The organism is Mycobacterium sp. D16Q13, from assembly GCF_002013375.1.
In the GTDB taxonomy this organism is placed as follows: domain Bacteria; phylum Actinomycetota; class Actinomycetes; order Mycobacteriales; family Mycobacteriaceae; genus Mycobacterium.
In genome coordinates this window covers 1-57671 of record NZ_MAEW01000007.1, presented here as the reverse complement: position 1 = coordinate 57671, position 57671 = coordinate 1, and the positions used below count along the sequence as shown (strand labels likewise).

Annotated in this window: 52 protein-coding genes and 2 tRNA genes (1 of these 54 running past the window's edge); 40 read left to right on the top strand and 14 right to left on the bottom strand. The window is 65.1% G+C overall.

Going from position 1 to position 57671, the window contains the following annotated elements; translation table 11 throughout:
* Positions 1-329, top strand: partial view of a hypothetical protein gene (locus B4400_RS07250; protein WP_078309099.1) — the 3' portion only. Its footprint begins 79 nt before the window's first position; only the last 329 of its 408 coding nucleotides appear in the window; its start codon lies beyond the left edge, outside the window; the stop codon is at positions 327-329.
* Here the strand turns inward: B4400_RS07250 and B4400_RS07245 are convergent.
* Complete coding sequence (locus tag B4400_RS07245; RefSeq protein ID WP_286141887.1) at positions 326-718, bottom strand: Fur family transcriptional regulator; 393 nt, start codon at positions 716-718, stop codon at positions 326-328. The two genes, B4400_RS07250 and B4400_RS07245, sit on opposite strands and share 4 nt — an antisense overlap.
* A 35-nt stretch (positions 719-753) precedes the next feature.
* Complete coding sequence (locus tag B4400_RS07240) at positions 754-1113, bottom strand: ArsR/SmtB family transcription factor (RefSeq protein WP_005060366.1); 360 nt, start codon at positions 1111-1113, stop codon at positions 754-756.
* 489 nt (positions 1114-1602) lie between these two features.
* Between B4400_RS07240 and B4400_RS07235 the strand changes: the two genes are divergently transcribed.
* The 24 genes from B4400_RS07235 (at position 1603) to B4400_RS07120 (ending at position 26941) form a co-directional block, all read left to right on the top strand.
* Entirely contained in the window at positions 1603-2685 is a 1083-nt protein-coding gene (locus tag B4400_RS07235; RefSeq protein ID WP_078309395.1) for a hypothetical protein, read from the top strand.
* On the top strand, positions 2675-3841 hold the full coding sequence (locus tag B4400_RS07230; RefSeq protein WP_353615240.1) for an N-acetyltransferase: 1167 nt from the start codon (positions 2675-2677) through the stop codon (positions 3839-3841). The genes B4400_RS07235 and B4400_RS07230 overlap by 11 nt, the downstream gene beginning before the upstream one ends.
* Positions 3841-4821: an SDR family NAD(P)-dependent oxidoreductase gene (locus B4400_RS07225; RefSeq protein ID WP_078309097.1), complete on the top strand. Its 981-nt coding sequence runs from the start codon at positions 3841-3843 to the stop codon at positions 4819-4821. Before B4400_RS07230 ends, B4400_RS07225 begins: the two co-directional genes overlap by 1 nt.
* Complete coding sequence (locus B4400_RS07220) at positions 4818-5876, top strand: fatty acid desaturase family protein (RefSeq protein ID WP_078309096.1); 1059 nt, start codon at positions 4818-4820, stop codon at positions 5874-5876. Before B4400_RS07225 ends, B4400_RS07220 begins: the two co-directional genes overlap by 4 nt.
* Positions 5873-7228, top strand: coding sequence for an aminotransferase class III-fold pyridoxal phosphate-dependent enzyme (locus tag B4400_RS07215; protein ID WP_078309095.1), 1356 nt, complete (start codon positions 5873-5875; stop codon positions 7226-7228). Before B4400_RS07220 ends, B4400_RS07215 begins: the two co-directional genes overlap by 4 nt.
* On the top strand, positions 7210-8733 hold the full coding sequence (locus tag B4400_RS07210; RefSeq protein ID WP_078309094.1) for a pyridoxal phosphate-dependent decarboxylase family protein: 1524 nt from the start codon (positions 7210-7212) through the stop codon (positions 8731-8733). Before B4400_RS07215 ends, B4400_RS07210 begins: the two co-directional genes overlap by 19 nt.
* Positions 8730-9440, top strand: coding sequence for a hypothetical protein (locus B4400_RS07205; protein WP_078309093.1), 711 nt, complete (start codon positions 8730-8732; stop codon positions 9438-9440). Before B4400_RS07210 ends, B4400_RS07205 begins: the two co-directional genes overlap by 4 nt.
* A complete protein-coding gene (locus B4400_RS07200; protein WP_078309092.1) occupies positions 9437-9955 on the top strand; it encodes an Rv1443c family protein in 519 nt (172 codons plus the stop codon). Before B4400_RS07205 ends, B4400_RS07200 begins: the two co-directional genes overlap by 4 nt.
* On the top strand, positions 9952-10704 hold the full coding sequence (locus B4400_RS07195; protein WP_078309091.1) for a hypothetical protein: 753 nt from the start codon (positions 9952-9954) through the stop codon (positions 10702-10704). The genes B4400_RS07200 and B4400_RS07195 overlap by 4 nt, the downstream gene beginning before the upstream one ends.
* Before the next feature lie 2 nt (positions 10705-10706).
* Complete coding sequence (locus B4400_RS07190; protein WP_078309090.1) at positions 10707-11645, top strand: ABC transporter ATP-binding protein; 939 nt, start codon at positions 10707-10709, stop codon at positions 11643-11645.
* Positions 11642-12412 carry an ABC transporter permease gene (locus tag B4400_RS07185; protein WP_078309089.1) on the top strand — a complete coding sequence of 257 codons (771 nt, stop codon included), beginning with the start codon at positions 11642-11644 and terminating at the stop codon, positions 12410-12412. Before B4400_RS07190 ends, B4400_RS07185 begins: the two co-directional genes overlap by 4 nt.
* 15 nt (positions 12413-12427) lie before the next feature.
* Positions 12428-12670: an acyl carrier protein gene (locus B4400_RS07180; protein WP_030095215.1), complete on the top strand. Its 243-nt coding sequence runs from the start codon at positions 12428-12430 to the stop codon at positions 12668-12670.
* Positions 12667-14349, top strand: coding sequence for a fatty acyl-AMP ligase (locus B4400_RS07175; protein WP_170914940.1), 1683 nt, complete (start codon positions 12667-12669; stop codon positions 14347-14349). The genes B4400_RS07180 and B4400_RS07175 overlap by 4 nt, the downstream gene beginning before the upstream one ends.
* A 35-nt stretch (positions 14350-14384) precedes the next feature.
* Positions 14385-15215, top strand: coding sequence for an ABC transporter permease (locus tag B4400_RS07170; RefSeq protein WP_078309393.1), 831 nt, complete (start codon positions 14385-14387; stop codon positions 15213-15215).
* Entirely contained in the window at positions 15212-16072 is an 861-nt protein-coding gene (locus B4400_RS07165; RefSeq protein WP_078309087.1) for an MlaE family ABC transporter permease, read from the top strand. The genes B4400_RS07170 and B4400_RS07165 overlap by 4 nt, the downstream gene beginning before the upstream one ends.
* 4 nt (positions 16073-16076) lie before the next feature.
* Positions 16077-17582: an MlaD family protein gene (locus B4400_RS07160; protein WP_078309086.1), complete on the top strand. Its 1506-nt coding sequence runs from the start codon at positions 16077-16079 to the stop codon at positions 17580-17582.
* Positions 17579-18655 (top strand): MCE family protein, encoded by a 1077-nt coding sequence (locus B4400_RS07155; protein WP_078309085.1) that lies wholly within the window; start codon positions 17579-17581, stop codon positions 18653-18655. The genes B4400_RS07160 and B4400_RS07155 overlap by 4 nt, the downstream gene beginning before the upstream one ends.
* Entirely contained in the window at positions 18645-19700 is a 1056-nt protein-coding gene (locus tag B4400_RS07150; RefSeq protein WP_078309390.1) for an MCE family protein, read from the top strand. The genes B4400_RS07155 and B4400_RS07150 overlap by 11 nt, the downstream gene beginning before the upstream one ends.
* Entirely contained in the window at positions 19697-20809 is a 1113-nt protein-coding gene (locus B4400_RS07145) for an MCE family protein (protein ID WP_078309084.1), read from the top strand. The genes B4400_RS07150 and B4400_RS07145 overlap by 4 nt, the downstream gene beginning before the upstream one ends.
* Positions 20809-21924: an MCE family protein gene (locus tag B4400_RS07140; protein ID WP_078309083.1), complete on the top strand. Its 1116-nt coding sequence runs from the start codon at positions 20809-20811 to the stop codon at positions 21922-21924. The genes B4400_RS07145 and B4400_RS07140 overlap by 1 nt, the downstream gene beginning before the upstream one ends.
* A complete protein-coding gene (locus B4400_RS07135; protein ID WP_078309082.1) occupies positions 21921-23120 on the top strand; it encodes an MlaD family protein in 1200 nt (399 codons plus the stop codon). Before B4400_RS07140 ends, B4400_RS07135 begins: the two co-directional genes overlap by 4 nt.
* A gap of 3 nt (positions 23121-23123) precedes the next feature.
* On the top strand, positions 23124-24020 hold the full coding sequence (locus tag B4400_RS07130; protein WP_078309081.1) for a metal-dependent hydrolase: 897 nt from the start codon (positions 23124-23126) through the stop codon (positions 24018-24020).
* A gap of 94 nt (positions 24021-24114) precedes the next feature.
* Positions 24115-25533, top strand: coding sequence for a glycine--tRNA ligase (locus B4400_RS07125; RefSeq protein ID WP_078309388.1), 1419 nt, complete (start codon positions 24115-24117; stop codon positions 25531-25533).
* A 13-nt stretch (positions 25534-25546) separates the two neighbouring features.
* Positions 25547-26941 carry an aspartate aminotransferase family protein gene (locus B4400_RS07120; protein ID WP_078309080.1) on the top strand — a complete coding sequence of 465 codons (1395 nt, stop codon included), beginning with the start codon at positions 25547-25549 and terminating at the stop codon, positions 26939-26941.
* Here B4400_RS07120 and B4400_RS07115 read toward each other — a convergent pair.
* The 3 genes from B4400_RS07115 to B4400_RS07105 form a co-directional block, all read right to left on the bottom strand.
* A complete protein-coding gene (locus B4400_RS07115; RefSeq protein WP_078309079.1) occupies positions 26938-27960 on the bottom strand; it encodes a 1-aminocyclopropane-1-carboxylate deaminase in 1023 nt (340 codons plus the stop codon). The genes B4400_RS07120 and B4400_RS07115 overlap by 4 nt on opposite strands.
* Positions 27961-28008: 48 nt before the next feature.
* Complete coding sequence (locus tag B4400_RS07110) at positions 28009-28689, bottom strand: GntR family transcriptional regulator (RefSeq protein WP_078309078.1); 681 nt, start codon at positions 28687-28689, stop codon at positions 28009-28011.
* 70 nt (positions 28690-28759) lie between these two features.
* Positions 28760-30802 (bottom strand): TPM domain-containing protein, encoded by a 2043-nt coding sequence (locus B4400_RS07105; protein WP_078309077.1) that lies wholly within the window; start codon positions 30800-30802, stop codon positions 28760-28762.
* A gap of 60 nt (positions 30803-30862) precedes the next feature.
* Between B4400_RS07105 and B4400_RS07100 the strand changes: the two genes are divergently transcribed.
* Together B4400_RS07100 and dnaG are read left to right on the top strand one after the other, a co-directional pair.
* Positions 30863-32152 carry a deoxyguanosinetriphosphate triphosphohydrolase gene (locus B4400_RS07100; protein WP_078309076.1) on the top strand — a complete coding sequence of 430 codons (1290 nt, stop codon included), beginning with the start codon at positions 30863-30865 and terminating at the stop codon, positions 32150-32152.
* Positions 32153-32177: 25 nt separating this feature from the next.
* On the top strand, positions 32178-34082 hold the full coding sequence (gene dnaG, locus B4400_RS07095; RefSeq protein ID WP_078309075.1) for a DNA primase: 1905 nt from the start codon (positions 32178-32180) through the stop codon (positions 34080-34082).
* Positions 34083-34089: 7 nt separating this feature from the next.
* Here dnaG and B4400_RS07090 read toward each other — a convergent pair whose 3' ends face one another.
* Positions 34090-34338, bottom strand: coding sequence for a hypothetical protein (locus B4400_RS07090; protein WP_030095233.1), 249 nt, complete (start codon positions 34336-34338; stop codon positions 34090-34092).
* A gap of 228 nt (positions 34339-34566) precedes the next feature.
* Between B4400_RS07090 and B4400_RS07085 the strand changes: the two genes are divergently transcribed.
* Positions 34567-34639, top strand: a tRNA-Asn gene (locus B4400_RS07085).
* A 1046-nt stretch (positions 34640-35685) separates the two neighbouring features.
* On the opposite strand, the gene B4400_RS07080 is transcribed toward B4400_RS07085, so the two are convergent.
* The 4 genes from B4400_RS07080 to B4400_RS07065 form a co-directional block, all read right to left on the bottom strand.
* Complete coding sequence (locus B4400_RS07080; protein WP_286151539.1) at positions 35686-36186, bottom strand: LppU/SCO3897 family protein; 501 nt, start codon at positions 36184-36186, stop codon at positions 35686-35688.
* Positions 36187-36224: 38 nt separating this feature from the next.
* Positions 36225-36737, bottom strand: coding sequence for a nuclear transport factor 2 family protein (locus tag B4400_RS07075; RefSeq protein ID WP_286151541.1), 513 nt, complete (start codon positions 36735-36737; stop codon positions 36225-36227).
* A gap of 2 nt (positions 36738-36739) precedes the next feature.
* The gene (locus B4400_RS07070; protein ID WP_078309073.1) at positions 36740-38152 is read right to left on the bottom strand and encodes a hypothetical protein; all 1413 of its coding nucleotides are present in this window, start codon (positions 38150-38152) and stop codon (positions 36740-36742) included.
* Positions 38153-38547: 395 nt separating this feature from the next.
* Positions 38548-38826, bottom strand: coding sequence for a hypothetical protein (locus B4400_RS07065; RefSeq protein WP_286151116.1), 279 nt, complete (start codon positions 38824-38826; stop codon positions 38548-38550).
* A 324-nt stretch (positions 38827-39150) separates the two neighbouring features.
* Between B4400_RS07065 and B4400_RS07060 the strand changes: the two genes are divergently transcribed.
* Positions 39151-39606, top strand: coding sequence for an SRPBCC domain-containing protein (locus B4400_RS07060; protein ID WP_078309072.1), 456 nt, complete (start codon positions 39151-39153; stop codon positions 39604-39606).
* A gap of 60 nt (positions 39607-39666) precedes the next feature.
* Positions 39667-39936: a hypothetical protein gene (locus tag B4400_RS24310; RefSeq protein ID WP_139361297.1), complete on the top strand. Its 270-nt coding sequence runs from the start codon at positions 39667-39669 to the stop codon at positions 39934-39936.
* Here the strand turns inward: B4400_RS24310 and B4400_RS07055 are convergent.
* Positions 39926-40642 carry a DUF5642 family protein gene (locus tag B4400_RS07055; RefSeq protein WP_078309071.1) on the bottom strand — a complete coding sequence of 239 codons (717 nt, stop codon included), beginning with the start codon at positions 40640-40642 and terminating at the stop codon, positions 39926-39928. The genes B4400_RS24310 and B4400_RS07055 overlap by 11 nt on opposite strands.
* A gap of 59 nt (positions 40643-40701) precedes the next feature.
* On the opposite strand from B4400_RS07055, the gene B4400_RS07050 reads away from it, so the two are divergent.
* The 3 genes from B4400_RS07050 (at position 40702) to B4400_RS07040 (ending at position 44321) form a co-directional block, all read left to right on the top strand.
* The gene (locus tag B4400_RS07050) at positions 40702-41433 is read left to right on the top strand and encodes a VIT1/CCC1 transporter family protein (RefSeq protein WP_078309070.1); all 732 of its coding nucleotides are present in this window, start codon (positions 40702-40704) and stop codon (positions 41431-41433) included.
* Positions 41434-41517: 84 nt separating this feature from the next.
* On the top strand, positions 41518-43518 hold the full coding sequence (locus tag B4400_RS07045) for an ABC transporter ATP-binding protein (protein WP_078309382.1): 2001 nt from the start codon (positions 41518-41520) through the stop codon (positions 43516-43518).
* Entirely contained in the window at positions 43515-44321 is an 807-nt protein-coding gene (locus B4400_RS07040; protein ID WP_078309069.1) for a CbiQ family ECF transporter T component, read from the top strand. Before B4400_RS07045 ends, B4400_RS07040 begins: the two co-directional genes overlap by 4 nt.
* A gap of 2 nt (positions 44322-44323) precedes the next feature.
* Here B4400_RS07040 and B4400_RS07035 read toward each other — a convergent pair whose 3' ends face one another.
* The 3 genes from B4400_RS07035 to B4400_RS07025 are packed head-to-tail and all read right to left on the bottom strand — an operon-like array spanning position 44324 to position 47254.
* Positions 44324-45586, bottom strand: coding sequence for an extracellular solute-binding protein (locus B4400_RS07035; RefSeq protein ID WP_078309068.1), 1263 nt, complete (start codon positions 45584-45586; stop codon positions 44324-44326).
* Positions 45586-46401 (bottom strand): carbohydrate ABC transporter permease, encoded by an 816-nt coding sequence (locus tag B4400_RS07030; RefSeq protein ID WP_078309067.1) that lies wholly within the window; start codon positions 46399-46401, stop codon positions 45586-45588. The genes B4400_RS07035 and B4400_RS07030 overlap by 1 nt, the downstream gene beginning before the upstream one ends.
* Positions 46388-47254, bottom strand: coding sequence for a carbohydrate ABC transporter permease (locus tag B4400_RS07025; RefSeq protein WP_078309066.1), 867 nt, complete (start codon positions 47252-47254; stop codon positions 46388-46390). Before B4400_RS07025 ends, B4400_RS07030 begins: the two co-directional genes overlap by 14 nt.
* 41 nt (positions 47255-47295) lie before the next feature.
* Between B4400_RS07025 and B4400_RS07020 the strand changes: the two genes are divergently transcribed.
* The 7 genes from B4400_RS07020 to B4400_RS06990 all read left to right on the top strand — a co-directional run bounded on the left by B4400_RS07020 (position 47296) and on the right by B4400_RS06990 (position 57625).
* On the top strand, positions 47296-48810 hold the full coding sequence (locus B4400_RS07020) for a TldD/PmbA family protein (RefSeq protein ID WP_078309065.1): 1515 nt from the start codon (positions 47296-47298) through the stop codon (positions 48808-48810).
* Positions 48807-50183 carry a metallopeptidase TldD-related protein gene (locus B4400_RS07015; protein ID WP_078309064.1) on the top strand — a complete coding sequence of 459 codons (1377 nt, stop codon included), beginning with the start codon at positions 48807-48809 and terminating at the stop codon, positions 50181-50183. Before B4400_RS07020 ends, B4400_RS07015 begins: the two co-directional genes overlap by 4 nt.
* 96 nt (positions 50184-50279) lie before the next feature.
* Complete coding sequence (locus B4400_RS07010; RefSeq protein ID WP_078309063.1) at positions 50280-50942, top strand: response regulator transcription factor; 663 nt, start codon at positions 50280-50282, stop codon at positions 50940-50942.
* A complete protein-coding gene (locus B4400_RS07005; RefSeq protein WP_078309062.1) occupies positions 50939-51955 on the top strand; it encodes a HAMP domain-containing sensor histidine kinase in 1017 nt (338 codons plus the stop codon). The genes B4400_RS07010 and B4400_RS07005 overlap by 4 nt, the downstream gene beginning before the upstream one ends.
* Positions 51952-53502, top strand: coding sequence for a DUF4153 domain-containing protein (locus B4400_RS07000; protein WP_078309061.1), 1551 nt, complete (start codon positions 51952-51954; stop codon positions 53500-53502). Before B4400_RS07005 ends, B4400_RS07000 begins: the two co-directional genes overlap by 4 nt.
* 50 nt (positions 53503-53552) lie before the next feature.
* A tRNA-Ile gene (locus tag B4400_RS06995) sits at positions 53553-53626 on the top strand.
* A 486-nt stretch (positions 53627-54112) separates the two neighbouring features.
* Positions 54113-57625: an anti-phage protein Upx-like protein gene (locus B4400_RS06990; protein WP_502688386.1), complete on the top strand. Its 3513-nt coding sequence runs from the start codon at positions 54113-54115 to the stop codon at positions 57623-57625.
* Positions 57626-57671 lie beyond the last annotated feature (46 nt).

Sequence of the window (57671 nt, the reverse complement as noted above, 5' to 3'; positions counted from 1 at the left end):
GGGAAGCCGACGGTGCGCTGACCGCCGATTACGAGGGCACGCTCTCCTCGATCCGCGCAGTCACCATCGCGCCGGGCCTGGATGTGGTGTCGCTGTCGCAGGTGCTGGCCTGGGACGTGGCCGTCAATGCGAAATCGCGGCACCTGGTCGACGGGCTCGCGCAGAAGTCCCTGTTTGGGAACATTCTGTTGATCACCAAGGGGCGCAAGGCAGATGTGTTGTTGCGCTACAACTTTCCCGCCACCGAAATCACGGATGAGGCATTGGTGACACTGCTACTGATGGTGTTTTCGACGGGCGCTGACGCGAGAAAGGCGTTGGGCAACTAGGGGACCGGGTTGGCGGCGCTGCAGCGACTGCACAGACCGAAGACTTCCACCGTGTGGTGGACTTCGGTGAAGCCATGCTCCACGGCGATGTCGGCGGCCCACGCCTCGACCGCGCCTGCCTGTACCTCGACCGCGAAACCGCAACTCTGGCAGACCAAGTGGTGGTGGTGGCCGTCCGAACAGCGCCGGTACACGGACTCGCCCGTGTCGTTGCGCAGCACATCGACCTCGCCCGAGGTCGACATCGACTGCAGGGTCCGATAAACGGTGGTCAGGCCGATGCCTTCCCCGGTGCGCTTGAGTTCGTCATGCAGTTCTTGTGCGGACCTGAATTCGTCGGTCCGTTTCAGCAGGGCGGTAATGGCCGCGCGCTGGCGGGTGGAACGCACGGTTCCCGGCAAGACCGGCCGCTCCTCGCGGACGCTCATCGCTGTTCCTCGGTGTGCGCGACGGCGTCGACGACGATATGAGAGAGGTGATCGTCGACGAGGCGGTACATCACCTCGCGCCCCTGGCGCTCTCCGGAGACCACGCCGGCGGCCTTGAGTACCCGTAGGTGCTGGCTGATGAGCGGCTGGGCGACACCGACCGCGTCGACCAACTCGTGGACGCAGCGTTGCGATTCGCGCAGCTGTAGCACGATGGCGATGCGCACCGGAGCGGCAAGTGCACGGAGCAGCTCACCGGACTGTTCGAGGATCTCGCGCGGGGGCAGCGGGCCGGGCGGCGTGAGTGGAGCATGCGGTGGTTCGTCATGTGCGGAACTAAGCACGGTGTTCACCACGGCGCTTCACCTCAACCTGAATCACGCCCCGGCCTGTCCGGAGACCCAACATACGGTCCGGCGGCAAACCGGGCCCATCTCTTGAGGGTAGTGGCCGATTGCCGATCTGGTTATCAGGGTGTGGTCGTGGCGGCTGGGGACCAGTGGGGACTCGGGTCACGGCAGGACGCCACCCCTGACTCTCTGAAAGTTTGCTGTAATGCCTGGATTCGCCGGCGTCGTGGGTGGCGAGTGGAGCGGAAGGGCCTGTAAGCCCGGTCACGCTCGGCGACTTGACCATGGCGGCCTGGTGTTCACTCCAGGTCGGCGTGATCGGGTTTCTGATCTGTCGCATCGTAATTTATGCACCTTAACCGGCCAATTGTGGGTGAGCAGCGTCACAGCCTGCTCACAGGTCTCGGCGTTGACACGTGGCCGCTACGTCTCTACGTTATGAAAACGATAATCATTATCAATTAATGTTGTGACGTCTACCTGAGGATGATCGCCATGGCCACCTTTGCTACCGGCACCGACGAGCTGAAGAACACCGACGGTGTGAACCGGCCGGGGTGGTTTGTCAGCAGACGCGTCGACATCCTCTTCGTCTTCGGTTTGGGCGCGTTGTTGTCAGCAGTGCTCTTCGCGGCCGACGGGCACAAGGGGGTATTCCTCGTCGGTGCGGTGGCCTTCTCCCTGCTTTCCGACCTCCCGCATGTGCTGACCACGACGGCGCGTGTGTGGATGGATCCACGCGAGCGGTCCCGGTTCTGGGCGCACTATGTGATCAGCTTCGTCGTGGTCGCCGCGATCGTCGGCACGTTGTGGTTCGGCGGCTGGATGGTGCCGCTGCTGGCCGTCTGGGCCTATTGGCAGGTGTTCCACGTTCTCAAACAGCACTTTGGCATCATCAACATCTACGCCGCGAAGAATGGCTACAAGGGCCCGCGCAACCGGATCAAGTACGCGCTGTACGCCGTCTGCCTGGCTCCGGTGCTGTACCGGGCGAGCCAGGGCCTGAACTTTTCCGAGTACGTCGTCTTCGGTCACCGACTGCCCTTCTCGAACCTGAGCGTGCCGGTGCCGCCCATTCCCGGATTCTTGGTTATCGCTGGATTCGTCTGCGCCGCAGTCATGTTGGGTATCGCCGTCTGGGAGCAGGTGCAGCTGAAGCGGGCCGGACAGCGCGCACTGCCGGCCATGTCGGTGGCAACCTTCGTCATCGCGGCGCTGTCCTACAACCTGTCCTATCTGCTGGTCTCGGACCTTTTCGCGCTCATCCTGATCGCGACGACAACGCATAGTCTGCAGTACCACCTGATCAACTGGACGCGGAACAACACCCGCTTCGCGCGCACCGAGGATCCGGGCGAGAAGAAGCTGCTGCTGGCACGGCTCTCGACGCGTAAGGCGCTGCCGCTGTACGTCGCCTTCTTCGGGGGGCTGGGCATCCTCGCGGGGCAGCTCGACACGGTCATCTTCGCGGTCCCGCTGACCTTCGTACTGCACCACTTCTACATGGACGGCGCGCTGTGGAAGAGCAAGGGCAATCCCGAGCTGGCCTACGACCTGGGAATCGTCCGTGCTGGATAGTGGACTGATCGAGCAGCGACAGGCTCGCCTGCCGGTGTCGGTGCGGCGCGTCGCATCGCACCGCGAGGCCAAGCAATTCGTCGCGATGCCCTGGCGCATCTATGGTGACGACCCCAACTGGCGCCCGACGCTGCGCCGCGTCATGCACGCGAAGATGAACTCCAAGCACAACCCGCTGCACCGCGAGGTGCAGATCGAGAACTTCGTCGCCTACCGCGGCGACAGCCCCGTGGGCCGCATCTCGGCCAGCATCGACTCGGCGTACGTGCAGCGCTACGGCGAGTGCGCATTCTTCGGATTCTTCGAGAGCGAGGATGACGACGCGGTGGCGGGCGCCCTGCTCGGGGCGGCCGAGCAATGGGCCGTGCGCCGGGGCATCACCAAGATGGTCGGCCCGTTCAGCTATACCTCGCGCGAGGAAGTCGGCCTCCTGGTCGCCGGGTACGACAGGCCGCCGGCGGTCATGCAGCCCTACAACCCCCGGTACTACCCGGCGCTGGTAGAGGCGGCCGGATATCGCAAGAAGTTCGATACCGCTTCCTTCCGCTGGCATGTCGACGGCAGCAGGGAGGTCCAGCAGCGCCTGCTCAAGCGGGCCGACGCGGTCATGCGCGACCAAGGGGTGACGGTGCGCTCGGTGCGGATGCGCGACTACGGCGACGAGCTGGAGATGTTGCGCGGTCTCTACAACGACTCCTTTGCCCACCACCCCGAGAATGTCCCGCTCAGTCGTGAGGTGTTCTCGGGGATGGCTGCGGAGATGCGGCCCCTGATCGACCCGAACATCGTGCGCATAGTCGAATCCGCTGGCAACCCAGTGGGATTCCTGTTGATGCTCCCCGACGTCCACGAGGTCGTCGGACGCTCGGGCCGGCTCACGCCGGCGCTGCTGGCACGGCTCGCGGCCCGGCGCGACGGGCGCATCCGCAGAATCGACACCGCCGTCGTGGTGCTCATCGGCGCGGTGCAGACCCAGTTCGGTGCAGGGATCGGAAGGATCCTAGCGGGGGAGATCGTCCGGACGATCACCGGCAGCGGCTACTCCTCGGTTGCCACCACCTGGGTGCATGAGGACAACGTGTGGTCGAATTCGCTTACCTCCCAAATGAAGACGGACCCGGAGAAAATCCATCGGGTCTACCAGAAGGCGCTGTGATGGGCAGCCGGATACTGGTCACCGGGGCCACCGGGTACCTGGGTTCTACCCTCGTCGCGTCTTTGGTGCAGGCGGGCGAACGGGTCACCGTCCTGACGAACCCGCAGGACTCCGCCGTACTCGGCAGCGAACTGCGTGCGCACGTCGACACGGTCTGCGCCGACATCACCGATGCGCAGAGCATCGATGACGCGATGCGCGGTGTGTCCCACGTGTATCACCTCGCCGGTATCGCGTCACCGAATGCCCGGCTGGGACACAAGATTTGGCAGACCAATGTCCTCGGCACCTACCAGGTGGCGGGCGCCGCGCTGAAGCATGATGTCCAGCGCGTGGTGCATGTGTCGTCTACCGCTGCCGTCGGTTACCCGCCCAATGGTGTGGTAGCGGATGAAGACTTTGATCTGCGGGATTCGGTGCTGGACAACGTGTATTCGGCGTCCAAACGTGCGGGTGAGCGGCTGGTGCTGGACTTCGCCGAGCGCGGTCTGGACGTTGTCGTCGTGAACCCCGCCGCCGTGTTCGCGCCGGGCGCGGGGCCCGCCCGGTCCTGGCAGGGGCTGTTGGTCGCCGCCCGCAAGGGCCTGCTGCGCATGGTGCCGCCCGGCGGCACGGCGGTGTGCTCGGCACGGGATTTCGTCGTGGGCACCACCGCGGCAATGGCCAAGGGGGACAAGGGTCGCCGGTACATCCTGAGCACCGTGAACCTGTCGTACCGGCAGATCGGGGAGCTGCTTGTGGCCGCGGTGGGGCGCGATCACCCGGTGCGGTCCGCGCCTATGGGGCTGTTCCGCGCGGTGGGCAAGGGCAACAGGCTGGTGCGTGATGTCTCCATGCGCTTCGACCCCGACGATGCGCTGATTCCCGAGAACGTGGAACTGATGGCCCGTGAGGTGTATTACGCGCCCGATAGGGCAGTGCGAGAGCTGGGAATTCCTCAGGTGTCTACCCACGAATTGATAGCGGAGTTTGTGCGATGACGGTCGAAGCGCGGCAGACGCAGGGTGGCTCCAAGGAAGCGCTCGGCATATCGATGGCCGATGCGCGGGCACTGGTGGCAGACCTGACCGCACGCCGTCAATGGATCTACTGGCTGGACCTGGCTGCCTGCGTAGCGATCGGTTACACGGCATTCCTGTTGTGTCCGGCCGATGATCTGCTGTCGGTGCCCGCGGCGGCGTGCATGGTGGTGGCGGCCTTCGCGTTCTATCGTGCCGTGTTGTTCGTCCACGAGCTCGTGCACGCCGAGCGCGACCTGCGCTGGTTCTCGATGGTGTGGCACGCGATATGCGGAATCCCGCTACTGACACCGAAGTTCACTTTCGAGTTCCATCATGAGCACCACGCGTCGCGCACCTATGGCACCGCAGAGGACGGGGAGTACGTGGCCTACAGCAGCGAACCGCGCTGGCGCGTCATCCTCTTGCCGTTCACGGCGCTGGGCGGGCCATTGGCATTTGTCTTCCGGTTCCTGGTGCTGGCCCCGTTGAGCTGGCTGATTCCCGCGATCAGGCCCGTCGTGCTCACCCGGGCATCATCGCTCATGATCGACGCCGATTTTGAGCGGCCGTTGCCGCCGGAAGGAACGCCCCGCTCCTGGCTGGTGCAGGAAATCGCTTGTTTCGCCTACACATTGGCCTTGCTGGTATTGCTGCTCCTGGGCGCCTACTCGCCGTACCGGCTGCTGGAGGCGCATCTGGTGGTCGCCATGGCGTTGTTCGTGAACTGGCTGCGGGTGCTCGCGGCGCACCGGTACGAGGGCACGACCGAGCGGATGACCTTTCCTGAACAGGTTCTCGATTCCATCGACCACCCCTCGGTTCCCGTGCTGGGTTCACTGTGGGCGCCGGTGGGGTTGCGCTTCCATGCGGTGCACCACTTCTTCCCCCAGTTGCCCTACCACCAGTTAGGTGAGGCGCGCCGTCGGCTCATGGCGGCGATCCCGTCGGATGCCGGGTACTGGTGCACCGAAGACCGTTCACTCGCCTCATCGCTGCGGCGTCTACTCGCTCACCCGCGTAAGGACACGGTATGAACACCACCCAATTGACGTCCATGGCAAGAGAATCCGGAGCCGCCACCTACTCACGCCGCCTGCCGATACGGCCGGTGGAGGCGCGGGGTGCCCGGGTGCGCGCCGATGACGGCCGCTGGTACGTCGACTGCCTGGCCGCTGCCGGGGCCATGTCATTGGGCTGGAATCACCCCGTCGTCAGTGAGGCCGTCATGAAGACGGTTTCCTCCGGAGAGCCATTGCTGTCACTGGACTTCCACACGCCGTCCCGGGACCGATTCGTCGAGGAGCTGCTCGCCATCCTGCCGGTGCGGCTTGCCGCCGAGGCCAGCATTCACTTGTGCTCACCGAGTGGGGCGAGCGCGGTCGAGGCGGCGCTCATGCTCGCCGAGGTGGCCACCGGCGGGCGCGAACACGTGGGCGTGCAAGGCGGGTTCCACGGCTGCACGCGGGCCGCACGCGCGGCGAGCTCCGGAGGGGGCTTGCGCCAGCAGCCGGTGGTGCTGTCGCCGCACGCGAGCTTCCTGCCCTACCCGCAGGAGTACCGCAGCCCGTTTGGGGTGGGCGGGGAAGAGGGTATCGACCTGGCGATCGCAGCGGCCGAAGGGCTTGCGCGTCCGCACAGCGGCGTGACGGCGCCGGCGTCGCTGATCGCCGAGTTTGTGCTGGGTGAGGGTGGGGTGATTCCCGCTCCGCCCCGCTGGGGGCAGGCATTGCGCCGGACCGCGTCGACGCTTGGGATACCGCTGATCGCCGATGAGGTGCAGGCCGGTATGTACCGCACGGGTCCGGCATGGGCGTTTCAGCACTGCGGCATCGAACCCGACATGGTGGTGATCTCCAAGGGGCTCGGCTCCGGTATCCCCATCGCTGTCCTGGTGGTGCGTAAGGAATTCGACGTGTGGGAGCCCGGTGCGTTCACCGGGACCTTCCGCGGGAACGCGATGGCCTTTGCCGCCGCCAGCGCCGTGATGCGCTTCGCGCGCGAGAACGGCCTGCGTGGGCAGGTTGTCGCCCACGGCAAGGTCTTCCTGGATGGCTTGAATGCCATCGCATCCCGCTCGAACCTGGTCGGTGATGTGCGCGGAGTGGGGCTGATGCTGGGCGTGGAGATCGTGGACCCCGATCTGCCGTGGCCGCACGACGCCGGAGCGCCGGCGCCGGAGCTGGCCGCCGACATTCAGCGTGCGTGCCTGCACTACGGCCTGATTGTGGAGACCGGGGGCCAGTACGGCAACGTGGTGCGATTCTTGCCACCGTTGACCATTGAGGAACCCGATATCGCCGCGGCGCTCAACGCATTCGAATCGGCCCTGGAGGCGGTGGAGCGCACGCGGTCCACCAGCGAGCGCGTATGGGCAGAATCCTGGTGACGCCCAATCCGAGTCCCTTCGTGAGTGACTTCCTCACGGGGCAAAGCAAAACCGCGTATCGCGAAGCCATCGCGCTGGCGGCGGACCGAGCGAGCGCTGCGCTGGGTGGAGCCACCAGGCCGGGCCTGGTGGACGGCTACGCGGCGCTGAAAAGTGATGCCGGCCGCCTCGATCTCGACGATCCCGAGGGCGTTGGACTGAGCCGGGCACTGGACGAAGCGGCCGGGCTGCTCGCGGAGAAATCGGTGGTGGTGACCCACCCGGCATATCTGGCACATCTGCACTGCCCGCCGGCGCTGCCGTCGCTGGCTGCCGAGGTACTGATCAGTGCGTTCAATCAGTCGATGGACTCCTTCGATCAGGCGCCGGCCGCCACCGCGATCGAGCAGCAGGTTGTCGAATATCTCTGCGCCAGAATGGGGTACGCACCCGGCTCGGATGGGACCTTCACCAGTGGGGGCACCCAGTCGAACCTGCAGGCGCTGTTGCTCGCGCGGGACCTGTTCGCCCACAACACCTACGGCTGGGATATCGCGGCACGGGGTTTGCCGCCGCAGGCCAGTTCGTGGCGTGTGTTGTGCACCCGGCAGACGCATTTCTCGGTGCGGCAGGCACTCCGGCTACTCGGGCTGGGGACCGACGCCGTCATCGAGGCGCCCACCGACGAGGCCGGGCGCCTGCGGGTCGAGGAACTTGCGGGAATCCTGGACGGGGCAGACCGTGCCGAGACGCCCGTGTTCGCGCTCGTGCTTACCGCGGGCACCACAGATTTCGGGGCGATCGACCCGCTGGAAGCGCCCATCGCCCTGGCCCGGGCGCGGGGGATCTGGAGTCACGTGGATGCCTGCGCGGGTGGATGCCTGATCTTCAGCGAACAGCACCGGAACCTGCTGCGCGGTATCGAGCTGGCGGACTCGGTTGCACTCGACTTCCACAAGCTGCTGTTCCAGGCGATCAGTTGTAGCGCCCTGTTGGTCCGCAGCCGTGCGAGCTTCGATGTGCTTGCCGCGCATGCCGATTACCTCAACCCGGAGAGTGACGCCGAGCACGATGTGCTCAATCTGGTGGGCAAATCGCTACAGACCACCCGCCGTTTCGACGCGCTCAAGGTACTGGTCACGCTCAGGGCGATGGGCCGGCGTCACGTCGCGGCGATGATCGATGCCACCTGCGCCGCGGCGCACTCCGCGGGTTACGCGGCGGCCGAACACCCGGACCTGGAACTGGCGGCACCGGTGTGCACCAACACCGTGGTGTTGCGCTGGCGGCGGCCTGGCCTGGCGGTCGAGGCGTGCGATGGGATCAACGACACGGTTCGCGCCGAGCTGGCGCACCTCGGCAGGGCGATTGTGGGCCGGTCCAGTGCGGCGGGAGGACAGGCGATCAAGCTCACCTTCGTCAACCCCTTGGTCACGGCTTCGATGGCAGCCGCGATGGTCTCCGAGATAGCCGCCCACGGCAACCGGATCTGGTGTGCCCGTATCCCGGAGGGCAGCGCCGTATGAGCAATCCCGTGGTACGCGTCGAACGCGTGCCGGCCTCCGATGCGCGGTTTGCCTGGGCGAAGAATGTCGAGTTCTCGATTTTCGGCCTGGAGAACGATTTCGCCGACGATGTCGATATCGCGGCGGGGGAGATGGTGCACTACCGCCCCTGGGAACGGTCGTCGGAGATCTACGTCGGGTTTACCGAAGAGTCGCGTGAGCACCCCGTGGGCGTATTGCGTTCTCTGCGTCACGATCCCGAGCTTGGATTCGACAGTTTCAGCACCTTGCGCGACGCCCGGAGCTTCCGGGGCGACGGTGGACTGGCGCGCAATTATCTCTATCCGCGGTGGGATTCGTTCTTCGGCGAGGTGGCGCCGGAGCGCATCGCGGAGCTGGCCACCCAGGGGGTGCGCAAGAGGTACCGGCGCGCGGGAATGATCGAGCAGATCTGGCAGGCATTCTTCGGCAGTCTGGCCGCCGACGGCGTCCAGTTTGTGACGGTGGCGCTGGTGGTGCCGCTGTTCGACTGGTACCACCACCTGCTGCCACAGCGGCTGCATCAGATCGGCGACATCCTGCCCAACTACATCGGTGCGGACAGCGTGCCGGCCGTCCTCGACATCAGCGGCTCCTTTGTCCCCGACGCCGCCGACGCCGTTCGTGACGGCTCGCTGCTGACCGCCGCCACCGCACTTCCGTCCCCCGATAAGGAAAGAACCAGATGAGATCGATTCACACCGAAGAGCATGTTTTCCGCAAAGTCAGCGAGATCGACTGTCCCGTAGACAAAGTGTGGGAGCGGGTCACCTCGCAAGAGGGCATCAACGATGAGATGGGCCCTTACATGAAGATGACCATGCCCAAGCAGTTCCGGGGCAGGTCCATCGCAGATGTCACTCCGGGCACCCGGATTGGCAAGAGCTTCCTGCTGTTGTTCGGCGTCCTGCCGTTCGGGTTCGACGACATCACCGTGGCGCGACTCGAGCCCGGCCGGATGTTCCGTGAGGAGTCGCTCATGACCGGTATGCGGGTGTGGGTTCACCACCGCACCCTGGAGCCGGTGGCGTCCGAGACGGGCGAAAAGACCAGGGTGACTGACGAGATCACGTTGGCCCCGCAGGCGCCGCTGGGACTCATTCCCGGGTGGGGCAGGCTGATGAGCAAGATTCTGGCGGCCTTCTTCGCGCATCGGCACCGGCGGCTGAGCCGGACCCTGTCTGCCACCGGAGCCGTGCGATGAGACGCCTCGGGGCGGCAGCGACCGCGGTGCTCTCGGTCGCGGTGGCCGCCGCCTGCTCGCCCGTGAACGAGGAGGCGGGAAAGCCCGTCGGACATGCCTTCGCACTCTTGAAGTATTCGGCAGCACCAGGGGAACCGGCCTCCGAGCCGCAGGGAAAATCGCCCTTCGGTGACTATGCCCAGGAGGTCTCCGGCTCGGTGACGTATCTCGGGGAGACCACCGCCCTACCCGGTGCCGGTGTCATGACCGTCGGCCCGGGTCCCCGGCGCGGCGAACTGAAGATCGAGCAGTACTACCAGGGGGACCGATTCCCGTACGAGACCGGGATTGTCTCCGGCGGTGAGGGCAAGCCCAGCACCCTGGATGCCATCACCATCGTCAACCCGCTGGATTCGCGGGTGACGCTGCAATGCACCATCGACGGCGGAATCTCCCTGGCGGACATCGACAGTGAGCGTGAACTCAACGGCACCTGCGGCGGCGGAGCCAAGGCACACGGTCACATCAGGCCCGAGGGCAGTCGCAAGGCGAGCTGGCGCGACAAACCCGTCGAGCTGGTGCGCACCGTCATGGATCTCACCGTCACCGGTGCCAGCAGTGGCCAGATCCACCAGACCAACGAGGTTCCCAGGGACAGCACGGTCGCCAGCTTTCCCTTGTTCACATCGATCGACGTGAACATGACGGCACAGGGCATCAGCCTCGCCGAGAAGCTGGAACGCCACGTCCTGCCGAAAGTGAAGGGCTGAGCATGACCACAGAGGAGAAGACCCCGGCATTGCGCGCGGCTGATCTGGTCAAGGCCTACCCCGGTGCGGAGAATCGCGCCGTCGACGGGCTGAATCTGACTATCCCGCAAGGCATCGTCTATTGCCTGCTCGGCAGGAACGGTGCGGGCAAGACCACCACCATCCGCATGGCGACGACGCTGCTGGCCCCCACCAGCGGGGAGCTTGAGGTGCTCGGAATTCCCGTCGACAAGACCAAGGAATTGCGTCCCCTGATCGGCGTGGCCCTGCAAGAGGTGGCGCTGGATCTGTGGATGTCGCCGGTGGAACAAATCCGGATGAGCCTGGCCATCGCAGGCTGGCCCAAGGGTCAGCGGAAGGCGCGCGAGGAGGAGCTCGTCGAGCAGTTCGGCCTGGGCAGTTACCTGAACCGGAAGGTGGGCGCGCTGTCGGGCGGCATGCGCCGCCGTGTCGATGTCGCGTTGGCGGTCGCCCACAACCCACAGATGTTGTTCCTCGACGAGCCGTCCAGTGGGCTGGATATCGAAGGCAAACAGGAGGTGTGGAATGCGATTCGGCTGCTGCGTGCCGAAGGGCGCACCGTCGTGCTGACAACGCACGATATGGACGAGGCGGTGTCGCTCGCCGACGAGGTCGGCATCGTCAAGAGCGGTCAACTTGTCGCGTCGGGCTCCACTCAGGAGTTCACTCGCAGCCACGGTTACGCGGTCGACATCTCGGCCGACGGCGGCGTATCGGAAGACACGGCCAAGGAGTTGGTGGCCGCGGGCTACGCCGTGCAACGCACGGAGACCGGGACTTTGTCGGGGACTCTGGATTCCGCGTCGGCATCGGATCTGGCGACGCTGAGCGCGGAACTGGGCCGGGTCGGGTTGGGCGCGGCCAGTATCGAAGTGCGATCCACCTCGTTGCGCGACGCATTCCTGGAGGTAACCCAGTGACCGCCTTGTCCAATACCGCACGGCTATTCCGTCGCTACGTTGTCGTGGGCCTGCGCCAGCCGGTCTTCGGATTCATCTTCCCGATCGTCTTCCCGGTCGTTCTCGTGATTTTTGTGCGGTCGATGTTCCAGCGCGTCGCGGACCTGCCCGGATTCCCGCTCTCCTCCTACACCGCGTACATCGCGCCCGGGCTCATCATGCTCATTCCGATGCTCGGTGCGGGGTACGGGGCCGGGACGCTCATCGACGAGATCAGATCGGGGTTCACCGACCGGCTGCGGCTGTATGGCGTCTCTACCGGGCAGATCATGGCGGCCAAGATCGGTTTCGAGATGTTCCGCATCCTGCCGGCCGCGGTCATCGTCATCGGACTGCTGGCCTTTCTCGACGCACCACTGCGGGCGGGGCTGTTGACCGGGGTGTTCCTTGTGCTGGTGATGTTCCTGTGGTCGGCGGCCTACAGCTCGCTGTTCTACCTCGTGGCGCTGCGCACCCTCAATCCGCAAGCGCCCGTGGCGATGTTGCCGCTGGCATTGCCGGTGCTGTTCGTCAGCCAGGCGCTCATGCCCTCGGTGTTCCTGTCCGACTGGCTCAGGATCAGCATCAACGCAAACCCCTTCTCGCACATTGTGTCCGCCGCCTCCACGATCATGTACGGCGAATTCGACGTGATGCTCGTCGTCAAGGGTGCGCTGGTGGCCATTGGCATGTTCGCGCTGTTGCACATACCCATCCATCTGGTGATCCGCCGAAAAATAGGCAAGTAGAGGGCTGCAAAGAACATGGAAACTACGTCCGAAGTCCGCGAGTTCCTCATCGAGTTCATCGCCGAGGAACTCGAGATGCCCACCGGAGATGTCAACGACTTCTCGGAACTGGTGGGCGATCTCGGGTTCGATTCACTGTCGTTCGCGGTCGGGGTATCGGAAATCAAGGGCCGCTTCGGTATTCAGCTGACCAAGGATGATGTCTTCGAGTGCAAGACGCTCGGGGCGTTGATCGAACTGGTCGAGAGCCGTTTGTGATGAGCCGCTTGCGCGAAGAACGTCCGTTGATGAATCCGGTGCTCGACAGACTGCGCACCAGCGCCATCACCGAACGCGGCCTCACCTCGGCACCACTCGGAGCCGACGGCACATCACGGTTGGCTGAGCTGCGCACCACGGCCTGGGCCGATGTGCACCAGCAGGGGCTGCGTATCGCGGGCGCCCTGCACGCGGCGGGCGTGCGCCCCGGTGACGCCGTCACCGTATTGGCCGGTAGCCCCGGTGAAATCGCACCATTGGTACAAGGCATCTGGATGTCGGGTGCCTCCGTGACCATGCTGCACCAGCCCACGCACCGATCCGATATGCAGGTGTGGATCGACGACACCCGCAAGGCAATGGCCGCGGTGGGCTCCTCGACCGTGGTGGTGGGGGACCCGTTCCTCGCGGCCGCCGGGCAGTTCGCGTCGGTCGGTGCTCGCGCCCTGCAGCTTCCGGGCCTGTTGTCCGGCGGGCCGGGGGAGATCGTCGATACCGACCCAGACGCTATCGCCTTCCTGCAGTTGACCTCCGGGTCCACCGGCACGCCGAAGGCGGTCAGCATCACCTATCGCAATATCGAGGCCAATCTACGGGCGATGGTCAGCGCATCGGGCGCCGATCCTGAGTCCGATGTGGTGGTGAGCTGGCTGCCGCTGTTCCACGACATGGGCATGATGGGCTACCTGATCGTCCCGATGTGCCGGGGGATGAACACCGTCAGTGTGACCCCCATGGATTTCCTCGGTGATCCGCTGCTGTGGGCGGAGCTGATCAGCAGGTACCGCGGCAGCATGACGGCCGGCCCCAATTTCGCGTACTCACTGCTGGCCCGCAGGCTGCGCAAGGCACCCGACGGCGCCTACGACCTATCCTCGTTGCGGTTCGCACTCAGCGGCGCCGAGGCCATCGATGTCGCGACCCTGGAACGATTCGTCACTGAGGGTGCGCGTTTCGGTATGCGTGCGGATGCCATCGTTCCCGCGTATGGCATGGCGGAGGCCACCCTGGCGGTCTCGTTTGTGCGGCGTGGCGAGGGCTACCGGGTGTGCCCGCCGCATCCCGATCTCCTCGCCGCCCAGGGTGACGAGGCCAGCGCCCGTGTGGCACTGGGTCTTCCCCTGCCCGGCTGTGAGGTGCGGGTGGTGTCCGACGACCGCTCGGTGCTGCCCGTGGAGACGATCGGTGAGCTCGAGATCCGTGGGGAGAACGTCACCGCCGGGTACCGCACCGCGGCGGGGTTCGAGCCGATGCTCGACGCGCAGGGCTGGCTGTCCACCGGCGACATCGGGTACCTCACCGAGGATGGGCAACCGGTGATCTGCGGCCGCAAGAAGGACATCCTGATCATCTCCGGTCGTAACGTGCACCCCGAGGACATCGAGCGGTCGGTCGCGGGGGTGCCGGGAGTGAAGTCGGGCGGTATCGCCGCGGTACGTCTGTCCACCGCCGCGGCGGGCGAGGGGTTCGCGATGGTGGCCGAATCGGCGCTGCACGCCGACAGTGCCGAGAGCGCACGCATCCGTGCCGAGGTGGCTGACCGTGTCTACCGCAGCCTGGGGGTGAGTCCGCGCGATGTCCACGTGGTCCCGGCCGGGTGGATCCCCAAGACGTCCTCGGGAAAGCTGCGCCGGAGAGCGACCAGTGACCGGCTGAAGAGGTGTGAACCGACCCGATGACGACACGGGAACAACTTCTCCGTGTCCGCACCTGGATGCCCGAAGGGCTTCGCACGCTTGGTGATCGCGGTGCGCGCTATCTGCGGCACCATCCGATCGCCGCGCTCACCACCGTCGGCGAACAGTTCGTTCTCGGTGCGCACACGCTGCGGTACTTCGCGACCGACCTGGTGACGGGCCGGTTCCAGTGGGCGGAGTTCGTGCGGCAGGCGGCGTTCATGGCGGGCACCGCCGTGATGCCGACGGTGCTGGTGGCACTGCCCATCGGGGTGACGCTTTCCATCCAATTCGCGCTGCTGTCAGGTCAGGTCGGCGCTACCTCGCTAGCCGGCGCGGCCAGCGGGCTGGCCGTGGTGCGGCAGGCCGCCTCGTTGGTGGCTGCCATATTGCTGGCCTCGGCGGTGGGCTCGGCGATGACCGCCGACCTCGGCTGCCGGACCATGCGGGAGGAGACCGCGGCCATGGAGGTCATGGGGGTGTCGGTGGTGCGGCGGCTGGTGGTGCCGCGCTTCGCGGCGGCGATCGTCGTCGGTATCGCCCTGACCGGTGTGGTCTGCTTTGTCGGGTTCCTGGCGAGTTATCTGTTCAACGTATATGTACAGGGCGGTGCCCCAGGAAGTTTCGTCGCCACCTTCGCCTCGTTTGCGACCACGGGAGACCTGCTGCTGGCGTTGGTGAAGGCCGCGGTGTACGGCGCCATTGTGGCGGTGATCGCCTGCCAGAAGGGGCTGGCGGCGCACGGTGGACCGACCGGGGTGGCCAATTCGGTCAACGCGGCCGTCGTGGAGTCCGTCCTGCTGCTGATGGTCGTCAACGTCGTGGTCAGCCAGGTCTACACCATGTTGTTCCCGCGGGGGGTGCTATGACCGCCACGCTGCCGACTCCTCGGGTGATGCTGCGGCCCATGGTGTTCCGTGCCGACACCGCGATGAGGCCACTGGCGCGGTTCGGTCATATGATCACCTTCTTCCTGCACGCCTTCCTGGCGATCCCGATCGTCCTGCGCCGGTACCGGCGTGAATTCCTGCGCCTGCTTTCCGATATCACCTGGGGCAACGGGTCGATCGTTGTCGGCGGGGGCACCGCCGGTGTGGTGCTGGTGCTCGGTGTCACCACCGGAGCCCTGGTGGCGATCGAGGGCTACAACTTCCTGGAACTGATGGGCCTGGGCCCGGCCACGGGGGTCATCTCCTCATTGGTGACCACCCGCGAGCTCGCGCCGATCATGGCCGCGCTGGCCTTCGCCGTGCAGGCGGGATGCCGCTTCACCACCCAGCTTGGGTCGATGCGCATCTCCGAAGAGGTGGACGCGATGGATTCCCTTGCTATCCGGCCGATTCCCTATCTCGTGACGACGCGCCTGATGGCGTCCGTGGTCGCCATCATCCCGCTGTACGTGGCATGTCTGACGATCAGCTACTTGTCCTGCCAGGTCATGGTCGGCATCGTCAGCGGCGGCTCGCTGGGCCCGTACCTGCACTACTTCACGCTGCTGTCCAGCGGCACGGACATGGCCTACTCGGTCCTCAAGGCCATCGTCTTCGTCTGGATAGCCTCGGCCGTGCAGTGCTATTACGGGTTCTGCGCGGACGGCGGACCGGAGGGTGTCGGTATTGCGGCGGGGCACGCGATGCGTGCCAGCATCACCGCGGTGATCGTGGTCAACATGCTGCTCACCATGGCGCTGTGGAGTATCGACTCGGGCGCCAGGTTCGGGGGATGATCTGATGAATCAGCTTGGCACTCATTACGACCTGGACGGGGTTGTGTTCTCGCGACGCCAGCTGCTGGTGCGCGGGGGCGCCGCGCTGGCCGCCGTCGCGGTCATCACGTCCGCTCTGCTGATCAAGTCGGCGGGGGTGCTGGACCGGTACGTGAACGTGGTCGCCGAGCTCCACAACGTCGGTGACGGACTGCCGCCGCGCTCGGATGTGAAATATCGCGGCGTACTCGTCGGTGCCGTGGACAGCGTCATCCCGGGTGCCGGTGTGCAACTCAACCGGGTGCATCTGCGGCTTAAACCCCTGTACGCCAACTCGATTCCCGCGACCGTCACCGCCCGGGTGGTGCCCAGCAATGTCTTCGCGGTCTCGGCCCTGCAACTCGTCGACCACGGCTCCGGTGCACCCGTGCGCGACGGCGGGCGTATCGCCGAGGACACCCGGCTGCCGACCGTGCTGTTTCAGACCACGGTGAACAAGCTGCGCCAGATCCTCTCCGCGACGGGCCGCGGCCGCGAGGACAACACCGTCGGGATCCTGGCGGCCGTTGGTGCGGCCACCGATCACCGCCGTGCCGAACTGCTGACAGGTGCGGCGCAACTCGACCGCATCCTGGACCAGCTCAATGCCATCGTGGCGACGGACCAGGGGCCGTCCACGGTGTCGGCGCTGGTGGATGCGGCGCGTGGGCTCTCGCAGACCGCACCGGACTTGGTGGATGCCCTGCACCAAGCCGTGGGGCCCATGCGCACCCTCGCCGAGAAGCGGGATCAGTTGCGCACGTTCATCGGGGCCGGGGTGCACACCACCGGGACCACCGTGGAGTCGCTGCGCAACCACACCGATCAGCTCATCCAGATCACCACTGACCTGACGCCGGTGCTGGGCGTGCTGGCCAATAACGCCCAGCACTTCGTGCCAATCACCCGGCGCATCACCACGTTCTCGGACACCTTCTTCCAGGAGGTGTGGGACCCGGAGCTGGCCACCCCACGCGGGCGGGTCAATCTGTCGTTCACCCCGTCGTACACCTACACCCGCGCCGACTGCCCGCGCTATGGAGAACTCAAGGCGCCCAGCTGTTTTACCGCTCCGCAGATCGCGGTACGGCCCGACCTTCCCGAGGTCCTGCTGCCGCAGAATTACCACCCTCCGGCCACCCTGGCTCCGCCGCGCGGCACCGTGGTGGGTCCCCATGGCAATCTCGTCGCCGTCGGGCCGCCGCTGGTCAACCCCAACCCGGACCTGCGTGATCCCAATCCGCCGGTGCCGTCGTGGCTCAGTCCGGCTCCACCGGTACCCGGAAGCGCGGTCCCGGGCGAAACCGCTGTCGCCCCGGCGTCATTCGGGGGAAATGTGGGACCTGTCGGCAGTGCCCAGGAACGGAGCCAGTTGGGCCGAATGCTCGGCGAGCCCGCGACGGCGGCGGATCAGCTGATGCTCGGGCCCATCGCCCGCGGCACCGCCGTGACCCGAAACCAGGACGCAGACAACAAGGAAGGCACACGATGAGGCGCTCAGCGGCGGGGAGCGTGCGTGGGCCCGTGATTGGCCTCGTCATCTTCCTGGTGATCGCCACGGTGCTGACATGGCTGGTCTATGTCACATTGCGGCGCGACGTCAAGGGCACGACGGTCACCTACGGCGCAATGTTCACCGATGTCTTCGGGCTGCGCGAGGGTGACGACGTGCGGATCGCGGGGGTTCGTGTGGGCAGGGTGCAGGGCATTGAGCTCAACGGGACCCTCGCGAAGGTGCGCTTCGCGGTCCAGGACGGCCAGCGGCTCCCCGACAGCACTACCGCGGCGGTGACCTATCAGAACATCGTCGGCCAGCGCTATCTCGCACTGGCGCAGGGACACTCGGGGCACGGCGGCCTGCTGGCCCCGGGCGGGGTCATTCCCGTCGAGCGCACCGAGCCCTCCTTCGACATCGGCGTTCTGCTCAATGGGTATGAGCCCCTTTTCGCGGTGCTGGACCCCGCGCAGGTGAACAACCTCACCCAGGCCGTCATCGGCTCCCTGCAAGGGGACACCGCCGCGTTCGCGACGCTCGTGGATCAGACATCGACATTGACCAAGACATTCACGGGGCGCGACGACGCCCTGGATCACGTGATCGGCAGCCTGGACCGGGTGGTGGGCAGTCTGGCGGCGCAGAACCGGGACTTCGAGGAGGCGATCGCCGCGACCCGAGCGGTGGTCGGCCAGTTCGACGGCCGCAGACCCGAGCTGGTGTCTTCTGTGGGCAAGATGACCACGGTGGTCAGGAACCTGTCGCGGATTGCTCACGATGTGAACCCGCCGTTGCACGAATTGCTCACGCGCGAGCCCGGTTACACCCGGCACATGCTCGACATCGAGCCGCAGATCGCGTACACGGGACTGAACACACCACTGTTCCTCAAGGGCCTGGCGCGCATGTTTGGGGAGGGCTCCTACATGAACGCCTATGCCTGCGACGTGAACGCGTACGGATTCTTCCCCGGCCTCAACGATGTCGTCCCGATCATCGTCAACGCGGCCACTCCGGGCGGCAAGGCCAAGCACACCGCGCGATGCAGGAATGCCGGCGATGGCGGCTGACGTGATGCGGCCGCACGGGCTTTCCGCTCTTCGTAGGCCGCTGGACTCCTACAACAAGACCTGGCTCGGCGTTGTCGCCGTGGCGGTTATCGCGGTGCTCATCGGCGCACTGCTCGTGGTGAAGGAGCTGGGGATCGGATACCGGCAGTTCACCGCCGAATTCCTGCAGGCCGCCGCGTTGCGGCCGGGAAACATCGTCACCATCGCGGGAGTGCAGGTCGGGTCGGTGACCGGTGTCCGGCTGGCCGGTGACCGCGTCGAGGCCACCTTCCGGGTCCGTGACCACATCCCCGTGGGCGGTGAGACGCGAGCGGCGATCAAGATCACCACGCTGTTCGGTTCCCGGTATCTCGACCTGCGTCCCGCGGGCACCGGCACACCAGCGGGGCGGCTGATCAGCCTGCAGTACACCGAGGTTCCCTATGACCTGCAGGCAGCACTGGCCGATTCCACCCGCACCTTCGAACAGGTGGATGCCGACAGCATCGCCTCCTCGTTGAACGTCCTGGGCTCCCAGCTCGGCGGCCTGCCCAACGTGGTGCCACAGGCCATGGAGAACGTGCGGGCGCTGTCTTCGGTCATCGCGCAGCGGCGCGATCAGCTCGGCACGCTGCTGGCCAGTACCGAGCAGGTCACCGGCATGCTGCGCCGCCAGCAGTCCGATATCGGCACGTTCATCCGTCAGGGGCAGGAGCTCGTGGGGGAGTTCGTGGCGCGCTCGGCCGCCTTCCACGCGATGATGCGCTCACTGCAGAGCATCGTGGACTCCCTGCGCAGCATCGTGGTCGATGACCACCGGGTACTCGACGGTGTCATTCACACCATGGAGGAGCTCAGCGGCAAGCTCGCCGAGCAGGATGCCTTGCTGCGCAACCTGCTCCAAATCGCGCCCGTGACCGTCCGGGAGATCGCCAACGCCACCGGATTTGGCAATGCGGTCGAGGGCAACCCGCCCGGGGGCGCCCTCATTGACTCGTGGATGTGCGCGATCAGCGGGCGCGCCAAGCAATTCGGGATGATCGAGTATTTGAAGGACTGCCAGTGACCAAGATTCGCCAACTGCTCCTGGTCGGGTTGGGGCTGCTCGTCGTCGCCGCGACGACGGTGGGCGCGGCCTGGTCCGTCACGGGCGGCGGCAGGACCATCACCGTGACGGCTCAATTCGATAGTGCCGCAGGTCTTTATCCCGGAAATGTGGTCGCCGTGCTCGGTATGCCGGTGGGGCAGGTCGCTAAGATCACCGCGAGAGGCGGATACGCCGAGGTGGAGTTCACCGTCGACAGGCAGGTCAAAATCCCTGCCGATGTCCAGGCCGTCACCCTCTCGACCTCGATTCTGACCGACCGCCAGATCGAGCTGTCGCCGCCGTATCGCGGCGGGCCGGTGCTGCGTGACAATGACACCATCGGCCTGAATCGGACCACGACGCCCGTCGAATTCGACCGGGTGCTCGGCATGCTCGACAAGCTTTCCGGCTCCCTACATGGCGATGGCACCGGCGGCGGTCCCATCGCCGCGGTGCTCAATGCCGGTGACGGTGTCGCGTCCGGCAACGGCGATCGCATCAAGACGGCATTGGACGAGCTGTCCCGGGCATTGCGTCTCGGTGCCGATGGTGGGGCGCGTACCCGTGAACAGATGACCGCCATCGTCAAGAATGTCAGTGGCCTGCTGGACGCGGCGGCCCGCAACGATACGAGTCTGCGGCAGTTCGGTTCCACGGTGCGTCAGCTCAGCGACATCCTGGCCCGCGAGAGCTTCGGTTCGGGGAGCACCGGCCGGCAGTTCAATGAGGTGATCGAGCAGACCGGCAACATCCTGCAGTCCAACCGGGATGCCATTAGCCGTGGTATCGCCAACGGCAACAAGAGCATCCAGACGGTGTACGACCGCCAGCGCGAGCTCGCCGAGTTCTTCGACGTGCTGCCACTGATGGCCGACAACTTGTACAACGCCATCGACCAGCGCAACGGTGCGATCCGTGCACACTTCCTGGCCGACCGCATGGTCTTCGACGGGCAGATGGCCAAGGAAATGTGCAATCTGCTGGGTCTGCGCCAGCTTGGCTGCAGCACAGGGACATTGCAGGACTACGGTCCCGATTTCGGATTGACCTACATGCTCGACGGTCTCGCGGCGATGGGGCAGAGGTGATGAGGCGCAGGCTATCGGCGCTCACGGCGGTGGCGTTTCTGTGCGCGGGGTGTTCCACCAGCGGCCTGGCCGACCTGCCACTGCCTGCGCCCGGATTGGGCGCCGGGGGATACCGGCTGACCGCGGTCTTCGCGAATGCACTGAATCTCCCCGAGCGTGCCAAGGTGAAACTCGCCGGCGCCGATATCGGCGAGGTGGAATCCATGGCGGCACGTGATTTCAGCGCGGTGACCACCCTGCGCATCCGGCACGACGTCACGCTTCCGATCGGCAGCACAGCGCAATTACGCACTGCCACACCACTTGGCGATGTGTTCGTGGCCATCGCGCCACCGGAACAATCCGCCGGCGGCATGCTTGCGGACGGCGACACCATCCCGATCGACCGGACCGGGGCGGCCGCGACCGTGGAGTCGGTGCTCAGTTCGGCGGCGATTCTGGTGAACGGTGGCGCGGTGCATAACCTCACCAACGTCGTCAACGGCACCGGCAGGGCTGCCGGGCCGGACGGGCAGGCCTTCGGGCGCATGATCGGGAAGTCGAATGAGCTGCTGGGCAAGCTCAATGCGCGCTCGGGACAGCTGGATGCCGCGATGACGGAGACGGCGCAGCTGGCCGAGGCGCTCGACGGCAAGAGCGACACACTCGCCGAGGTGCTGCACGCGGCCGCACCGGCCACCGCGACCCTGCGGGACAATGCCGATCAGATCTCGAATCTGGTACTGCTGCTGGGCGATACCGCCAGCGAGCTGAGCAAGTTTCCGTCCGTCGCGGGTACCGATGCCAGCGGGCGCAGCGTTGTCGCCGATGCTAATGCCATCTCGCGATCCTGGAATGACGTGGTGCTGGACCCCGAGACCAGCCTGCTCGCGCTGAACCGGCTATACGCGCCGTTCATCAAAATCACTGCGGGCTCAGCCATATCCGGCAGCGCCGGTATCGACCGCCTGGTGCTGGGTGCTATCCCGGACGCCGGATTCGGGGGGGACCAGGGTTTTCACGGACCTAAGCGGTACGACTGGGCCAAGCTCGTGGGGACCTTCAAGTACACGCTGTGGCGGCTGCAGGAACGTGTGGTGGGTCAGGGACCCGCTGCGCAGGAGGCCCCCCGATGAGCCGCGCCTGGGTCAGCGGCCTGTCGCTGGTGCTCATGTTGACGGTCTCGGTGACCTATCTGCTTGTCGGGGTGCTGCACGTGCGGCCGCTGGCGTCGAGCTATCCGGTGACCATCCAACTCGCCGAATCCGGTGGGCTGCTGCCCAACCAGGACGTGACGCTGCATGGCGTGCGCATCGGCTCGGTCGATTCACTGAGCTTCACCGGCCAGGGTGTGAACGCGACGGTCAGTGTGGACGGTGGTGTCCGCGTTCCCGCCTCCAGCACGGTGCGGGTCTCCGGGCTGTCTCCGGCCGGTGAGCAGTACCTGGACTTCTCGTCGGGATCGGACGCGGGCCCGTTTCTGTCGGCGGGGGCCGTGATCACCCGGGACCGCACCGCCATCCCGGTCACCCCGGCGCAGCTGCTGGTCCATGCCGACGGTGTTCTCGCCCAAGTGGATCCGGCCAAGATCGAGCGCATCAAAAACGAACTGAGCCTGAGCGCGGAGGGGCCAGGCAAGCTCACGTCGATAGTCGACGGCGGGGTGTTCCTGCTCGCGACCCTCGATTCGGTACTGCCCGAGACGGTTCGCGCAATCCGGGACAGCAGGACGGTGCTGTCGGCGGCCGTGGATGTCAATGGCGGCATCGCGGCCACCGCACGAAACCTGCGTGGCACGCTCGCGGGCATCAACAGGATGGACGGCGGCTACCGGAAACTCATCGACCAAGCCCCTCGGGTGCTGGGGGCCACCGACAATCTGTTCACCGATAACTCCGACACCATGGTGCAGCTGCTGGCCAACCTGTCCACCAACGCCCGGCTGTCGTATGTGCGGGTGCCGGCGCTCAACGCCCTGTTTCCCGACTATCGGGGTTCGGCACTGGAGGCGTTCATCAGCACCATGCACGAGCACGGACTGTGGGTGACCGCCGACCTGTACCCGCGTTATGCCTGCGACTACGGCACCCCGCGGCGCCCACCGTCTTCCGCCGATTACCCGGAGCCGTTCCTGCACACCTATTGCCACGACGACGATCCGGCCGTCCTGGTGCGCGGCGCCAGGAACGCCCCGCGCCCGGCGGGGGATGACACGGCCGGGCCGCCGCCCGGTGCGGACCTAGGCGCCACCTCCGACCCGACACCGACGGGCCGGTACACCATCCCGACGCCCTACGGCGGTCCCGCGCTGCCCATCGAGCCACCGAGGTAAACCATGCCGGCCAACAGTGCGCACGACCGTCCACAGTCCGCTGCCACGCGGGCGGTGAACACCCGCCGGATCGCGTTCACCTTTAACGGGGCCTCACCCGCGCGGCGGCATTTCGTCGCGGGCGATATCGCGATGAGCCATCTAGTCGCCCTGTTGTCCGGCTTCTTTCCCTCGGGTGAGGAGTTCTTCATCCAGTCGGTGCGGCGCTATGACAGCCAGATCGTCGATCCGGTGCTCAGGAAGCAGGTGGCCGGATTCATCGGGCAGGAGATGACCCACGGTATCCAGCACCGGGAGCTCAATACGCAGCTGGTTGACCGCGGCTACTGGGCCACCGGGCTCATGGATCGGGTGGGCACGCGGCTGGTTAAGCGGATGAAGCAGAACAGAGACCGGCTGCCGGATAGGGTGGCTCGGTCGGCGCTCGCGGTGACGGCCGCGGTGGAACATCTCACGGCGATCCTCGGGGAGCAGGTGCTCAGCGTTCCGTGGATACAGCAGCAGCTGACCGATCCCGAGGTGCGGGCGATGCTCAACTGGCATGCCATCGAGGAGATGGAGCACAAGTCCGTCGCCTTCGATGTGTACCGCCACGTTGGGGGCACCGAGCGGATGCGGATCGGGGCGATGGCCGTCACGCTTGCTCTTTTCCTGAGCCGGACGCTGATCCTGCTGGCCTCGATACTCACCGATCCGTGGGCGTGGCGCCATCCCGCGGCGACCCTGCGCAGCATCATCACGCTGCCGCGCACGCCACTGTTCGCCGGACTCGGGGCCAAGATCCGGTGTTATCTGCGCTCGGGTTTCCATCCCGACGACATCGACCACGGGCCCCTGCTGGAGAAGTGGCGCGACGAGTACTTCGGTCCCGAGGGCATCCTGCTGGACCATCTGAAGTAGCTGCTAGAAGCCACCGAGGTAAACGGTGCTTTGCGCGGCCCTTAGGCTGTTCAGGTCAATTACTGCAGTCTTGCAAGAGGAGCCTGAGCAGATCGTGGCCGCCAAGCCGAACGCCGCCGGTAAGAAGATCGAGGCCGTCGTCAACCTCGCCAAGCGCCGGGGACTGGTGTACCCGTGCGGCGAGATCTACGGCGGTACCAAGTCGGCATGGGATTACGGCCCGCTCGGCGTGGAGCTCAAGGAGAACATCAAGAAGCAGTGGTGGCGCTCCATCGTCACCAGTCGCGACGACGTCGTGGGCCTGGACTCCTCGGTGATCCTGCCTCGCCAGGTCTGGGTTGCCTCCGGTCACGTCGAGGTCTTCAACGACCCGCTGGTCGAGTGCCTGAACTGTCATAAGCGCCACCGTCAGGACCACCTGCAAGAGGCGTACCTGGAAAAGAAGGGTGCGAAAGAAGGCCTCACGGACCCCGAGTCGGTTGCGATGACCGAGATCGTGTGCCCCGACTGCGGCAACAAGGGTCAGTGGACCGAGCCGCGCGACTTCAACATGATGCTCAAGACCTACCTGGGTCCCATCGAGACCGAAGAGGGTCTGCACTACCTGCGTCCCGAGACGGCGCAGGGCATCTTCGTCAACTTCAAGAACGTCCTCACCACCTCGCGCCAGAAGCCCCCGTTCGGCATCGGCCAGATCGGCAAGAGCTTCCGCAACGAGATCACCCCCGGCAACTTCATCTTCCGCACCCGCGAGTTCGAGCAGATGGAGATGGAGTTCTTCGTCGAGCCGTCGACGGCGCCGGAGTGGCACAAGTACTGGATCGACACCCGCCTGCAGTGGTACATCGATCTGGGTATCGACCCGGAGAACCTGCGGCTCTATGACCACCCCAAGGAAAAGCTGTCGCACTACTCCGACGGCACCGTCGACATCGAGTACAAGTTCGGTTTCAGCGGCAACCCGTGGGGCGAGCTGGAGGGTGTCGCCAACCGCACCGACTTCGACTTGTCCACGCACGCCAAGCATTCCGGTGAAGACCTGTCGTACTACGACCAGGCCGAAGACCGGCGCTACACGCCGTACGTGATCGAGCCCGCGGCCGGTCTCACCCGCTCGTTCATGGCCTTCCTCGTCGATGCCTACCAGGAGGACGAGGCCCCCAACGCCAAGGGCGGTGTGGACACCCGCACCGTGCTGCGTCTGGATCCGCGTCTGGCCCCGGTCAAGGTCGCGGTGTTGCCGCTGTCGCGCAACGCCGACCTGAGCCCGCGCGCCAAGGAGCTGGCCGCCGAACTGCGCCAGAGCTGGAATGTCGACTTCGATGACGCCGGTGCCATCGGTCGCAGGTATCGTCGACAGGACGAGATCGGCACCCCGTTCTGCGTCACAGTCGATTTCGACTCGCTCGAAGACGACTCCGTCACCGTTCGCGACCGCGACGAGATGACCCAGCAGCGTATTCCGATCGGCGGCGTGGCCGATCATCTCGCCAAATCTCTCAAGGGCTGCTAGCCGAGGAGCAGAAATGACTGACGTCCAGAATCACATCGGAATCGATCCCGCCAGCGCGCCCGTCGAGGCACCGGCGGCCGAGGCGCAGGTCCGCGCCGATGACCGTGGGCATGTGTTCCACTCATGGTCCGCCCAGGCGGCCATCGACCCGCTGCCGGTCGCTGGCGGTTCGGGTGCGACTTTCTGGGATTACACCGGCAAGGAGTACCTGGACTTCGCCTCGCAGCTGGTGAACCTCAATCTGGGACATCAGCATCCACGTTTGGTCGAAGCCATTCAGCGTCAGGCCGGCCGGCTGTCCACCATCGCGCCCGCCTTCGCCAACGATGTGCGCGGTGAGCTTGCCCGGCTGGTCGCCGAGCGTGCACCGGGAACCCTCAACAAGGTGTTCTTCACCAATGGCGGCACCGAGGCCGTGGAGCACGCCGTTCGCATGGCGCGCCACCACACCGGTCGCCGCAAGGTGCTTGCCGCATACCGCAGTTACCACGGTGGCACCACCACCTCGATGTCACTGACGGGTGAGCCGCGCCGCTGGGCCAATGACCCGGGTGACAACTCGGTGGTGCGCTTCTTCGGCCCGTACGCCTACCGCTCGGTCTTCCACGCCACCTCGCCCGAGGAAGAAACCCAAAGGGCGCTGGAGCATCTGGAGCAGGTCATCAACCTGGAGGGTCCGCCCACCATCGCCGCGATCATCCTGGAATCGGTGGTCGGCACCAACGGTGTGCTGGTTCCGCCGCCGGGCTACCTGGCCGGGGTGCGCGAGATCTGCGACCGGTATGGCCTGGTGTTCATCGCCGATGAGGTGATGGTCGGCTTCGGGCGGTTCGGGGAATGGTTCGCCATCAACGCCTTTGACGTCACGCCGGACCTCATCACCTTCGCCAAGGGCATCAACTCCGGTTACGTGCCGCTGGGCGGTGTGGTGATCTCCGATGCCATCGCCACCAGCTTCGATCATCGTCCATACCCGGGCGGGCTGACGTACTCCGGTCACCCGCTGGCCTGTGCGGTCGGCGTCGAGACCATCAAGGTGTTCGAGGACGAGAAGATCCTGGAGCGCGTGCGCGACCTCGGCGAGCGCGTGGTGCGTCCGGAGCTTGAGCGCTGGGTCCAGACTCACCCGAGCGTCGGCGAGATCCGTGGCCGTGGCCTGTTCTGGGCCGTGGAACTGGTGCGCGACAAGCAGACTCGTGAGCCGCTGGTGCCGTTCAATGCCAGTGGTGAGGCGGCAGCGCCGATGAACGCGTTCGCGGCGGCGTGCAAGAAGGATGGCCTGTGGCCGTTCACGCACTTCAACCGCACGCATGTGGCGCCTCCGCTGATCATCAGCGAAGAGGATCTGCGCCGCGGGCTGTCGATCATCGACGAGGCACTGAACGTCGCCGACGGGTATGCCAACTAGCCGGTGAAGACGCCGCTGTAGGCGTTCAAGGCCGGTTGCCCGCCCAGGTGGGCGTACAGGACGGTGGAGCCCGGCTCGATGGTCCCGTCGGTGACCAGGTCGATCAGGCCTGCCATCGATTTGCCCTCGTACACCGGGTCGGTGATCATCGCCTCCAGGCGCCCGCATAGCTCTATCGCCTCGATGGTGGAAGCGACAGGCACGCCGTACTTTTCGCCTGCCCACCCCTCGAGCACGGTGATCTCCTCGGTGCTCAGGTCGCGTTCGAGGCCGATCAGGCCCGCGGTGTGCCGGGCGATGCGGGTGACTTGGTCGACGGTCTTGGGCAGCGTGGCCGACGCGTCGATACCGAGTACCCGCCGGGGAGGGCCGCCGGCATCGGCGAGTGCGGCGAATCCCGCGATCATGCCCGCATGCGTTGACCCGGTCACGGTGCACACGACGATGGTGTCGAAGAACACGCCCAGCTGTTGTTCCTGTGCGGCCACCTCGTAGGCCCAGTTGGCGAAACCCAGGCCGCCGTACTTGTGTTCGGATGCTCCTGCCGGGATGGGATAGGGCTTGCCGCCGCCCTTTTCGACCGCGGTCAGGGCGTCCTCCCAGGACCCGCGGATACCGATATCGAATCCCGCTGGGTCCAGCTGAGTCTGGGCTCCCATGATGCGCGAGAGCAGGATGTTGCCTGCCTTGTCGTTGACCGGATCGTCCCAGTCCACCCAGCGCTCCTGCACCAGGTGACACCGCAGCCCGAGCACCGCCGCCACGGCGGCCACCTGCCGGGTGTGATTGGACTGGTAGCCGCCGATGGATACCAGGGTGTCAGCGCCGCTGGCCAAAATGTCCGGAACGATGTATTCGAGCTTGCGTGTCTTGTTGCCGCCGAAGGCAAGTCCGGAATTGCAGTCCTCGCGTTTGGCCCAGATCTGGGCGCCGCCGAGGTGTCGGCTCAGGCGTTCCAGCGGGTGGACGGGGCTGGGCCCAAAGGTCAGCGGGTAGCGGGGGAAATCGTGAATCGACAAGGCACTCTCCTGGCGGTGTTCGGGAATCGCGTTGTGGGGGAGCGGCGTTCAGCCAGCACCGCGTTCTTCGTGCTCAGCGCCTTCCGGTGCGGCGATGAGGGTGTGCCAATTGGCCCGCGCGGCGTGACCCGCACCCTCGCCGTCACCGGCCTCGCACTGGGCGATGATCTGCTCGTGCAGGGCCACGGAGTGGCGCCCGTCGCGGCTGGCGAACCGGATGCGCTCGAGGCGGCGCAGCACGGGGGTGACCTGCTCGAGCACCGCCGCGATGTACGGGTTGGCGCTGGCTTCGACGGCGATGGCGTGGAACTCGTCATCCGCGGCCAGCGCGGCATCGGGATCGTGCGCGTCCAGCGCGGCGGCGAAACGCGCGTTGGCGTGCCGCATCGCGGCGAGGTCACCGGCGGAGATGTTGGTGATCGCCTCCCGCACGGCGAGCTCATGCATCGCCGCGGCGACGGACTGAGCCGCGCGTGCCTCCCGAACGTCGACGGGGCTGACGATGGTGTGCCGGCCCGGTTGGGTCTGCACCAGACCGGCCTGCTCCAAACGGGCGAGGGCCTCGCGGATCGGGGTTCGGCTCACACCGAGCCAGCGACTCAGCTCGTCGTCCCGTAGCCGCTCGCCGGGGGCGAGGGTGCCGTCCACGATGGCCTTACGCAGGGCTTTGTAGGCATCGTCGCGGAGCAGCGACCGTGCGACGACACCCTCGGAGGGCGGTACTGGCATGCAATATATTGCACATTGACAAGGGTTGGCCGTCAAGTGCTGAGGGAAATTTTCGGGAAGAGGTGGCCTGCTAGAAGCGGCCGCCGCCGCCCCGGAAGCTCGAGCCCGAGGACCGGGATGACCCGCCGTAGGACGACGACCCGGAGCCGGACCAGGAGCTGTGGTGGCTTGATCCGCCGCTGAGCATGCCGCGCAGGATGCCGCCGATGACGGCACCCGCGACGTTGCCGGCCACATCACCCGCGACGGAGTATCCGGCGGAACCGCCGTAGTTGCCGTACCCGTTGCTGTAGTAGGACTGGGCCGCGCGCACTTCTTGGATCGCGCCGCCCTCGGCCCGTGTCGCCAGTTCGGCTGCCCGGTTGGCCCACAGAATGGCGTTCGAGGGATCCGACTGGCGGGCGGACTCGGCCGTGGCGATGCTGCGCTCGGCCTCCGCGAGGTATCCCCGTGCGGCGGCACCGACGGCTCCGCGGTGCAGTCCGATGTACTGGCCCACCGCATTCACCTTCTGGCGGGCGGTGCCGATCGCTTGATCGAGTGCACGGGCGCGGCGTTCGGCGGCGTCCTTCTCCTCCCGCACGGCGGCCAGGAGCTTGTCGAGCTCGGCATCGGCGGTGGCGAGGTGTGTGAAGGCGGTCAGCGGATCGGTGGACCCGACGCGCTCGGCGTCGGCCACGGCGGCGACGGCGGTGTTGTGGGCCTTCGTCAGCTCGTCGGCGCGCGGCACCGAACCCTGCCGCTGGAGTTCTTCGGCCTGGGCGATACCCGACTTGGTGTCCGCGATCGCCGCGGGCAGCGCGTCCGTGGCGCGCCGGATGTTGTTGGCGGCGTTGTCCACCGCGTCCAACAGGGCGGCGGCCTGGGTCAGTGCTGATTCGGCGCCGCGCACGGCGTCGACGAGATTCATCTGCTGGCCCTCCAGGGGGCGGGCGGCCAGTTCCCGGCCGTGGGTAATCCGGGAGTCGGCGAACGTGATGCGTTCGGTGGCTTCGGTGATGTTGTCGGCAATGGAGGCCAGCGCCGCGGCATCGAACTGGGTGCGCAGTTGTTCGAGGACACGCTGCGACTCGGGCACCCGGGCGGTCGTGGCGACCACCTGCTGGGTCAAGGTGTCTAACTTCGTGGGGGCGTTGATCACCAGGTTGCGTAACGCGTCAAAGGCATTGGACTGATCGTCGAGGGTGCGGTCGGCGCGTGCGGCCGCGGTGATGACATCGATCAGCAGGCGGCGCTGCTCCGTGGGTGTCTCGGGGACCGCGTCATCGAGCTGCTTGCGCACGGAGAATGCCTGAGCCAGGGCCTTTTTCGCGGAGTCGACGGCCTGCTGGAAGGGTGCGGTCTGGTCCGTGCCGAACTCCTCGACGGCCAGCGTCAGCTCGGCCTCGCTGGTACGGACGGCGTTGTCGACGTTCACCACAATCGATTTCGACAAGCCATCGAGCGCGTCGACCGATTGTGCGGCGAGAGCCTCGGCGTTGGTCGGATCGATCCCCTTGGCGGCCTCGATCTCCGCGCGGCGCCGGGATCGACTGCGGAACCAGGAGTACAGCATGAAGGCGCCGACCACGACGGCGCCGAAGGCCAGCGCGGCCAGGATGGGCTTCCACGGAATGGAGGATGACGATGCGGCGGCCGACTCCAGGCCGTTGGCGGTGTTGATGGCGGCGCCATCCCAGTCCGATGCGCGCAGCGCGGGTTCGATCGTGTTGGTGCGCAGGTCCTCGATCTCGGAGTCGCTGACGTTCTTGATCTCCGACGCGACGAGGAACGCGTAGCTGCGCTCTTGGGTTGCCACGGCCAGCAGGGCGTCGCGATCTCCCAATCCGCTTGTCTTGAGGGTCTTGTTCGCCCACGTCACCGGATCGGTGCCGTCGAAGTCCTTGACGTAGACCACCCAGAGCCGCACATGCTGCTTGTCGTAAAGCTGATCGATGGCGGCGCGCACCTTCGTGGGGTTCTTGAGCGCCCCGGCCCGATCGGTGACATAGCCGGGTATCCGGAAGGGCGGGTCGGCGCTCGCCACTGGTGCCGATAGCAGGGTCGGGGCAAACACCGTGAGCACCGCGAGCATGACTCCCAGCAGGCCCCCGAGGGCACGCAGCAGACGCATGGTCGCCAATCTAATGCCTCGCGAGGCGCCTGGACCCGTCCTGGCAGACTGGTGCCCACGATGCGTACTACGGATGCATACAAGGACGCCTACACCGATTCCGACCGTGAACGCGTCGTCACCGAGACACCGAAGACGGCGGCGATCGTCGAGATTCCATCGTCGGAGCACCGGACCGACTTCGCGCGTGACCGGGCGCGGGTTCTGCACAGCGCTGCGTTCCGGCGTCTGGCCGACAAGACACAGGTTGTGGGCCCGCGCGAGGGTGATACGCCGCGCACGCGGCTCACGCACTCGGTGGAGGTGGCGCAGATCGGCCGCGGTATCGCCACCGGGTTGGGTGCCGACCCGGACCTGGTGGACCTGGCCGGGCTGGCGCATGACATCGGCCATCCGCCGTACGGGCACAACGGTGAACGCGCGCTCGACGAGGTGGCGGTCGACTGCGGCGGGTTCGAAGGCAACGCCCAGAATCTGCGCATCCTTACCCTGCTGGAACCCAAAGTGGTTGATGCCGAGGGCAACAGCGCCGGGCTGAACCTGACGCGGGCGGCCTTGGATGCGGCGACGAAGTACCCATGGCTACGCCCGCCGGGCGGCGGAAAGTTCGGCGCCTACGTCGAGGACGCGAAGGCCCTGGACTGGGTGCGGGCGGGGGCGCCGCCGCGGCGGCGCTGCCTGGAAGCGCAGATCATGGACTGGTCCGATGACGTCGCCTATTCGGTGCATGACGTGGAGGACGGTGTGATCTCGGGGCGCATCGACCTGCGGGTGCTGGCCTCGCCGGGGGAGGCGCAGGTGCTCGCGGAGCTGGGGGTGAAGTCCTTCGGCGGGCTGGAGCAGGGCGCGCTGGAGGAGGCTGCCGCGCGCCTGGCCACGCTGCCGGTGGTCGCGGCCATCGGCCCGTATGACGGCACCTTGAGTGCGTCGGCGGACCTCAAACGGCTGACCAGCGAATTGGTGGGCCGGTTCGCCTCGGCCGCGATCGGCGCCACCCGTGAGGTGGCCGGGGATGGGGCACTGGTCCGATTCGAGGCCGAACTGACCGTGCCCGAGGTGGTGGCCGCCGAGGTGGCGGTGCTGAAAATGCTTGCGCTGCAATTCATCATGTCCGATCCGCGGCATATCGCGGGACAGGCCCGTCAGCGTGAACGGATCCACCGGGTGGCGCAGTGGCTGGCGGCGGGGGCTCCCGCGACGCTGGATCCGGTGTTTGTGCCCGCGTTCGAGGCCGCCGCGGACGACGCGGCGCGCACCCGGGTGGTGGTGGATCAGATCGCCTCGTACACCGAAAGCCGGCTCGAGCGGGTGGACCGCGATAGCCAGGGTGTGCAAGCCAGCTGGGCCTGACGGCGCGGTTGGCTAAGCTGACTCAGTGGCCGGCCGGATTCCTGATCGCGATGTCGCGGCGATCCGTGAGCGCACCCGGATCGAGGACATCGTCGGCGACTATGTTCAGCTCAAGCGCGCGGGTGCCGACTCGCTCAAGGGGCTGTGCCCCTTCCACGACGAGAAGTCGCCGTCCTTTCATGTGCGGCCCAATCATGGCCAGTTCCACTGCTTTGGCTGCGGTGAGGGCGGCGACGCCTACACCTTCATCCAGAAGATCGAGCACATCACGTTTGTGGAGGCCGTCGAGCGGCTGGCCGACCGCATCAACTACACCATCAACTACGAGGGTGGCGGCACGGCCGCGCAACGTGACCGCGGCACCCGGGCGCGTCTCGTCGCCGCCAACGCGGCCGCGCAGGAGTTCTACGCCTCCGCGTTGGATTCCCCCGAGGCGGCACCGGCGCGCCAGTATCTGACGGAGCGCAATTTCGATGGCGCCGCCGCCAAGCAATACGGTTGCGGATACGCGCCGTCTGGGTGGGACACCCTGACAAAGCATTTGTTGCGCAAGGGCTTCGAATTCAAAGAGCTCGAAGCCGCCGGGCTGTCCCGTGAGGGCCGCCGCGGCCCCATGGACCGGTTCCACCGGCGGCTGCTGTGGCCGATTCGTGCCAGCAGCGGTGAGACGATCGGCTTCGGGGCGCGCAAGATCTTCGAGGACGACACCATGCCGGGCAAGTACGTGAACACCCCGGAAACCATGCTGTACAAGAAGTCCTCGGTGCTGTTCGGTCTGGATCTGGCCAAGCGCGATATCGCCAAGGGACATCAGGCCGTGGTCGTCGAGGGCTATACCGACGTGATGGCGATGCATCTGGCCGGGGTGACCACGGCGGTGGCGTCCTGCGGTACCGCCTTCGGTGACGAGCACCTCTCGATGCTGCGGCGTCTGATGATGGATGACTCCTACTTCCGCGGTGAGCTCATCTACGTGTTCGACGGGGATGCCGCCGGGCAGGCGGCCGCGCTGAAAGCCTTTGAGGGAGAGCAGAACCTGGCCGGGCAGTCGTATGTCGCGGTGGCGCCGGACGGAATGGACCCGTGCGATCTGCGGCTCAAGTCAGGGGAGGGGGCGCTGCGGGATCTGGTCGCGCGCCGCACTCCGCTGTTCGCCTTCGCGATCCGGACGGCGCTGACGGATTCGGATCTGGAGATCGCCGAGGGGCGCGTGGACGCGCTGCGGCGGTGCGTGCCGATGGTCGCCAAGATCAAGGACCCGACGCTGCGCGACGAGTACGCCCGGCAGCTCGCCGGATGGGTCGGGTGGGACGACGTGGCCCAGGTGCTCGCGCGGGTGCGTGAGGAGGCCGGTAAGGCGGCGAAGGGCGGTTCGGTGTCCCCGGACCGTCGTCCCCGTGGTTCTGAACCTGCCCCGGCGCCCAAGGTCGCCATGCCCGACGCCAAGGACCCCACGTTGTGGCCGCAGCGTGAAGCGCTCAAGGCCGCGCTGCAGTTCCCGGCCTTCGCCGGACCGGTGTTCGACTCGCTGACCCCCGACAGCTTCACGCACCCCGGATACGTGGCAGTGCGCACCGCGATTGAGACGGCTGGTGGCACCGGGGCGGGGATTGTCGGTGCGGAGTGGATCGACAAGGTGCGCCAGAGCGCGTCATCGCAGAACCAGGTGATGCTGATCAACGCTCTGACCGCCGAGGCCATCCAAGTGGACAACGATGAGCGGCTGCCCCGGTACATCGGCTCGGTGCTGGCCAAGCTGCAAGAGGTGTGGGTCGGACGGCAGGTAGCCGAGGTCAAGTCCAAGCTGCAGCGGATGTCACCGGTGGACAACGCCGACGAGTATCACGCGCTGTTCGGCGATCTGGTGGCGCTGGAGGCGTACCGGCGCAGCCTGGTGGAGCAGGTCAGCGGGGACGATCCGTCGGTGTAGCGGCGCGCTACTTGTTGTCGAGCTGGGGCTCGGGCTCCAAGATCATGGTCGTCTCATCGATCGGTGTGAGTTCCACCATGTGCGGATCGGGAGACAGTGAGTTGGCCAGGCGACGACGGCTGATCTCGATCAGCTTCTTGGTCGCGGGGCTGCCGGTGACGGCCTGATACCCGTTGACGATCTGCTCGTATCGGCGACGACCAGCCTTCGCACCCAGCACGTAGCCAGCGGCCAGCACCAACAAAACCCGAATCACGAACCCTCCACCAACTAACGAAGTTCTCCCTATCCTGCCTGACGCACCTGTGAACGGCTGAGCCAGGACACTTCCTTGTGCCCGACTATGAGCGACAACACCCTGTGCACCCCGTCTTTGTCGCTCGTAGGCGGGCGATACGGCCTGGCGGCCGGTTTGGCTTTCACCCCTACCCGTACGCTAAAGTCATGCCTCGGTTCGCGGTACAAACCGACGCGATCCGGATAGTCCCCTGTAGCTCAATTGGCAGAGCTTCCGACTGTTAATCGGACGGTTCTTGGTTCGAGTCCAAGCGGGGGAGCACAGCAAGTTTTGCGCCTTGAACTCCGTCTCCTTCTGGAGGCGGAGTTTTGCATTCACCGGCCAGCAGCAGCGTGAGCCGCCGCCGCAGGATCCCAGGTTGGATCGATGCGGATGCCGCGAGCGCTGCGAGCAGCGCGATGAATCCGAACCAGGGCGCGGAGGGCTGTTCGCCGGGGAGTGCAAACCGCACGAGACCTGTTAATGCGGCGAACCCGGCGACAAGCACCCACACTGTGAGCGGGCTCAGTGCTCGGTGTTGGCGTATCTGTATGAACCGCACCGCAGACGACCGCACGTACGGATCAGTGGGCACCGCGCCGAAGTAGGAGGCGCGCAGCGCCTCGCCGTATGAGCTGGGCGGCACGCCCCACAGTGCCCACCGATACTCGGTGAGGCGTTCACTCTGGACACGGCTCATCAGCAGGCCAGCCGGGTAGGCGGCGAGCGCGAGCAGGGCGATGTGGAACGTGTAGGTGTAGCCATTGTCTTCCCAGGTCGCTACGTCTATGACTGCGAGGACGATGGCCATCGAGACGAACTGTTGCAGGGCATGGCCGACTGCCCGCCGTCGAGGCGAACCAACGAGTCCCTCTGCCTGCCATTGCCAGAATGATCTTGCTAGACCCGCATTCTGCATGTTCAAACCATATGACATGTTGCTGGCTGCTGTGGCAATGTCGTTTCCTTGGTCGCGACAGGCAGTCGCACGAGAAGCCGCGCCGGGAAGGAGAGCTATGAACAGCGCCCGCAACGAAATCCTCATAGACGGCCTTGACGGCTGGGTCGAGTTTTACCGCGTGCACTGGCTGGTCAAGCAGGCCAATCCAGATGCCGCCCTTGGAGATATCCAAATCGAGGCTCGGCGAACAAGGCACCTGGGACTACCACGCCTGACTTAACCTCACCGACGAGGGGGAGCGAGTCGCTGAATCCCTTCTGTCTAAGGCCTAGGGAGCAGACGACGTGGTGGCCAAGCTTCAACACGAGAGGGATTCGGAGAAGTCCACTCACCGTCGACACGAGCGCCGGCGTGCTAGTGCCTGACTATCGAACGGATTCGGTGCAGATGGTGAACCGGCGCACCGGGTGCGCGTAGCCGCTGCACATGTCGGCGTTTGAGACGCCGAGGATGAGCGTGGTGGCTCGGTATCGCCGGGGTGCCGTCGTGTCGTCGCACTTGACCGCTTTCGTTGCATCGTCGGCGATGCTTAGGCAGCCGGAGTTGGCCCAGTAAATGTCTAGGCAGGCGGTCCATTCCCCGGCGGCGGTATTGCGGTAGTAGCGCCGATCGACATCACCCACACAGTCCTTGGGCTCTACAACCCTTTGCACGATGCGATGCGTGGCTTCGGTGGAGTCACATTTCGCAAGCACCATGACTGCGTCGGTGCGCTTGCCGGTGATTCTCGCGCATGAGCCCACAGGTGCATCTTCTGCGCCGACCGCCGTGGTGGTTGCAGGGTCAGGGAACTGCCCGGGGATCTTTGCGAAGTTCGGTCCAGCTTCAGCCGGTTCGGGACTTTGACAGCCGGATAGCACGATCACGGACAGGACCGCCCCGATGGCCGCGGTATGCAGCTTGATCACTTTTCATCGGCCCTGAACGTCTCGACGCTCATCACTTTCCACTGCCCTTTGAGCCGGTACATGCTGTAACGCACCCGCGCCCCGGTGTAGTAGTAGACGTCCTCTGGTTTCGCGTTTTTCTGGTCTTCGAATTCGGTATAGACGAATGCGTCGTAAACTAAATCACCACGGGCCAATATGCCGAAATCGGCAATATGCATAGGCCCATGGTCTTCGATTCTTATGGCCATCGTACGGACGTACCCACCTACGAATTGCGGATTCAGCTGTTCTTCGGCTGCCCCAGTCGAAAGGGCCTCGATCCGTGAGAGGTCGCTCTTGTTCAGGGCGTCAATGTACTGCTCAATGACTGTCCGGACTTCGGCATCATATTTATCGGATGTGGCGCTGGGATGCTGCATACACAAAACGTAGGTCACCACCGAGGCAATCGCAATCGTCGCGACCCAGGCCAATGCGCCAGCTGCGAGTCGCGTACGCCCTCCAAGTTTATCCCAAACATGTGACATTTTCACGCATACCCTACTGGGGCCAAGCACTGCGTATCCTTCGCGCCCCACACTTCGCCCCAGTATCCTTCCACGAATGCCGTCGCCTCAAAGTTGGTCTTAAAGCGATTGGACTGGCCACCTATCGACGAATTGAGGTCCTTGTCGAACGGAATAACATCACGCTCGTCCTCGGCAGAACCTCCCCAAGTCAGGTCCGGTATGTGTCCATACGCCTTACCTTCAAACGCTTTCTCACCGTATTTATCATTCGCACGTTTCTTATCGGCGTCGCGCCTGCTACCCATGTTTTTGGTTGAACGTTTGGTGACTTTACCGCCCAGGCGTTGATTATCGTCGATTAGCTTGTTGCCGCCATCAAGGTAGTCCTTCATGCTCTTTTGCATCTCGGGAGATGGATTAGTAACTCCGCGCGGGTAGCAGATCGGGACCTGACCCTTGCAGTTTGCCGCTCCTGGATCGCAGGAATCCCTGAAGTTCTCCATCCAGGGATCGAAGAGCTCGTCACAAGCAAATTTTGCGCCAGGATTAGGGAAAAGCTTGCAGAACGGGTTCTGCGGCCGCTGCTCTGGAAGGCAATCACCACACTCAAGCGGCTGGACTGGCAAGCGGCCCGGGGAGCGTTGGCCATCCGGATCTTGCGATCCGCCGCCGCCCTTGGGAAGCAGGATCTTAGCTGTGTCCCCGACCTGTTGAGCGACGTCAGCGACCTTCCCGGCGGTTTGGGTGATCTGGTCCATCTGCTGCGACATTGCCTGGCAGCGCTGCTGGCGCTGCTGATCACCCTGCTGTTCCTGCTGTTGTTGCTCAGGCTGTTGCTGCTCGGACTGGTTCGGCTGCTGCTGACCCTGCTGAGGAGACTGCTGACCCTGCTGAGGTGAGCCCTGTTGTGGGGCCTGATAATCAGGATTCGGCTGACCTGGCCCCTGGGTGTAGCCAGGTGCCGTGGAGTAATTGGGAGGCTGGGTGCCGTGGGCGGGCTGATCGGAGCCCTGTTGCGGCTGTTGCCCCTGCTGGCCTGGAACCTGCTGTGGCGCTTGCGGATTACCCGAGTTGTAGATCGAGATGCCCGAGTTCTGATCCAGGGGCGGCTGGTTGATGCCGCCCTGATAATCGGGCGTCTGCGGCGGCAGTCCAGGCGGCTGGAACTGGCTGCCATCCATTCCGCCAGGACCGCCAGGGCCCCCGGTCGGGCCAGTGGGGTCGGCACCGACTGTGGCGATGGTCGAGAACCCACTACCAGGCGTTGTGTGATTGGCCGCCACCTGTGCGCCGGCGGCCCCCACGGCTAGGACCGCGACCGCAACCAGCGCGGTGCGCACGTGCTGGTGTGCGCGATGAACCACAGGCTTTGTCGCCTGTTGTTGCAGAATGCAGCGCCAGCTCGCTCGATGATGGTTGCTTTGACCTTGCATATCTCCACCCACAGGGAACAGAATAGATCACTTTGAACTGCGTTAGTACCTGGATTGGGAAACTTTTTCAATACTTTGCGGGTGGATGTGCCGCGACCTGCCAAAAGGTAACCACGGACATGCGCAGGAAGGCGCTGCTGCTCTCCGCGTACCCAACATCAGGTGCGGCATCACCCATGGCGCCGACCCGGCGGTTGGGTGATGGCCGACGGTTAGTTGCCGCCCTAGGCCGATGTTCTCCCGAGGACCACCGGACATACACCGTTGCCTTCGCGGTACTTCCGGGGGGCGATCATGCAGCCCTAACCCTCGATTGCGGCAACCGGTCGATCACTGTGGGCGTGGACGAACCGGGCTAGCTTCCCTACAGATTCGGGAAGTGCCGCCCCGATCATTTATCCGTGCTGCCCGCCCGACGGGTCCGTTGGCGGCCACACCGTATTGCGTATCGCCGGAAACCGTTGGTGCAGTTGCTTAATCAGCCGTTGTGCTTCGTAGATGTCCTTGCGCATGGCGGCCACGCGGAGTCGGTGGTGCCGGTGTGGGGAGCTGTGGCGCGGGGTATGTCGGATCAAGTGTTCGGCCTCGGCCATCGACTGCGCCACTTCGTCGACATGCTCGTAGAGCGCGATCAGCAGTGTCCGTGCTTGCGCCACGGACGAGTCCTCCGACACCACAACATGCTCTCATACTTATTTGCTCATCCCGCTTTCTTGAACTCTGGGAAAATTGTGTACGGTCGTTCTGAAAACAGTGAGCTGGTCGGAACCTCGTTACCGGAGGGGTCCTTCATGTGAACGTTCTCCATCATTAATACAGCTTTTAGCTGGTAGCTATCGCGTGGCGCTGCGATCGATGGCCCGGCATCTAGATAGCTACGTCGAATCCTTTCCGTTGCGTAGCGAAATAGTGGTACTGCTAGTACGGTAACTTGGCCATGGTTGCTAGCCGATGGCCACACGCAGGCGGTCTCGAGGCTGTCCGGGGAAGGGGAGTAGGTGGTACGCGCCATATGGGAGTTCGAACATCCGCGCACACAGGTGTGGGACGCCATCACCGATCCAGACCAATGGCCGGTGAGCGTGCGGGGATTCCGCCCAGAGCTTGGCGCGAAGTTCGTCATCGGATCGATGCCGGCGGTGGGGACGGGATACGCGGGCACACTGGAATGTCACGTTGTGGAATTGGCAGCGGGCGAATTCATCTCGGTTGATTCCTTCGCGCCCAAGGACTGTGGACCCGGTACCCATTGGCGGTTAACCGGCGAGCTGTATGAGCGCGACTGCGGTACGTCAGCGGTCACCAACATCTATGGGGTGGATACGCAGGATCCTGAGCAGCGGATCCTGCTGCACCTCGTCAGCCGCGTCATCTTCTGGATCTACGGGCAGGCGGGGGAGGATTTGGACGAAATGAAACGGCCAACGCGCAGCCTCCCCAACGCGGTTCGATAGGCGACCAGGGTCACGGTCAACGCTGCGTTCATCGCACGGGGCCAGAGCTATCCTGGAGGCATGAAGCGACCACGAAATGTGGCGCGAACTCTCTGCTCGGCACTCATTGTCGGAGCTCTGGCTTCAGCGCCATTGATTTTGCCCAGCCCCGCGGCGGGCACCGCCCAGGCGACTGTCTGCGCCTCCGCCGGAAACACCTCCAAATGTGAAGGTGTGCCCAGCTCGGCCTGGTACGGCTACGGCTATTACCCGCCCGGCGGGTACTGGGGAGCGCCCGGGTACCCGACCCTTGCTGCGGGGGCGGGCATCCCGGTACGACCTATCCCTTAACGGCGTTGACGGCCTTCACGAAGACGTCGGACAGCTCGTTGCGGTCGACATCACCCATGCCCGACACCGACACGGCGTGGTGGTCATCGAGCTGAGCGGAGTAGGCGATCTGCACCATCTCCTTCTCCATGCCGGGCGCGCTGATCTTGATATTCGTTGACGTACCCGTCGTCTTCACGCCATCGATGGCGGGCGCGTCGATCTTCTCGCCGGTGCCCTCGGCCATGCCGGCGATCGACAGGCTGAACTTGTCGCACGCTCCACCGGTGGTGTCCTCGGGGATCGCGCTGACCGTCTCCATGGCCGCGGCGATGATCATCGTCTTGGACATCGGGTCGCCATTGCCCTTGGCGCCGGTAACACCCTGCATGGACGTGCCGGTCACCTGAGGGAATGCGCCCAGCATCTTGTCGGCGCATTCCTGTGGGGTGAAGGTGGCCTTGTCGAAGATGCCCTTCATCTGATCGAGCATCTCTTGGGTCACCGTGGTCTTGGGCTGTACCTCGACGGTGTACCCGGCGGGGAACTGGTCCTTGATGGCATCGATCTTGGCGATGTCGAAGGTGCTTGCGGCCGCGGCAGAGGTGGTGGCGCTGCTGCTGGCCGAAGAGCTCGCGGACTCGTCCTTCTTGTCATTGCCCGAACACGCAAGCATCAGCCCGCCGGCCAACACCGCGGTGCCGAAAACAGTCAGTGAACGCTTCATATCGGTAATTCCCCTCTGAGCAGTGCGTTTTCAGCAACCTGGAAGTAGATTCATTTATCGTGGCACTCGACGGCTCTGCGGGATCTGCCGAACTACCGCATGAATTTGACCACACGCACCCGGACGTGTCCGGGGGATGGTTGCGTGCGGCCACGTTCGGCGCCATGGACGGCCTGGTTACCAATACGGCTTTGGTCGCTGGCGTGGGTGCCAGCGGACTGGACACTCAGGCGATCGTCCTGACCGGGGTCGCCAGCCTGGTGGCGGGTGCGTTCTCGATGGCGCTGGGCGAATTCACCTCGGTATCGACGTCCAATTCGCAGATCGAGCATGAGGTGGGCGTGGAGCGTCGCGCCATCCAGCTGCACCCCGATGCCGAGAAGCAGGAGCTCATCGCCATGCTCAGCGATATCGGGCTCTCGCCGCAGACCGCGACCGCGGCGGCCGACGAGATCCACCAGGACGAGAACACCGCGGTGACGATTCACCTCACCCGAGAGCTCGGCATCAATCCCAACGACACTCCATCGCCGTGGGTGGCCGCGATCTCCTCATTCGTGACGTTCTCGGTGGGCGCGGTGGTGCCGCTGATCCCATTCCTGCTGGGATTCGCGTCACTTCTGGCCGGTCTGGTCTGCGGAGGAGTGGGTCTGCTGATCGCCGGATGGGTCGCCGGGCGCTTCACGGCCCGAGCCCCGTGGCTGAGTGCCTTGCGGCAGTTGGCGTTTGGTGCCATCGCTATCGGCGCAACGTATCTGATAGGTCATCTGATCGGCGTCGCAGTGAATTAGCGGTGCGCCGGGCGAAGCTGAGAATGTCCTGAGAGTGGGCAAACCTGCTGGCAGAATTGTGAAGTGAATTTCACCAGGGTGCCCCTGAAACCCGATGAACTGGCTCAGGCGGCCGTCATGGCCGCGCTCACCGCCGCCATGGTCATCGTGGGGGTCGCCCTGCCGATTTTGGGCGCCGTGCAACTACTCGGTGCCGTACCCATGGGTCTGCTGGGATATCGCTACCGCGTCCGGGTGCTACTGGCCGCCGCCGTGGCCGGCGGTGTCATCGCGTTCCTGCTTGCCGGGCTCGGCGGTCTGATCGCCATGGGCAATTGCGTCTACATCGGTGGCCTCACCGGCGTAGTGCGCCGACGCGGACACGGCATGCCCCTGCTGACGGTGCTCGGAGTCATCTGTAGCGCGATCATTGCGGCGCTGGCGGTCGGTGCGCTGGCCCTGCTAGACCGCATGCGCAACCTGCTCTTCGATGCGCTGCGCGCCTCGCTGGAGGGCCTGTTCAAGATGATCGCTCACCTCCCGCATCTGGAAGCGGTCGGTGTGAACGCGACGAGCGCCATCGACTTCGCGATGCGCAACTGGGTGTGGTTCATCGGTGGCATCGTCTTCGTCTTCGTGCTGTTTAACGCGCTGTTCGGCTGGTGGGTGCTCTCTCGCGTGATCCAGCGCTTGGCGGTGATTCCCGATGTGCACCAGCTCGATCCGCCGACGCCGGCAGGTGCGGTGGGTCCGGTGCCCGCGCGCCTGCGGGAGGTGCGATTCCGGTATCCGCGCGGTGAAGCCGATGCGCTGGCGCCGCTGTCGATGAGCATCGAGGTCGGCGAGCATGTCGCGATCACCGGTCCCAACGGCTCGGGTAAGAGCACCCTGATGCGCATCCTGGCCGGGCGTGAACCCACGTCGGGGGAGATCGAGCGGCCAGGTTCGGTGGGGCTCGGCGCCATCGGCGGCACCGCAATTGTCATGCAGCACCCGGAAAGTCAGGTGCTGGGTACCAAGGTCGCCGACGATGTGGTGTGGGGTCTGCCCGCCGATCACGACGTCGACATCGAGGGTCTGCTGCGCGAGGTCGGTCTGGAGGGGATGGGCGAGCAGAGCACCTCCTCGCTCTCCGGCGGCGAGCTGCAACGTCTGGCGGTGGCCTCGGCCCTGGCGCGCGACCCCGCGCTATTGGTGGCCGACGAGATCACCAGCATGGTCGACCCGAAGGGGCGCGAGGACCTGCTGGGCGTGCTGTCACGGCTCACCGCGCAGCACCGGATGTCGGTGGTGCACATCACCCATTTCCAGTCCGAGGCCGCCGCCGCGGACCGTGAGATCGCCTTGCGCGCGGTCAACGGCAAGGTGGCGCGCACGGCGATACAGACAGTGCCGGTGCCCACCACGACGGCCGCGCTGCCCAATGTCGAGGCGCCCGTTGTTCTCGAGTTCGATTCCGTCGCCCATCAGTACGCCAGCGGAACTCCCTGGGCGAAAACGGCATTGCATGACGTGTCGCTGGCGGTGCACGAGGGCGATGGTGTGCTGATCCATGGCGGCAACGGATCGGGCAAGTCGACGCTGGCCTGGATCGCGGCGGGGCTCACCAAACCAACCTCGGGGCAGTGCCTACTGGACGGCAAGCCGGTGTCGGAGCAGGTGGGGTCGGTGGCCATCAGTTTCCAGGCGGCCCGCTTGCAGCTGCTGCGCAGCCGGGTCGACTATGAAATAGCTTCGGCGGCCGGGTTTTCCGCCCGTGAGACTGATCGGGTGGTGCACGCCCTCGCCAGTGTCGGTCTGGATGCGGACCTGCTTAAGCGTCCGATTGATCAGCTCAGCGGAGGCCAGATGCGCCGCGTGGTGCTTGCCGGGCTGCTGGCGCGCTCACCGCGTGCCCTGATTCTCGATGAGCCGCTGGCGGGTCTGGATGCCGAGTCGCAGGCCGGTCTGCTGCGGCTGCTGGTTGAGGTGCGCGAGCGGGAAAGGCTCACCATCGTCGTGATCTCGCATGACTTCGATGGCATGCAGGAACTGTGTCCGCGGACCGTGCATCTGCAATCCGGGGTGCTGCTGGCCGAATCGGTGGGGTCGGGGAATCGCTCATGACGACGACACGTGCACCACGCCGCCCGGTGGTATTGCTGCGCCCTGTCCCCGGTACGTCGCCGATCCACGAGCTGTGGGCGGGAACCAAACTTGTTGCGGTCTTCCTTATTTCGGTGCTGCTGACACTGTTTCCCACCTGGACGGCGATCGGCGCGGTGGCGGCGCTGGTGGTCCTTACCGCGTGGTTGGCCCATATCCCGCGCGGTGCGGTGCCCACCATCCCGATCTGGATGGTGGCCCTGGTGATCGGTGGCAGCCTCACGGTGTTCTTCAGCGGCGGGCCGCCCTTCTGGCATATCGGCGGGATGACTATAGGGTTCCACGGGGTGCTGGCGGTGGCGCGCACCACTGCGGTGGCGGTTGTGCTGCTCGGTACGGGAGCCATGGTGTCGTGGACGACGAATGTCTCCGAGATCGCCCCGGCTGTGGCCATGCTGGGGCGGCCGTTGAAGGTCTTCGGGATTCCGGTCGACGAGCGCGCCGCGACCCTGGCGCTCGCGCTGCGCTCCTTCCCCATGCTGTCTGACGAGTTCCGGGTGCTCATCGCGGCGCGCAGGCTGCGTCCGCCGCAGGTGCGCGAGGGCAGACGCGGGTTGCGATGGGTGGCCGAGGTGGTCGACATGCTGACCGCGGCGATCACCGTCGCCCTGCGGCGTGCCTCCGAGATGGGGGATGCCATCACCTCGCGTGGCGGCACCGGGCAGATCGCGGCGCATCCGACGCGGCCGGGCCTGCGTGACGCGATCGCGCTGCTGATCATCCTTGCGATCGGGACGGCGGTCGTGTTGTTCGAGGTGCTGTAGCGCTACTTCTCTATCGCCCTGTTCGCCGCCTGCTGCGCCTGTTGTAACGCGGTCTGCACATCGAGGCGTCCTAGGAACATCTCGGCGAAATACGGCTTCAGCGAGGCGAATCCGGCTCCGAAGCCTTGCCCGCCCGGTGCCGCGATCTGTGCACCGTTCAGCACCTGGAAGAACGGGGCGACGTCGACGCCACGGGCAGTCCAATGCTGGAAGTACGGCTCACGCGCACCCAGCACGGCGGGGATCGCCGAGCCGCTGCGGCCCAGGAAGACGTTGCCGTCGGTGCTACCCATCCAGGCCAGCACCCGCTGGGTGGCCTCGGGGTGGGGCGAGAACGAATTGGCGGCGGCCACAATGCCGTTGGTGACGCTGACCCGCCCCTCGGGCCCGGCCGGCATCATCGCCACACCCCACGGGAAGGTGGCGTTCGCCTGGATCGGGGCCAGGTTGTAGGTGCCCGATTGGAACAGCGCCATCCGCCCCTGCAGGAACTGGTTGCGCGAGAAGTCGTTGTTGGCGTTGGTGTCGGCGGCCGACGGCGCCACCTTGTCGACGTTGATGAGGTCGACCAGGTACTGGAAGGCCATCTCGGCCCGAGTGTTGGCGAACGCGAATTTGTCGCCGGCCTGGAAGACGGCCCCCGCCGATCCGAGGTAGTTCAGGTAGATGCCCTGCAAGTCGTTGGCGGCGTTGTAGGCCCAATGCCCGGGCCCGGTGAGCCGGTGCAGCATCGGGCGCAGGGTATCCACAGCAGGGTCGGGGTCCCACCGCAGCTCCGCCAGCTCGGCCGGGTCCACCTGCGCCTGGTCGAGAAGATTCTTGTTGTAGTACAGCGCAATCCCGGCGTCGCTAAGCTGCGGAACACCCCACAGCTTGCCGCCGCGGGTGAACTGGGCGACGACCGAGGGATCCCAATCCTCTTGCGGATCAATGGGGATGAGGTTCGCCGTATCGGCGTAATCGGACAGGTAAGCGTTGCTGAGCCAGAAGATGTCGTCGGCGCCGTGCCCGGCCACATCGGTGCGCAGGCTGTTGAAGTAGCTCGCATACGACGTCACTGTGACGGCGACCTGGATCTCGGGATCGCGCCGGGTGAACTCGTCGAACGAGCTGCGGTAGGCCTCGGCCACCCGCGCATCCCACACCCGGACGGTGACGACCGTTTTTCCCTGCGGTGTCTTCGGAATCCCGAGCCATCCCGCGATGCCGAACAGCAGCAGGGCGACCAGCCCAAGGGTCAGGGCGGCGCGCGTGGAGGATTTCACTACTTGAGTCCGCTCAACGTGATGGACCGGACGATGTACTTCTGGAACGCCACGAACAGGATCACCAACGGCACGATCGCCACGGTGGTCGCCGCCATCACGATGGGCCACTGCGCGTTGAACTGTGACTGCAGCCCGGCGGTCGCTACGGTGAGCACCCGCCAGTTGCTTCCGCTGGTGATCACCAACGGCCACATGAAGTTGTTCCACTGCGATACCACGGTGATGAGGGTCAGCGTGATCAGGATGGGACGGCTCACCGGCACCACCACATGCCACAGAATGTCGAGCGTGTTGGCGCCATCCAGGCGGGCCGCGCGGATCAGGTCATTGGGAATGGTGCGGAAATGCTCACGCAGCAGGAAGATCGCGTAGGGCGATCCGAACATGAACGGGAGGACCAACGCCCAGAAGGTGTTCCGAAGCCCCACCTGCGTCAGCATCAGATACATCGGCACCACGGTCACCGTCGCCGGAATCATCAGCGTGGCCAGATACACCCAGAACAGTCCGTCGCGCCCCGGGAACTGCAGTCGCGCAAAGGCATACGCGGCCAGCACCGAGAACGTCAGCTGGCCGATCACGATGATGGCCGTCATCAACACCGTCACCAGCGCGGCGCGCCCGAACCCTGCGTCGGCCAAACCGGTGTAGTTGGCGATCGTGAACGGGTTGGGCGGCGCCAGCGGAGAATCGGTCGCGAATTGTCGCGTCGACTTCAGCGACGCCGACAGCGCCAACAGGAACGGGCCCAGCGTCAGGGCAGCGCCGAGCGTCAGCAGCAGATAGACCGCGCCGTTTCTACACCAGGTCATAACTCACCCGCGTCCGGAAGTAGCGGTGCTGAATCACCGTGACGGCGACCAAGATCAGAAACAGGATCAGTGACATGGCGGCCGAACGCCCGACATGGGCGGACTCGAATGCCTCGGCATAGACGCGGTGCGCGGCCAGGTCGGTGCGGTTCTGCGGGCCACCGCTGGTGAGTGCGTACACGGTGTCGAAGGTCTGCACCGCGCTCACCACCCCGGTGACCAGGACGAAGAAGAAGGTGGGCCGCAGCATCGGCAGGGTGATGCGGCGGAACCGCTGCCAGGCCGTCGCACCGTCCACCCGGGCCGCGTTGTGCACATCGCCGGGGATGGCCAGCAGACCCGCCATGAAGAACAGCGCCACGTAGCCGACGTTCGTCCACACACTGACCGCCGCCACCACCGGCAGCGCCAACGTGGGGTCGGTCAGCCACTCGATGCGCTGCCCGAGCAGAGCGCCAATGGCACCGTCGGTGGGCGCCAGCATCCAATGCCACAGCACGCCGATGGCCAGGGGCGCGCAGATCCACGGGATGACGTAGATGGTCCGGAACAGCACGGTGCCGGGCAGGCCGCGTACCAGCAGCGTTGCCGCCAACAGTCCAAGCGCCGTCTGTACCGGGATCACCAGTGCCACAAAAAGCAGCGTCACCAGCAGGGAGTGGCCAAAGGCGCCGTCGGTGAGCACCGAGCGCCAGTTGTCCAGGCCGATGAATTCGATGGGGCCCAGCAGATCCCAGCGGCACAGGCTCAGCCACACCACCACCAGGATCGGCAAAAGCAAAAACGCGGTGACGCCGAACAGGCTCGGGGCCAACAGCCCATATGCGAGCGCTGTCTGCCGGGAGCGTGTCACGGGGACATTAAACCGTGGACGCCACCGGTAGCGTTGAGCGCGTGACTCGGTCCGTAGATCCCGATTTCCTGGCGCTGCCGCGCGCCGCACTCGCCGACGCCGCCCTGAACGCGGCGCGCGCCGCCGGTGCCAGCTATGCCGACCTGCGCATCCACCGGCTGATCAACGAAGAGCTGGTGCTGCGCGACGAGCAGGTCGAGACGGCGGTGTCCGGACGCACCATCGGTCTGGCGGTGCGGGTGATCGTCGACGGCACCTGGGGGTTCGCCTCACATGTGCAGCTCGACACCACCGCCGCCGCCGACACCGCGCGCCGGGCCGTGGCCGTGGCCCGCGGGCTGCGCAGCCTGAACCGCGAGCGCGTCGAACTGGCGGCCGAGCCCGTCTATGCCGACGTTCAATGGGTGTCCGAGTACGAGATCGATCCGTTCGGGGTGCCGCAGGCCGACAAGATCGCGGTGCTGCAGGAGTATTCGGCCCGGCTATTGGCTTCCGACGGGGTGGACCATGCCTCGGCGACCCTGACGGCGGTCAAGGAGCAGACCTTCTACGCCGACACCTTCGGCTCGTCCATCACCCAGCAGCGCGTCCGGGTCATGTCGCAGCTGGACGCCATCGCCGTCGACGCCGCCACCGGGTCCTTCGAGACCATGCGCACCCTGGCCCCGCCGATGGGCCGGGGCTGGGAGGCCATCGGCAGCGACGGAGTGTGGGACTGGAGCGCCGAGCTGCGCGAGATCCCGGAGCTGCTCACCGAGAAGGTGAAGGCGCCCAGCGTGGTCGCCGGCCCCACCGACCTGGTGATCGACCCGACCAACCTGTGGCTGACCATCCACGAATCCATCGGCCACGCCACCGAATACGACAGGGCCATCGGCTACGAGGCCGCCTATGCGGGCACCTCGTTCGCGACCCCCGACAAGCTCGGCACCATGAAGTACGGCTCACCCGTCATGAACGTCACCGCCGACCGCAACGAGGTGCACGGCCTGGCCTCGGTCGGCTACGACGACGAGGGCGTGGCTTCGCAGCGCTGGGATCTGGTGCGCGACGGCATCTTTGTCGGCTACCAGCTGGACCGGGTGTTCGCACCCCGGCTGGGCCAGGAGCGTTCCAACGGCTGCTCGTACGCCGACTCGCCGCACCATGTGCCGATCCAGCGGATGGCCAATGTGTCGCTGCAGGCGTCTCCGCAGGAGCGCAGCACCGACGATCTGATTTCCGGCGTGGAGGACGGCATCTACATCGTGGGCGACAAGTCGTGGTCAATTGATATGCAGCGCTACAACTTCCAGTTCACCGGCCAGCGGTTCTACCGCATCCGCGGCGGCAAGCTGGACGGCCAGCTGCGCGACGTCGCCTACCAGGCCACCACCACCGACTTCTGGGGGTCGATGGAAGCCGTTGGCGGCCAATCCACCTGGCGGCTGGGCGGAGCGTTCAACTGCGGTAAGGCTCAGCCCGGGCAGGTGGCGGCGGTAAGCCACGGCTGCCCGTCGGCGCTGTTCCGTGGCGTCAACGTTCTGAACACCAAGCAGGAAGGTGGTGCCGCGTGATCCCCGCACAGCAGGTCGCCGAGGATGTCCTGGCCGAGGCCGCGCGGCGCGGCGGCGCCGATGACACCATCGTCTTGATCCAGGACAGTAGCGAGGCATCGCTGCGCTGGGCGGGCAGTTCCATGACCACCAACGGCGAGTCGGTCAAGCGCGGCATCGCGGTGGTATCGATTCTGCGGCAAGGAGATCAGACCCGGGTCGGCTCGGTGCTCACCGAGGACGCCGATCCGGCCGCGCTCGCCGATCTGGTGGCGGCCAGTCAGGCCGAGGCCGCGTCGGCGCCACCGTCGCGGGATGCCATGCCGCTGCTGGGCCCCGGTGACGGGGCGGGGGAGAGTTGGGATGCGCAGATCTCACCGACCGGTGCCGACGTGTTCGGGTCGCTGGCCGCCGATCTGTCGACGGGTTTTGACGGCCCCGACACCCTGTACGGCTACGCGCGCCACGAACGCCAGACCACGTTCCTGGCCTCGTCGACCGGGCTGCGCCGCAGGTTCACCCAGCCGACGGGCCAGGTGGAGATCAACGCCAAACGCGGTGTGGGCAGTGCCTGGGCCGGGGTGTGCACCCCCGAATTCGTGGATGTGCCCACCGAATCGCTGCTGCGCCAACTCAGTGAACGCCTCACGGCGGCACAGAATCAGATCGAGCTCAAGGCCGGTCGCTACGAGACGCTGCTGCCGCCGTCGGCCACCGGCGACCTCATGCAGTACCTGGTGTGGACGATGGGCGGGCGCGGTGCGCATGAGGGCCGCAACGCCTTCGCCGGGCCCGGCGGCACCCGCATTGGGGAGCGCCTTACCGAGCTGCCGGTCACGGTGTACTCGGACCCGTCGTACCCGGGGCTGGAGAGCAGCCCGTTTGTGGCGACCCCCATTTCGCGGGAATCGCTGTCGGTCTTCGACAACGGCGTGGGCATCGAGCGGGTCGACTGGGTGCGCGACGGTGTGATCAACGCGCTGAGCTACTCACGTGCCGACGCGGCCGAATTCGGTGCCGCCCCCACGGTGGGCGCCGACAACCTCATCATGACCGGCGAAGGCGGGGCGACGCTGGAGGAGATGATCGCCGCCACCGAGAACGGTCTGCTGCTGACCACGCTGTGGTACATCCGCGACGTGGACCCGACGACGTTGCTGCTGACCGGGCTGACCCGTGACGGCGTGTACCTGGTGCGCGACGGCCAGATCACCGGCGCCGTCAACAACTTCCGGTTCAACGAGAGCCCGATCGATCTGCTGCGGCGGGTATCGCAGGTGGGCGCCACCGAGTACACGCTGCCGCGCGAGTGGAGCGATTACGCGACGCGCCAAGCCATGCCGGCGCTGCGGATCCCGGACTTCCACATGTCCTCGGTCAGCGCCGCGCAGTAGGTCGCTCCCGGCACCTCCACAGAACCTTCACAAAAGGCTCCAGCGATCACCACAACCGTCAAATAGGCTGTTCATGTGCAAGGCCAGCGAAGAATCTTGGTTGTCGATGACGAGCCAACGATCTGTGCGTCCATCTCCGCGCGGCTGCGCGCCGAGGGGTATGCCGTAGACACCGAGGACAACGGCCTCGACGCGGTGCGGCATTGCCGCGAAAACCCGCCGGACCTGATGGTGCTGGACGTCATGCTGCCCGGCCTCGACGGCCTGGAGGTCTGCCGCCAGGTGCAGGCGCTCGCCCCGATCCCGGTGCTGATGCTCACCGCGCGTGGCACCGAGACTGACATGCTGGTGGGCCTGGGGGTGGGTGCCGACGACTACCTGCCCAAGCCGTTCAGCATGCGGGTGCTGGTGGCCCGGGTCGCGGCGCTGCTGCGCCGCACCGATCGAGTGGCGGCGCCGAGCACCGATGTGCGCATCGGGCAGGTGCGCATTGACATCTCCGAGCGCCGCGTCTATCACCGTGACGACGAGGTGCACCTGACCCGTACCGAGTTCGATCTGCTGGCCTATCTGGCCGATAACCCGCGGGTGGCGATCAGCCGGGAGCGCCTGCTCGACCAGGTGTGGGGCTGGAGCGAGGGGCTGCCGTCGGGCCAGCGCACCGTCGACAGTCACATCAAGGCGTTGCGCCGCAAGCTCGGCCAAGAGCTGATCCGCACCGTGCACGGCATCGGATACGCGTTGGAGGTACCACGATGAGCCCACTGCTGGAACTGCTGCCGCGACCGCTGGATCCGTTGCGCTCCTTCAAGTTCAAGACCGCGGTGCTGGTGGGGGTGGCGCTGCTGATCGCCACCTGCCTGCTGTGGATCACCGCCGAATGGAAGCTGCGGTACGCGCTCACGCTGGCATTGTTCGTGTCCTTCGGGGTGACGTGGTTCCTGGCGCACGGCATGACTTCACCACTGCGGGATATGACGGCGGCGGCACGCTCGATGGCGCAGGGCGACTACTCGCGCCGGATTCGTTCGACCTCCCGCGATGAAGTGGGCCAGCTGGCAACAGCTTTCAATCATATGGCCGCCGAGCTGCAGTCCGCCGAGAAGTACCGGCGCGAGTTGGTGGGCAATGTCTCGCACGAGCTGCGCACACCGATCACGGCGCTGCAGGCGGTGTTGGAGAACATTGTCGACGGGGTGGCCGAGCCGGATCCGGCGACACTGAAAACCGCACTGGCGCAGACCGAACGGCTGGGCCGGCTCGTGGACGACCTACTTGACCTGTCCAAACTCGAGAACGGATCGGTTCCGGTGCAAAGCGAACCGTTCGCGGTGCGTGAGTTCGTCGACGGCGCGGTGGCCGAAGCCAAGACCACCGGACGTCAGGTGCGTTATCACGTGACGGTCGAGCCGTTCGACTTGCAAGCGGTCGCCGACACCGCCCGGCTGCATCAGGTGGTGGCCAACCTGCTGGACAACGCATCCCGGCACAGCCCGCCCGGGGGACAGGTGTCGGTGTTCGCGCGCACCGAGAACGAGGCGCTGCTGCTGGAGGTCGCCGACACCGGGCCCGGTATCGCACCGCACGAAAGATCACGAGTGTTCGAACGATTCACCCACGGGGGATCACGTGATGGTGGCACAGGTTTAGGGCTGGCCATCGCGCAATGGGCCGTCGATCTGCATGGCGGCCGTATCGAAATCGTGGACGCGCCCGGCTGTCGGGTGCGAGTCACATTGCCGCAGTTTGAATCCGAGGAGGGGAACTCATGACCACAGGTTCGGTAATGCCGCCGCCGTATCCGATTCCGGGGGCGCCGGCCGAGGCTTCAGTGCCGCCCGTTCCGCGCCCGCCGGTGCCGATCTTCGGGCCGCCCACACGGTTCCTGACGGCCTGGCCGCGCGACATCCGCTCGAAGATGACCCAGGGGGCGCTGCTCGGCGGGGTAGGGGCCGGGCTGGTGGCGGCGCTGTGCTGGCGGTCCTCGCTCCCGGGCTTAGGTTGGACGTTGACGGCGTTCGCGGTGGCCCTTGCCGCCTTCGCGACGCAGAAAGTGCAGTGGACTCCCACCCGTATCGGTGCGCTGGTGCTCGCGCTGTGCCTGGCGGTGGTGCCGACTGTGCGGGATGCGGAATGGCTTGTTGCGCTGTGTGTTCTGACCTCGGGGGCGCTGTTCGTCTATGCCCTGGCTCCGGCCCGGACGTGGACCGGGTTGGTGTACGGGCAGTTCGTCATGCTGAGGACGCCATTCCGGGTGGCGGGCTGGATGCGGCGCGGCACCCGCACGATGTCGCGTGGCCGCAAGATCAACCCGGACCGTGCGGCCATCGTCGTGCTGGTGACTATCGGCCTGGTGGCGGCGTTCGGGGCGCTGCTGGCCGATGCCGATGCGCGGTTCAAGGCGTTGATCAATGGGGTCCTGCCGTTCGTGTCCTTCGGCGATGTGATCGGCCGCGCTATCGTCGGCGCGCTGGTCGGCGGCTTCGCATTGGGTGCCATCTACGTGCTGTCCACGCCGCCGAGCTTTGACCGGTTGGCACCGACGGAGCCCAAGAAGCTGCCGCGCTGGGAGTGGAGCTTGCCGCTGGCTGCGCTGAATCTGCTGTTCATCGCGTTTGTGGGCGTGCAGATCTCGGTGCTGTTCGGGGGAGATGAGCATGTGCAGGTCACTGAGGGGTTGACCTACGCAGAGTATGCGCGGCAGGGCTTCTGGCAGCTGCTGTTCGTCACCATCCTGGTGATGGGGGTGATCGCTGTGGCAATCCGGGTGGCGGGGCGTGATGATGCCCGCGACCGGTTGTTCCTGCGGGTGCTGATCGGCGGGCTGTGCGTGACCACGTTGGTGATCGTGGCTTCGGCCATTCGCCGGATGTCGTTGTACGAGAAGGCCTACGGGTTCAGTGTGGAGCGGCTGCTGGTGCGCTGGATCGAGCTGGGCATGGCTGTGGTGTTGGTGCTCATCCTGGTGGCGGGCATTCGGATGAGTGCGCGGTGGCTGCCCACTGCGGTGGTGGCGGTCGGTTCGTTTGGGATGCTGGGTTTGGCGATCTTCAACCCGGAGAGCTATATCGCGCAGCGCAACGTCGAGTTCTTCCAGCAGACCGGCAAGATCGATCAGTGGTACATGGGGACACTGTCTTCGGACGCGTTCGCAGCGACGAAGTCGCTGCCCGAGGACGTACGGGACTGTGTGCAGGGCAAGGTTGCGTATCACTTGCGAGAGACGGCGCCCTGGTACGAGTACAACATAAGCCGGGCGAGGCTTCGGGACGCCGAAGTGAAGGCAGCGTCGTGCAACCTGGACTACGACCACAGGTGACCGGGCTTCCAGGGATGCGGCAGCCGATCGGATAGAGTTCAGGGCTGCTAGGGGCGGTAGCTCAGTTGGTTAGAGCCGTGGACTCATAATCCATTGGTCGCGGGTTCGAGCCCCGCCCGCCCTACAAAAACGATGTATTAACTCGGCTGATGCTTGACTTTTCTGTGTCGGGTGTGGCCTTACGGTGTTTCGGCTGATGCTTTACGCCTGGTTCAGTTGATCTTTGACACTCCCTAGATGAGGGAGGGTCTGCCCCTACTTTCGTGGCTTTCGTAAGCAAGTTCTTGAAGTCATTGTTTGTTCACCGCTTATGGCGGGTCGTACGCAGCGCCGCTAAACTCCGCGGACCCGGGTACTGCTGGTCGGCGGAAAGACCAAGCTCCAGTCCACTGCGCGACACTTCCCGCACTCCTCCTGGCATTCGCCCAGCATCCGAGCTGCCTCCGCAGGGTAATCCGAATAAACGTTCGAAAGATGTCACCTCTGTCGCATAGCCTGGGCAACAGCTGCGACGAGTTGCTGCTGTACGAGAGGGGTGTGGCCACCGGTGGGTAAGGGAGCGCGAAGCCGACGAGAGCGGGCTGTGAAGCGAGGCGGCCGGATTGAACTGATGGCGCGGATAGTTGGCCTGCAGCTAGTCCCGGGCAACGTCCACCATCTCGAATCGCTTACCAGACTTAGCGCTTTCGCCGCGACACTGAACGGTGATGTGAGGGTTGATGCAGGAACGTTCGCCAAGTTCGTGCGACGGTTCGAGCAGGAAACAGGTGAAGCTCTCGCGGACGACGGTAGATTCGAATCATTTGTCACCACAGAGGTGTCGTTCTTCTCAAGAAGCTATCTAACACTGCAGGGCTATGACCCCACTAGCGGAACCGATGTTGGCCATCTGCTGCTGGCGGTCTTCGGGGCGCATGACTACGACTTTCCGGTCGAATACCTGCGGAATATACGAGTACTTACACATGTGCTATTGGCGCCAGCCGACTATCTGGCAAGGCGGTTAGGCTACCGTCGGCAGCAGTTGGCGCCCTCTGAGGCTGCGGAGCTGATAGTCCCCGACGACAAGCACTGGGTCAGCTTGTCCGATGCACTGCAATTCAACTTCACTTCCACATTCGCGGATATGCCAAGTAGCGCAATCGCATACGTCCAGGATGAGTTGTTCACACCACTAGATGAACTACAACCGATGGGCAAGGACGAAGTCGCAAACCTGTTGCTTCGCAAACCATTTGTATTGGCATCCACTGGTGCGGTTGTTATTGCCGCTCCACGAGACCTCACTACAACCCTCCGCCACAAGATAATCGCCGAAGCATCAAAGTATGGCTGCTCGGGTTCGCTGCAAGCTGCGGTTAAGGGAATTGCTACGACATTGACCCGCCGACTCACCCGCCCGCTTTTCGATCCGCCAGGACCCGATGTGGACGAGCCCGATAATCAGACTGTGCGACTCCGAGGTGTGGTCGACACCGACAAGCGACTAGTGGTGAACATACGAGTGCCACAACTCGAAACCAGCAACGACGTCTTTCCTGGGGCGATTAGCGCATTCACACGTCAGCCTGATGAACAGACCGCTGGGGCACGCACACTGATGCTGGACGTGATCTGGCCCATGGGGCGCGATCTCATGCTGATGTCAGGGGATGAAGAACGCCACCTCATCGGATCCTTTGACGAGTTTGAGCTAGTCCTTTTCTCACCGGGAACCGACCAACTCACGCTGTGGTATTTCGCAGAGGCTTGGGATCGACTCGGTGAGTCGACACGAGTCCTGCATCCGGGTATCAGTGCTGTTTATGGGCTATACAAGGGCCGCGATGAATCGTTCTACATCGACGACAACTCTCCGCCGCCAGACATGTTGGTCGCCGAATCGGACTATTCAGAGGAGCTTCGCCGGAGCTTTGCAACACGAATCGGCAGAGCGCAGGTACACATCGCCAACCGGATCTACGACTCGTACCTAAAGCACGGGCCGGCCACCACAGTTCGCGAGGTCCTGGCCCCGCCCCGTCATATCTTCTCCGCCGAACTGGATAAGGTTGATATCTGGGCCGAGTTAATCGCCGAATCTGAGCATGACGCTTACCGGGTCCACAGTTTCCCTGAAGCGGTGTGCTACTGGACAGAGGCCTTGAACGAATACGATCCAACGGTATTCGAACCGTACGATCACGACATCCATATACTGATTAAGTACATCGGTGAGGCCGCGAATACCGACCAACCGTGGATGTACGAGAGCGATCCAGTCGATAACAAAGACTTCGTGTTCGGCCTTCGTGCGCCTGAGCGTCCGCCAAAAGATGCTCCGCCCAACCATCTGGATCGCGAGATGTTGACTGTGCTCGCCCGTGTCCTTCTCGCCGATCGGCTTTCCGGAGACGCGCTAACCAGAGAGGTCGAGAGCATCGTCGAAGCGCTGGCACCGCCAGGGGAAAGACGGATGGTGCATGTCGTCCAATCCAACGTCGACCTCATCGCGTGGCCGGGCGAGCTACCGTCGGCCCGACGAGTGCAGCCCTCTGTCCTGGCACGGCTACTCGATGAACTCGGCCGCGACTTGCGTCAGAGTCGTGGTCGAGCTTACGGAGAAATTCCAGCGGCGGATCGCGTAGCCGTATTGAGTAAGGAAGTAGTTCCGTTCTTTGGGGGTCGCCTCGAGTCCTGTCTCACGGGCTTCAACGGGATGGATTTGCTCCGATCCCTGATACTGCAGAACGAAGCACTGATCCACGAGGAGTACGTCGAACGCACCCGATATGCCTCCCGACTGGCTTGTTTCGGACACGGACCCGACGAGGCCGAACGACTCGCGAAGCACATGACGGCGACGAATACGGCATCGGTGTCCTCTCGATTTCTGATCGAGTACACGTCCGCCCTTCGTCCGCAAGGTGCGAACGACTTCACGGATGAACGCTACGACTCGATCCTGGCGCTTGCATCAGAGATGGTGAACAAGGGGTTCATTTCCGATGCATTGCACGGGGGCCTCTCACAGGCCGAATTGTCGATCCTTCGGTCCGGGCGGCTCGGTATCTCGCGCGAAACCGACCGCTACACGCAAGGACTGCAGAGCATGTTGAGTGCGACTGCTCACGCAACCATCGACGAAGCCATTACTGCGGCCACTCAGAGGGATGAAGGCGACGCTGGTCAGAAGGATGCGTTCGCTGCTGCTGAGCTGCTTGCCATCCGCGAGTTCGGCTTTACCTTTACCCAACTCTCTTTATTCACAAGCGAGCTCGTGAATCTGTCGCACGAAGAGAGCCAAGATGACGTAGGAATTCTGCCCGTTCCTCGAATCCGGGACCGCATGGTCGAGAAGTTCAACTGGGAACTCGACTTTGTCGACTCTATGCTGAATCAGTTGTGCCTCCGCCAAGTTGACGACTTCTGGGGTCTGCGGACGGAAGTACTGCCTTGGCGATTCAATCGATCGCGCTCGTATCTGAGGAAGCCTCTGATTTCCTGGAACATAGACGAAACTGAGACCGTGATCTTCGGTCATCGCAACACAATCCGCACCTCATTCGAGCTACACGGTCAGTATCTATCTGGTCGATTGCAGGCAAGAACGAAGGAGATGAAGGAAGCACTGAGCCGCTCACGCGAAGAAAAAGGCGAATCCTTCGAACGCCGAATTGAGTTGACACTGGCCGAGGTGTGTGCACCTATCCTGCGCCGAGCGCACAAGTTCGGCGATCTCGACCTCTACGATGTTGACGGGATCGATCTCGGTGATATCGACGTTCTCGCACTGGACCGATCGACACAATCGCTGTACATGATCGAAGCGAAGTCCTTGATCGTCGCGCGTACGCCCCGTGAGCTGCAAAACGAGGTATCGAACATCCACCTGGGTGAACACAGCGCAGTTGAAAGACTGCGCGGACGATACCAGTGGGTCCTCCAGAACTACCGGACGGTGCTCGACTCGTTGGGTCTCGCGGACGTGGAAACCACGGTGATCCCACTGATTGTTATCGATGCCGATCTCGTATCGGCCAGATTCGAGTCTCCGTTCGACATTGTCACGCTGGATGGTTTGGTGGCGTACATGAAGGACGATCCGAAGAGACGAGATGGTCGACGCCTACTTCGCAGGTGACGTGGTGGTGCCGAACACGGCGGCAGCTTTCGGGGCATCGATCACC

Bases quoted from the DNA above. Each gene is read 5' to 3' on its own strand.
- B4400_RS07235 (WP_078309395.1), top strand. From the start codon at position 1,603: ATGGCCACCTTTGCTACCGGCACCGACGAGCTGAAGAACACCGACGGT.
- B4400_RS07225 (WP_078309097.1), top strand. From the start codon at position 3,841: ATGGGCAGCCGGATACTGGTCACCGGGGCCACCGGGTACCTGGGTTCT.
- B4400_RS07220 (WP_078309096.1), top strand. From the start codon at position 4,818: ATGACGGTCGAAGCGCGGCAGACGCAGGGTGGCTCCAAGGAAGCGCTC.
- B4400_RS07215 (WP_078309095.1), top strand. From the start codon at position 5,873: ATGAACACCACCCAATTGACGTCCATGGCAAGAGAATCCGGAGCCGCC.
- B4400_RS07210 (WP_078309094.1), top strand. From the start codon at position 7,210: ATGGGCAGAATCCTGGTGACGCCCAATCCGAGTCCCTTCGTGAGTGAC.
- B4400_RS07205 (WP_078309093.1), top strand. From the start codon at position 8,730: ATGAGCAATCCCGTGGTACGCGTCGAACGCGTGCCGGCCTCCGATGCG.
- B4400_RS07200 (WP_078309092.1), top strand. From the start codon at position 9,437: ATGAGATCGATTCACACCGAAGAGCATGTTTTCCGCAAAGTCAGCGAG.
- B4400_RS07195 (WP_078309091.1), top strand. From the start codon at position 9,952: ATGAGACGCCTCGGGGCGGCAGCGACCGCGGTGCTCTCGGTCGCGGTG.
- B4400_RS07190 (WP_078309090.1), top strand. From the start codon at position 10,707: ATGACCACAGAGGAGAAGACCCCGGCATTGCGCGCGGCTGATCTGGTC.
- B4400_RS07180 (WP_030095215.1), top strand. From the start codon at position 12,428: ATGGAAACTACGTCCGAAGTCCGCGAGTTCCTCATCGAGTTCATCGCC.
- B4400_RS07170 (WP_078309393.1), top strand. From the start codon at position 14,385: ATGCCCGAAGGGCTTCGCACGCTTGGTGATCGCGGTGCGCGCTATCTG.
- B4400_RS07165 (WP_078309087.1), top strand. From the start codon at position 15,212: ATGACCGCCACGCTGCCGACTCCTCGGGTGATGCTGCGGCCCATGGTG.
- B4400_RS07160 (WP_078309086.1), top strand. From the start codon at position 16,077: ATGAATCAGCTTGGCACTCATTACGACCTGGACGGGGTTGTGTTCTCG.
- B4400_RS07155 (WP_078309085.1), top strand. From the start codon at position 17,579: ATGAGGCGCTCAGCGGCGGGGAGCGTGCGTGGGCCCGTGATTGGCCTC.
- B4400_RS07150 (WP_078309390.1), top strand. From the start codon at position 18,645: ATGGCGGCTGACGTGATGCGGCCGCACGGGCTTTCCGCTCTTCGTAGG.
- B4400_RS07140 (WP_078309083.1), top strand. From the start codon at position 20,809: ATGAGGCGCAGGCTATCGGCGCTCACGGCGGTGGCGTTTCTGTGCGCG.
- B4400_RS07135 (WP_078309082.1), top strand. From the start codon at position 21,921: ATGAGCCGCGCCTGGGTCAGCGGCCTGTCGCTGGTGCTCATGTTGACG.
- B4400_RS07130 (WP_078309081.1), top strand. From the start codon at position 23,124: ATGCCGGCCAACAGTGCGCACGACCGTCCACAGTCCGCTGCCACGCGG.
- B4400_RS07120 (WP_078309080.1), top strand. From the start codon at position 25,547: ATGACTGACGTCCAGAATCACATCGGAATCGATCCCGCCAGCGCGCCC.
- B4400_RS07110 (WP_078309078.1), bottom strand. From the start codon at position 28,689: ATGCCAGTACCGCCCTCCGAGGGTGTCGTCGCACGGTCGCTGCTCCGC.
- B4400_RS07105 (WP_078309077.1), bottom strand. From the start codon at position 30,802: ATGCGTCTGCTGCGTGCCCTCGGGGGCCTGCTGGGAGTCATGCTCGCG.
- B4400_RS07100 (WP_078309076.1), top strand. From the start codon at position 30,863: ATGCGTACTACGGATGCATACAAGGACGCCTACACCGATTCCGACCGT.
- B4400_RS07075 (WP_286151541.1), bottom strand. From the start codon at position 36,737: ATGTCACATGTTTGGGATAAACTTGGAGGGCGTACGCGACTCGCAGCT.
- B4400_RS07070 (WP_078309073.1), bottom strand. From the start codon at position 38,152: ATGCAAGGTCAAAGCAACCATCATCGAGCGAGCTGGCGCTGCATTCTG.
- B4400_RS24310 (WP_139361297.1), top strand. From the start codon at position 39,667: ATGAAGCGACCACGAAATGTGGCGCGAACTCTCTGCTCGGCACTCATT.
- B4400_RS07055 (WP_078309071.1), bottom strand. From the start codon at position 40,642: ATGAAGCGTTCACTGACTGTTTTCGGCACCGCGGTGTTGGCCGGCGGG.
- B4400_RS07040 (WP_078309069.1), top strand. From the start codon at position 43,515: ATGACGACGACACGTGCACCACGCCGCCCGGTGGTATTGCTGCGCCCT.
- B4400_RS07030 (WP_078309067.1), bottom strand. From the start codon at position 46,401: ATGACCTGGTGTAGAAACGGCGCGGTCTATCTGCTGCTGACGCTCGGC.
- B4400_RS07005 (WP_078309062.1), top strand. From the start codon at position 50,939: ATGAGCCCACTGCTGGAACTGCTGCCGCGACCGCTGGATCCGTTGCGC.
- B4400_RS07000 (WP_078309061.1), top strand. From the start codon at position 51,952: ATGACCACAGGTTCGGTAATGCCGCCGCCGTATCCGATTCCGGGGGCG.
- B4400_RS06990 (WP_502688386.1), top strand. From the start codon at position 54,113: ATGGCGCGGATAGTTGGCCTGCAGCTAGTCCCGGGCAACGTCCACCAT.